Source organism: Brevibacillus sp. AF8 (assembly GCF_021270385.1).
GTDB lineage: Bacteria > Bacillota > Bacilli > Brevibacillales > Brevibacillaceae > Brevibacillus.
The window spans coordinates 57,672-115,342 of sequence record NZ_JAGQDN010000019.1; the positions used below are offsets into that span (position 1 = coordinate 57,672).

Consider the following 57,671-nt stretch of genomic DNA (forward strand, 5'->3'; position numbering starts at 1 on the left):
TAAATTGCATGATGCGATACGTAATGTTGTTGCCGCCAAAATTGGTGTCGCCATTTTCATAGGTCGTATCAATATCGATGCGATAAGAGATATGTCCGTCCTCAATCCGGAAATGGCAGGATGACAGGTCCGTCGTTCCTCCGCCGCAATCGATAACGAGTGCTTGATACGTCTCCCCGTCCAGAAAGCTGTTTTTGTCAATTTGATCCGCAATCGTATTAAACAGGACGGCCATTCCTTCATCGAGGGCGTGCTCTGATTCAATGCGATACTCCGGCAAAATCTCGGTGAACATCTCAAGAAACTGCGTTTTCAGCTTGACCGGACTTGTGATATGCAGATGACGAAAGCGGCATTTGAATTGATGCTCGGCCATTTGAATGACGTGAAGAAGGTACTGGCGCAGGATGTCGCTTCGTTTCACAGTCGCGGTATTCCCTTGGCTGTCCATGACCTCTTCAATTTTGTGATAGCTGTTCACCCAGCGCTTGATACCTTGAAACACGGTCGCGTTCGTGCTGTATCCGTTCTTTTTCATGTGCCGAAGTGCTTCATAACCGATGTGAAAGCGAACGTCATGCGGGGAGGAACAATCCGCCACGCTGACAGCCGTCGGCAGCACCTCGATCCATTCCTCGTTTTTTTGCGTTGTATCAGGAAAAGAGACATAATTGATCGCATTCAAACGTATGCGTCCATTCAGCAAGTCGTTGCTGGAAGGGGAGCTGACATACTGATGGTCGAGAAAAGCACCCGCTGTCGTCGAGGAGGTACCAAAATCAATCGCGAGAACGGCATCTGTTTCTTCCAATTCCCTGATCTCGAGGTCAGTCACCGGTACTTTGTAGTAGTGGAGATTAACAGGCGGCAACGGATGGTCCTGGTGATACGCCTTGTACAAATACTCCGAATCCTGTTTGCGGAAAAAGAGCAGGCTGTAGTTTTGATTGACCGTTTTTCTCAATGGAGCATCTTGGCAAGCGTGTAGCACAAAATGCCCGGCTCTCCTATCGTCTTTGTCCTTGCGCAGATGCAAAATCCCGCATAACTCCATATGGTCATTCACCAAAAGCACATTGGATTCGGACAAGCCTTGGGAGGATTCGACGCGATAGTTGTCCAGCCTGTCAATGGCGAGACCCATGTACAAGCACATCTTCGCTGGAATTTTGATCACATCTACACCTGGCATCGGTGTGTTTAAATATTTGTGGAGTACAGCTTCGAGGCGTTCAACACCACCTGGAACAGCACGCTCAATCAGGAGGTTTTCTTCTGCGCCGCGAAAACGCAGAATCGTGTGCAGTAGTCCCTCCCGATCAAGATTGTTCACGAAAGAGCGGACCAGCTTTTCCTTGTAACAAATATTGCGGAGCTGAAAGGTTGTCATCTCCATCAGCTCGTCCCGCGTATAGGTCGCTTCTCCTGGATGATTGCGTTCTTTGCCATCTCCGCTGCCTTTTTGGAGATGAAGCTTATATGAATAGGTAGACATCCCAACTCTCCTCTCTCCCGACCTTTTGTTGGGGTCAATCGGTCAAAACCCTCTAGTACAGTGCAACACTGTCGATTAGCATCGTTTCCTCGACATCCAAAATGCCGAAATGATTTCGCCAATAAATCTCTGTATGGAACCGAACTGGCAGGAAAATATCCTTGATTAAAGCGAGCTTGGCATGTGCGGTTTCACTCTCCGACTGCCCGACGTAAATCAGCAGCTCGTCTTTTTCTTCGCAATTGGCGTAAATGGTGGAGTGAGAGAAAATTTTGCGCATCGTATCCTTGAGCAGGTACACCGCTTCGCCAGTCTCATACAAGCGCAAAATATTGCCTGCGATAATCTCTCGCTCCTCTTTGGTAAAAAGTCGGATATTTTCCTGTACCCGACTGCCGAACAGCCCCGCTTCCAAATCGCGCAATACAAAGCGGATGTGGTATTCACGCTTGTTCATCCCTTGCGACAGATCGATCTCGGCCAGCAAATGGATGATGATATCAAACAAGGTATGCCGAAGCTCTGCATCGTCCGCGTAATTGGCATCAAAAAGGTCACGGAAAATATCGTCGAAGCGGTAGTACGGATTCACCTCTACTGTCTTTTCCACCATTTTGGCGTTGATGGCCTCATGACTCAGCTCCATGTAGGGCGAATACACTTTGGCCGCTTTGAACTGGATGTCTTTTTTGGCGATCCCGGCGCGTTTTGCACGAATAACCAAATCCCAGATGTAATTCAAGCCCATTCTCCTTCACATTTGTATTCCGGAAAATACATCTGAACCTCGGAGACGAGAAAGCTCATCATGTCTTGGAGAATAAAGCTGTTCGCCCCGCGTCTCCGAAAGCCGAGAGCCATGATCTTCTTGTCGTTTTCTACGCGGACGTTATCGCTAATGAACGGATTCAAACCGTATGTGGCTGAAGGCCGATTGTTTTTGTCCCGGATCTCCACATTCACTAGCTCCAGCTGCTCAGCAGCCTCAAAGGAATGGACGATTCGGATAATCTCTCCTTTGGCCCGGACAGTCATCGCTTGCTTCCTCGCATAGCTCCCAATAAAGCTGTTTTTGCGACGATTGGATACCAATTCGTAATCGAGTCTTCCGATGCGGGTCGTGACAGGCTGCGTAATTTTGCATACGTTCCAAACTCCCGACTTCTCCTGAGGTGAGACAATCGTCAGCTCTTCCGGTGACCGCTTGATATAGCGAATCAGCTCTTCATCTCCATCCACCAAATACCCGTGCTCGCTGCCTGTCTTGCGTAACGACAGAACATGCTCGAAGTTCACCCGGTCAATGGCAGGTACGGGAAAGCCGATGTTTTTTAAAGCCAAACGTTCGATGTTCCACAACGGGATCACATCCAGCTTTTTGTAAGGCTCCCACTCATCGAGGGTAATCGACATTTCCAGTATCTCTTCGTCTTCTGTAAACGTGCCCTCACAGGCAACCAAAATGACATCGAAAAACTTGCTCGCGTAAGGGTGATTCACCGTTTTCCACGGCATCCCGTTCTTTTGAAACATGTTGTACAGCTTTTCCAGCTCATCCATATACACACGACTTTGTTGGAGGCGTACCTCGATTGGATAGTGGTTGCCCCCCGTGTTCAAACGCCCCTTGAAGGTCCGCTTGCTCATTATCAGCGCCTGTATCTTGTCGTACTCACACTCTAAAAAGATCGTCATCATGACCGCTTCTTCCCGGTTGCTGAGCTTGACCGCCAACTCTTTGCGATCACATATTTTCTTTTCTTCATCACCAGGGATCATCGGGTACAAATACTCATGGATCGGGTCAAAGTCATCGCGATGGCAGAGGGTCACATAGATGTCGTGCTTATCTTCCTTGTCCTCGATCTCGGTAAAAACACGCTCCTCCAGCTTTTTCTGCATCTCCTCCTGATACTCGACCAGGTTGAGGAAGACGCCGTTCATGATCTGCTTGAGCAACCTGCGCTGCTCCAGCTCCTCCATTTTGTTCAAACGATCCAGTACGATCTCTTTCATGGCGTTTTCGCTGCCTCCTCCTGTGTCGGATTGGCTGTAGCTGGTGGATTAGCTTGCGGTGGCTGAACTGGCTGAGTCGCCGGAGCTGTCGCGGCTGGCGGAACTGCTTGATTGGTCGGCACTACTGGAGGCGCCTGAACTGGCTGGTACGTTGGAGCCGCCGGATTTACTGGGACTGTCTGGTTAACCGAGGGCGTTTGGTTATTCGGTGCCGTCTGATTCACCGGTGCCGTCTGATTTACGGGAGCCGTCTGGTTAACTGGTGCCGTTTGATTCACCGGAACTGCCGTTGGTTGACTCGCAGCACTCGTCCCTTGCACAGGTGGCTGTCCTGCTGACGCACCTGCCGACGGCGGAGCAGCAGGAGGATTTAGCTTCTCCTCTGCCTTTGTCACCTTGCGCTCCATCGCCAAAACTTTTTCCAGCACACCAATCTCCTGATAAATTTCCTGGGCCATCGTATATGATTGGATCGCTCCCTCGAAGTCTTGCGCCGCATAGCTCTCGTCGCCTTGCTTCTCCAGCTTGTCGCCATCAAGCGTCTTCTTTTCCTTATCGATTCCGGTCTTTTTGGAAGCTACCTCGTCCAGCTTGGTGCGAAGCTCCTTTTCTCCTGTCACAAAGGACGTTTCCAACGCCAGCTTGCGCGCCTTTTGGTAATAGGCCTCCGCACCAGCGTAATCCTGTGCCTCAAACAAGAGATCGCCTTCCTTTTTCCACTGCATGACGAGCACATACGATTGCGTCTTTTCTTTTTTCTCCAAAATCTCCGGTTCGTTAAAATCATCGCGCCCTTTCATTTCCTTGAGCGCCTTGTCGTACTTATCCAATGCTTTGGCGTACTGCTCATCCTTTACAGCCGTATCTCCATCCACGATCAACTGTGTAATGCGGATCTTTTTGGCCAAGAGGGCAGCCTGAACTTTGTTTTTCACGATATTTGCGGCATTTCTGGCATCGCTGTACGCCTTGAGTGCCTTCGGATAATCTCCCTCCGCAATGAAAGCGTCTCCGGCTGTTTCATACTCAAACATCCCTGTCGCAGCATCCGCGATGCGCTCCGCTTCCTTCATCTTGTACAGCAGAGCTCCGCCTCCAGCCAAGGCAAGCACGAGAAGGATGAGTGCCACCCGTTTGATAATTCGCCATTTTTTTTGTGGGTCTGTCTTAAAAATTTTGTTCGCAAAAATAGCGGCTGCCGTGTAGTTTTGAACGACATGCTCTTGCTTGCTCAAAAGCACATCTTCTAGCGTATCGATCCAGGCTTCAGGATCTTTCGCCTCTTGAAGCCCGTCCTGCATTTCGGCCGGATTTACTTTCTCCCACAGACCGGGGGTGGCAAGTAGAAAAACATCACCGTCATAGAGCGGAAACTTTTTGGAGACAAACGGACGAAATTCATTGGGTGTCCCCAAATAGCTCAAGAGATTATGTCGCTCTTCGTGCTGATCAAGCGCGTCCTCTGCGATTTCCTCCCCATCCACCATCTGTTGGGCAAGACTCTGATCCTTGCTCTGCCATTGCAATCGGCCATTGCGAAACTGATACAGTCGGGTGTTACCAGCGACCCCATACCTCACTCTGGCATAGTCCGTTACGACTACGGTCAAGCTCGCTTTTAGCCTGACGCGATGGCTCTCGGCTTGCAGGACACGATGGGCTTCCTGCAAATAGCGGCGTATGCGATAACGCGAAATGGATGGCTTCTGCAAAAAGTAGCCCAGAACGCTTTTGGCCGCCAACTCCGCACTTTCTACTTCCTGATCATTGTCCAATCCGCGGGCGATTACCCAGCACGCGATATCATCCAGCTCCGTGTAGGCAAAGTAATCCTTGTTGCGAACGAAGCTGCCTGATTCGGATAGAAACCCGGTAATGAATTCACTGTTGTCCTTTCTCATTCGTACTACCCGCTCCCCCGTTACCAGCCTTTTTCCAGGATGAGAATGGTTGCGTTGTCCTGATTGGCTTTTTGCTTGCTTTCCACCGCTTCAATGATTTGGTCAGCCGCGTCATGGGCAGCGATATTTTGGAACAAAATCTGCTCCAGCTCCATCTCAGTTAACGTATCGTAAACGCCGTCACTACAGAGGATGACCTTGTCTCCCTTCTCAAGCGGAAACGGCTCACGACCAATTTCGATATTTTGAAAGTTATCGTAGCCCAAGTAGTTGATTAGCTGTTTTTTCTGCGGATGGTCCAATGCCTCGTCCTTCGTAATCTCGCCGGACAGAAAACGAGCCTCCAGCACCGACTCATAAATGTCTTTTTGATTGATCGAGATGAATTCTCCATTCCGGAAAACGGTAATGATACTGTCTCCAACCGCTCCCCAATACAGCTTGTCCTCTACGATTACGCCAGCGACCAGTGTAGTCCCACCCCGACTTCCTCTCAGCGCCTGCAAAATCTCCGAATTGGCAAGAGAAGCGGCCCGGGAAAAGAAGAGGGACAAATGCTTCGGGTTGTCCAGCTTTGTAAACTCACGGATAAATGTAGTCACGGCAAGTGTTGAAGCAAGTCTGCCGTTAGCCAGTCCACTGATTCCATCAGCCAAGACTGCAATCGTCCCATGAGACGATGTTGCTGTCGAAAAGTAATCATCCTGTTCTTCTCGTCTGCCGATCGTCTGTCCATTTCCGATCTGGATGACGGGATTCATTTCTTGCCGGATCAAAGCTGCACGCAGACGAAACAAAAGAGTAATGGCAATGATCACGCCAAGGACGACCAGATACGGGATTGCGCCCTGTTGAAACATGCTCATCATTCCTTGCCTTTGTTGGAGTTGTCCCACTCGAAGTGAACACCGCATAGCGGGATGAATATAAAGGTACTCTTTCCGAGCTGAAGCACATCGTACGCAGTAAGCTCAACTGGCGTGTACACCGCTTCATTGTTATGATAAGCAAGCCCCGACGCATCGCCCGGGAGCAAGTAAAAGTTGCGTTTTTTCGGATCGTAGACAATCACCGCATGATTGCGGCGGGAGATCGCGTTGTCCCCGACGATTCGGATATGCATATCCTCTGCGCGACCGATGAAGTTCTTCTCTGCCATAATGCGGTAATCTTGACCTTGTTGCGGCCCCTCAATACATACCAGCCATCCGGTAACAGGCTCAATTCCTTCTGTTTCCCCTAGATACGGCATCGTCTTATCGTCGTCTGCCACTCTCGCTGGTGCTTTGTTGTCCGGTTTCGCCCCAGGCTCAACGACCATACTGCAATAAGGGCAGGTGCTTCCGTGTTTTCTGGTGCTAAACATGTGACCATTCGCGCATCTTGTCAAACTCATTCTTCTGCTCCCCCGTTTCGTTCCGTGCAAGGACGATATGTATGTGTAAAAGCGATGTTTCTCCCGTTGTTATTTCAGCAACAAGCGGGTATTAGCTATGTAAATGATGTCGCCAGCCTTCACTTTATGCGGCTGTTCAATCTCCAGCTTGCTCTTGTCGCGTTTGTTCGGCTGCTTGATGCCTGTGCCGTTTTTGGAATGAATATCCTCGATGAACCAGTCCCCAGACGCTTGATTCAGAACCGCATGCTGCTTGCTGATCAAAGCGGCGTATTCCGCGTCCGCCAAGTCGATGTCGACCTCGTTTTGCGCAGAGCTTTTGCCGATCAAAAGGGATGTCTCCCCTTGGATGAACCACTCCTTCACGCTCTCTCCCTCTTCATCCAATAAAACCAGTTTGGTGACGCCATCCTCTTTTTTTGGCGCCGGTTCGTCGGGGCTTCCGAATCTGACGATAATGACCCCGAACAAAAAGAGTCCGAAGGCAATTCCTGTAAAGATTTTCAGAGCGTTGCTGTCCGTATAACCAAAGACATAAATAAGTGCACAAATCACAAGAATGGAAATCAGCAACTCTATGAGCTTCACTCTGACGGACTTTTGGTACCCTTTTTTCTTCGCCACATTTTTACCCCCAATCAACTACCTCAACATGCTCTTGTTCAAAAATTTGTCTTTTCAGCACCGAGAAAGTTACGTGAACCTGAAGAAGGAGGAGCGCAGTGTAGGGGACCTACATGAGCACCGGACTTCAAAGGTGAACGTAAATTTCGATGCCGAATGAACTTCGAGAATGACTTCGTGATCAAAAGACGAATTTTTGAACTTCCTCTTAAGAAAAATGCTCCAAGCTTTGGGCGAATGGTGTATGTATGGACATCCATCCAAAGACAGGAGCAGGTTGCTACTACCTCTATGTCATGAAAGAGCTGTCATCCAAGCCCGATTTTTCCCTCTTATTTTTTCTTCATGCGGAAAAACTGTTCAAACATATCCGTTGTATCCAGTGGATTTTTCTTCTCGGATTTCATGGTGTTTGGATTAATCTCGCCTGTCTTCGGATGAAACCCAAAAAATCGTTCAAAGGTGCTCCCCAAATCTTCGAAGTTTACACCCGGTGCAGACTGCGCTTGCTGTTTGCTTTGTCCTTGTTTTGTACTGCTTGTATGACCACCAGTTTGTTGTTTCTTCTGCTGAAAAGCTTCGTAACGTGCGTCGTACGCCTCGCGCAAGGCCGGGTCCTGCAATGTCTGATAGGCCTCGGTAATTTCTTTAAAAATTCGTTCTGACTCACTGCTCCCGGCATTGACATCCGGATGATGCTGCTTTGCCAGTTGACGGTATGCTTTTTTGATGTCATTCGTGGAAGCCTGTTTGGTTAGCCCCAGAATCTCGTAATAATTTTTCATGCGCGCACCCTCTGTCTGGCAATGATTTTGGTTATTTTGTAGAGCCGTACCTCGAACACGGCTTTCGAGGTACGGCTCTTCCTACCTTACTTCTCCCAAAACCTAAACAGCGTAGCCGCCTTCGATTTTGGTGAGTTCGGTTTTGTCTTTCTTTTGCTTGATGAAGATGCTGAATGTTCCTACACCCTCGGTATCACCGAAGCTCTCGTTGTAATCTACTACGAATGCGTTCGGGAAGTAGATTTTGCGGATCACTTGATCAGCAGCGATTACTTCCAGTGTTACTTTGCGGTAGCAATCCGCTTTTTCTGCTGGTACCAAAGACCAGAGAGCCAGCTTCATGGTGTCATCCGCACTGTCACCATCAGTTGCAGTGATGATTTTGCCAGTCAGTTTCAGTGTTGCACCCACATCTGTGGAGCGCGCGTTGGAATCGTCTGGCGTGTCAGTGTCGTACTTCACTGTTTGGATGTTGTCCATGCCCAGCTCAATTGTTTCAGAACCTTCTACTTTGAGTCGAAAACCCATGAATAAAACCTCCTTGAAATGAAATCTTGCTCTCGAAGTACCTGATTGGCTTCGAGGCTTATGTGTAAGGGTGCGTTTTGGGAAACACACCTCAAACCACCTGCGTAATGTGTCAAAAAGTTTCATAAACAGCTCTCCAGGGGATCGATGCTATGCCTTGACCGGAGTCGTTCCTTTGGTGATGGTGACCTCCAGGTTTTTCACATTGCCGTTGAACACCAAATCGATATGGCACAGATTGCTCTTGTCATCGATGATGTAGCTCATATCATCGCCATCTTGAATGATGGAGTTCACGAAGCCACGCGTGCCCAGCCATTTGCTTTTTTGGCTGCTCGGATTGTTACTGAAGAACTTCACGATGTTATCGTGTTTGAAATCACCCGTCTGGAAGCGGAGAATCCGCTCGATATAGGTGCTGACAAGTGTTTTGTAGATGGAATCAAAGCCGTCCTCTGCCATAGCGAGGCTGCGTGCCTTGTACACCGTAATGCGCTTGATGTCTTTGCCTTGGATTTGTGCATTTTCCGAAGAGAAGACGAATCCAAAGTTTTTGCGGTTGATGGAATCTTTGATGTTGTTGGTGAAGCCTGAGATTTCTTTGGCCATTGTGGTAACAGCGCGCAGTCCGTTTTCACCTGCTTCGATGTCAAAGCGCACACCCGGATACTCGCGGCTAACCACTTTGAATGTTTCGCGCAAGTACTCTGGACACTGGTACGCTGCCACGACACCAGCAGCTACATAGCTGGCACCAACATAGACACCCTCGATCCACAGCTTCAGGATGTCTTCTTTTTCCTGGGACAGCTTCACGCCGTCTTCGGTTTGCAGCATTCTGCTGTCGATGACAACTCCTGATTTATCTTTCGGAATAATCGTGAAGTTCGGAATGCATGGGATAGCGAATTCACTGAATTCTTTGCGTACCAGGATTCCGCACTTGTCGATATATTTATCAATGCCCGCTGTCGCCATGCTGTTGAAGGTCGTTTCTTCACCTGTACTGAAGCTGAAGAACACTTGCACCTTGAAGTCCTTGACGACTTGAAGCAGCATGGTGAGCGATTCCATCGTATTGCCGTCCTGCTTGACGACTTTTTCGTTCCCACGGAAACGCTCGCGAGTCACTTTTGCTTTTCCCGCAGAATCCATATCCACAGATGGAACGATTCCGAACCAGATGGTATCCGTGAAGTCGTTTTTCGCGTTGACCGTGTTCAGGTATGTCTCCAGACGTGGAATGTTGCTGGACTTCACGAGCATGTCGAGCTTCGTATTCGTGATCAGCATCGCTGGCTGCATGCCTTTGTTCTTGGTCACGTATTGATCGAAGAACATCTTCACGCCCAAAATTTTCTCAACCAAAGGCTTCACCGTTTTTACGAAGTCGTCCTTGGCGTTTTTGTAAAACTCCAGATACGTATTGTAGTTCTGTACTTCTGTCTCAATGTTGACTTCGGTATGTACCGTAGGCAGCGGGCAGAAGGTGCGCACCACGAGATCTTTTACATAAGAGGATGGCGTCTCTGTGATCGACTCGTAATCCTCTTCGAAAACGTTCATCAGTCCGTTTCCGCTGTTTTCATCGAGAACCATCAGCTCGCGGCTGTCACTCTTTGGTGCCTCGATGATCTTCAGTTCTCCGTCTTCCCCAATCGTCAGCATCCCGATCTGAATCGCTTCGGATTGGTTCTCCTCTTGAGCGCCACCCAAGAGCAGTCGTGTTTTGATATCTTCAATCGCCAGCGGCAGCATCGCCATGACGTTGTTGTAGTTTTTGCTCGCATCCTCGAACATCGTGTTCAGCTTGTCACCGAGATCGAGCTTCTTCGGATCGCCATCATCGAGCTTTTCATAATGGCCGTACAAGTAGTGAATCTCTTTGCGCACCTGACGGATGTCATCCATCACTTTTTTCGGGGAAATCATATCGAGCAAATTCTCGAATTTGAAATCCACGTTGGTGATCCCTTGGCTGCGCTTCGTATCAATCAGGGTAAACAGCATTTTCAAGAAGTCATTGCTCTGATCGATCTTGATTTCAGAAATCGCATCCTCTGCAATTCCGTCAGGCTTTTTCAAGGTGTACATCACTTTTTGGTTCGCTGCATTGTAGAACGAATACACACTCGGGGAGAACTTGTCCAAAAACTCATCGAAGCTGCGCACGAGAAGATGCTCGTTGATCTCCTTGATCTTGTCGTCGCTGAGACTGTCGATTCCTTTTACATCTCCAACAATAGTGATCAGGTCCAATTTTTCCGGGTTGATCTCTTCGAACAGCATGGTTCGGTTGGTCTGGTTAATAATGTCCATAAATGGCCCCTTTCTGTTGTCTGCATAACCACTTAGTCCTACTTGATAAATGATGAGTCCTACTTCATGAATAGAAATACAAATCGTGACATTTATACCAAAAACAAACAAAAAATCTTGCCTCTAAATTAAACTTTGCCCGCATTATTTGTCAACATTCCGCAGATTGTGACAATTTTCCTATACCTGCACGACCATTCTCAGTATTTAGACCCATTTTATTCCACAAATCTTCCTTTTCTTGGATTCCCGTTTTATGCTGAAGACACAGAGTCTCCTTTCCTAGGTCTTCGAAAAAATAGGGATAAGCCTCGCCTTGTCCACTCTCTTACTAGGAAAGAAGCACAAGGACTGATAGATAATTCTCCCTAGTTGCCGCTGGGGAGGATTATACATTCACCTCATATTTACAAAAATGGGTGCAATTAACTTTTATATACATCGGCAATAAGAAACCGATCTTTTATACGAACAACCATTTATAGGTAAATCGTCCCATTTTAGTAAGTCATGAACTTTTTTAAAATTTTTTTCAGAAAAAAGGTGAATGTATGTACAAAAATCGTCAGTCAACCGTCTCTATGCCGCCACTTTTCCGAATGGTGGTCATTGGACTGCTCCTCCCCATGCTCTTCTTGTCCGCCCCACTAACTGCTGGGGCAAATGGAACAGCAGATGCCGGAGTAGACGCGGTCTTTGTCGTTGATACGAGTAATTCCATGAACAAAACGGACCCTGGCAAAACAGCCGCAGAGGTCATGAGTATGTTCATTGATATGAGCGAAGCCACGCGTACCCGCATTGGCTTTGTTGCCTATAATGATCGAATTGTACAAGCTCAGTCTCCAGCGAGCATGGCCGAAGCAAGAGATCGGGAACAGCTCAAGCGAACCATTCAAGGGTTGCGTTACTCTGGGTATTCGGATTTGGGACTCGGTTTGCGCAGAGGGGCAGAGATGATTGAAAAAGCAAAGGACCCGGCTCGCAAGCCATTTTTGATCCTTTTGTCAGACGGGGGAACAGATTTGCGGCAAAACGCGGGTGGCAGGAGTGTGGCAGCATCCAACAAGGATGTGGAGACAGCTATCTCGAAGGCAAAAGCGCAAGGCTATCCGATCTATACGATTGGTCTCAATAGCGATGGCTCCGTCCAGAAGGAACAATTGAAAAAAATCGCTGAGGCAACAGGCGGAACTTCCTTTGTCACACAAAGTACGGATGATCTGCCTGAAATCTTCAATCAGATTTTTGCCAAGCATATTCAATCTCAGCTCGTTTCGGTGGCAGCCATGACAGCGACCGGCGGCTTGCAGGAAGTGACCGTAACCATTCCTAACTCTAGCATGCAGGAAGCAAACATTATCCTGTTGTCCAACAATCCGCTGTTGGAATCGCAAGTGTACTATCAATCGCAGAATGTCCATTTTATGAAATCAAAAAAATACTCGCTGATGAAAATAGAAAAGCCGAAGAAGGGGAACTATCTCGTTAAATTTAGAGGCAAACCCGGGGATTTGGTGAAGATCAACTTACTGGGGAATTACAGCTTGATGGCTGGTGTGGAGGTCAAGCCTGAACCTGTTATCAAGGGGATTCCTGCCACGTTTACTACCTATCTGAACCATCTGGAGGGACGACTGGATGACAAGGATGTGTACGCATCCATGCAAGCAGAACTGATCGTAAACGATCTCGTGGGGAAAAAAGAAGAAAAGGTCCCGATGAAGAATCTTGGCGATAGCTTTACGGTCGACTACGTCTTCCCTCACACGGGCAAGTACCAGTGGAAAATCTTTATGAACGGCCCGGACTTTTATCGCGAAACGGCTACGAGCGTTTATGACATTACGAATATCTCGCCAGTTGCTGCTTCGGTCAATACCTTGACAATCGAGAAGGAAAACGGTGAGCAGGCTATCGATTTGGGTTCGTTCTTCACGGACGCCAATAACGACAAGCTGACCTATACCATCGTCACCGCTGATCCCGAAGAACGATTTGTCGCTACGATTCAAGACGCGGCTCTGAAGCTGACACCCGAGAAAAGCGGTACATCAGAAATCACCATCACCGCCACAGATGCAGAAGGAGCAAGTGTCACAGGCCCACTGGTCATTACCGTACACTCGGTATGGGATCGCTACATCACCATCGGCATGATTGTGTTGCTCGTAGCTGCGATTGGCTACGGTGTTTACTTGCTTACACGTCCCAAGCCTGCGTTTGTGGGTCGCCTGGAGGGTTATTTCCTGCACACGGCAAGCGGCAATGACATCCCTGTCAAGTTTTGGCCTCTCGCCTCCTTTGGCAAGAAGCAGCGGATCACGTTGCAGGAGCTGTTCACCAGTTTGGATGTGAATGAGCATTTGCCCGAAGCGCAGAAGATTTACTTCCAGCCGGGAAAAAATCAGACGCTCCTCTTGGTCAATCATAGTCACTGCACAATTGAACGGGGCAAAGAAACCATGCCCCGGCATAAAAAGCTCGTCCTCCAATACAACGACAAGGTGTATGTGACCTTTGAGGATCGGATGACCGAGATCGAAATTCGCTTTAAGAAATCGTCGTCTAATGAGGAAGCTTCCTAAGAGAGAAGCGCGCCTTTCCCTTCCAAATCAGATGCTCCGCACGAATCGCTGTCGCAAACAGCTTGAGGGTGGGGCATCTTTTTTTCGAGTCGACGGCCAATCCCCACATAATGACATTCGCCAGCAGCAGCGGAACATCAGGGTTCCGTGTTCGAATCGCTGGCAAGGTATCCTCAATGACTCTTGCCGCCACTTCAACGGGACGCTCTTTGGTCAGACAGTAATACAGGGTGGCAGCCAGGCTGTAAATATCGGAGACTACTCCTTGCTTGGATTGACCCGAGTAAAACTCAAGCGGTGAATATCCTTCTGTCGTCACAATCGGCTTGGGTTCATCACTCTCGAAGTAGATCGCGGAGCCAAAATCGATCAGCACAGGATGGCCAGCTTCAGTGACCAGGATATTTTTGGGCTTGATATCGCGATGAATAATGCCTTTTTTGTGCAAATAGTCTAATCCGTCAAATACCGGAAGTACCGTCTGATGCAAAAATGCTCCCAGATCAAGCTCAGTTTGGGCGAGTACATACTCATCCAGCGTCTTTCCTTTGCAATAGTCCACGACGAGATAACCTGTGCCATTTTCCGCAAAATGGTCGATGTATCCGATGATATTGGGATGATTCAGTTCCTTGTGCAGGGACGCCTCTTGCCAAAAGCTGTCTAGCAACATGTCGAATTTGTTTTTTAACGTTGGTCTGCGACAAATGACCTTCACGTGATCCAAATCTCGCATCGCCAATGCTTGAGGGAAAAACTCTTTGAGAATAAGTGTCCGCTTGCTTTTCATATGGTAGACCACATACACATTCGACAGCTCACTTGTGGAAATGGTCTTTTTGATCCGATAAGCTTTTTGCAGGATCGTGCCTTTTTTCAGACCTCTTTCCCGTTCTACCTGTCCCATGTCATGGCCTCCCCTATCTTTCCTCTCAAAAAATGATAACGAAAGATGGGGGATTCTGGCAATATAAAGAATAAGAATGGAGAGGGGAATGATAGATCATGGCACATTTGGAATCGTTGCTTCACGTACAAGTTCCCGTAAAAAATTTGGAAGAGGCCATTGTCTGGTACTGCAATCACCTTGGCTTTTCCTTGCAGGCGCGGTATCGTACTTCCGCTTTTCTTGCCCTGTCCGCGGGACCCACCTTGATGATATGGGAAACCGATGAGCAGACGTCCACAACCTTTACCGTTCATCATCAACCCATGCCTGTCTTTTTGTACACCACTTCCGATGTCCATGCACTCCATGATTATTTGCAGGCCCATGAAGTCTCGATTACCCACTACCAAAACGATGGCTTCGGATGGGTGCTCAAGTTTTTTGACCCGAGCGGAAACATGTGGGGAGTCATTCAAAAGAACAACTAGTCAGTTGGATATAGAAAAAAGAAAAAGAAGCATGCGTCAACAGCGTGCTTCTTTTCGATGTTTTGCACCCTATTCAAATGATAGCTTGAGAAGATTTTTCGCAGCTTTTTCTTTGCTGTTGCTGCTGTTCCCATAAATACTGGCCGCGTTGATAGAACGGAAGCGCGATAAAGGTCAACAGCATGAGGATCGCGAAGATGAGCGACCCTTGTCCAAATCCGAGTACCTGGAGCAACACGCCACCAATCCACGCACAAACACTCTGTCCAAGGAAGGCAAAGCCGCTGGCGCCGTAATACGCTCCACGCAAATGCTGAGGAGCAATCTCCCCGATCAGGATATCTCCAACGACAAAGCACAAGATTTCACCGATCGTAAACACCACCATCGACACAGAGAGCCAAAACAAATTCGTAAATAGCCCGAAACCGAACAGCCCCAGCCCAAACAATAGACAGCCCAGCTTCAATGCAGTCATCGAGGAGTACCGCTTCATAAACTTGGCGAGCGGATATTGAAGCGCTAAAACGGAGATGGTGTTCACTACAAATAAAAAGGAATACGCCTCTATCCGATCATGCCCAATGTACAGGGAGAGTGTGGTGTCCAGATGCGAGTAGGCACCGGCAACGAACAAATTCCCGAGCAGCAAGTAAAGAAATACTTTGTCCGTAAATACAATGCGTGCCATCTGATTCATGGTGACCGGATTAGCAGCCATATCCTGCTTCCACTGTTCCTTGAACATGATCATAAATACCACCAGCACAGCTGCGTACACGGCAAAAATGATGGCTGTAACGAGGAACGGCAACAAGGATGTGCTTCCTGCTCCCAGTTGCAAACCGATTAACGGACCGATTGCTCCACCCAGGTTGATCGCGAAATATCTGGCGTTGAAAACAGCTGCCCGCTGATCATCCGACGTGACATCCGCCAGCAGGGCACGGGCCGTTGGCTCAAATACGTTTCGAAAAAGACCGTTACAAGCACTTAGAACAAAGAACATCCACGTCTCCGTCGCAAAAACGTATCCGATCAAGACGATGCTCCAAGCTCCCATCGCAGTGATCATCACTGGATATCTGCCCAATCGATCTGACAGTGCTCCCCCAGCAAAGCTGCTAATTGTGCCAACCAGCAAGCTGAGTGCGAGGATCGAACCGACGATCGCAGGATCAATTCCTTTTACCTTTCCTAAATAAATCCCCAAAAACGGAAGCGTCATAAAAAAACCAGTGCGTGACAAAAATGTTCCGATAATGACACCCCATGCCACCGGATGAAATCTCATTCTCCCCATCTCTCTTTCCCATTCCCGTTTGTTATCTCTCGTGTTATCTTCAGTATATGGAACTAGAAAAAGAGGAAAAAGGGTTCGGTTTAAGTGAATCCGATCACCTTTTAAAGTATGTATTTTATTTGAGAAATGGGGGCCAGCATGGTTACCGTTCTGCATTTTCTAGAGCTTCGTTCGTTTTTTCATCAAGAAGAAATCGGGAAACCGTTCCCTGTCACCATCGAAAAGCTGGCAGGAATTTGGCACTGTACGCCTCGCTACGCCAAGCTGATTGTCCGTAAGCTAGTCGATCTGGATTGGGTCGAATGGAAGGCGGGACGCGGACGCGGGAATGTCTCGGTCATGACGCTTTATGCTGATTCCGATGAAATCCTCCTCGCCGAGGTCAAGCTGCAGATAGACAAAGGCGACGTCAAAGAAGCGATGGAGCTCATGAATCGCTACGGCAAAGCAGCCGTCAAAGACCAGATCATGGATTGGCTCTCGGAAGGAATGGGCTTCTCCAGCTACTCGGTATCGAATCGTACCCAAGATATCATCCGCTTTCCGGTATACCGCACGATTGTGACGCTGGACCCAGGTCTGGTTTACTACCACTTCGATGCACATCTTGCGGGACAAATTTTCAATACACTCGTCCATTATGATCAGAACAGTCGGTCTATTTTGCCCTCTATCGCTCACTCGTGGGAAAGCAGTCCAGATGCAACAGCATGGACCTTTTATTTAAAAAAGAACGTGCAGTTTCATCACGGACGGGAACTGACTGCTCATGATGTTGTTTTTTCCCTGAATCGGCTTCGTTTGCATCCAGACACGTTTGAGGCAAGCTGGATGTTTCGTGACATAGATCAGCTCATCGCCATTGATGACAGAACCGTGCGCATCCTGCTTAAAGAACCGAATTACTTGCTTCTGAGGCTGTTGGCGACGATACCCGCAAGCATTGTTCCAGAAGAAATCGTTCAGCAGGATGAGAAAGGTTTTGGAGAAAAGCCAATCGGAACAGGCCCCTTTCAACTGGTCCGCCTAAACGAGGGGATCTGTATTCTTGAGGCATTTCCTGCTCATTTTCTGGGGAGACCGCAGTTGGATCGTGTGGAAATTTTGATCTTCCCCGAGTTGGACATGGGGCGCCTAAAAGAACCAAATTGGGCGTCTGTGATGGTGTCGCACGGGGTTCAGTCGAAAGCGCTAGCATTGAAGGAGGCAGTCATTCAGGGGGGTCAGGACTGGTACGATACGGAGGCATTTTTTTCCTGCTGTAATTTGCTTGTTTTTAACCAGTGGAAGAGCGGTCCGCACAATCATTTCAAGTTCCGTCAAGCGCTTGATCAGCTGATTGATCGGGATCAAATGATTGCCGATTTAGGCGGTGATCGCATCTACCCGGCAAAAGGCTTCCGCACATATCACCCTGTTTTAAGGGAGGTAAGAGCGAGAGAGAACGAGCAGCTCTGCCATGCGAAAATCATGTCCCTGCTACAGGAAAGCGGCTATCTGGGAGAAACACTGCGACTCGTGACCACAGCCTACCATGAAGAGGATGCGCTATGGATTCAACAACGATGCGGCAATTATGGCATACATCTGGAAGTCGATGTGAGAGAACCATGGGAATTTTCGAATCGCGAATGTTTGCCCGAACATGACTGCCAACTGTACGGCAATGTGTTTAGCAGCGATCAAATCAGCGAGCTGGAAATGTATTTGCAAAGAAATTACTTTCTCCCCGCATTTGATGAATCGTTGGCTTTGGCTATCAACAAGGAGATTCGCTTGACGTTTCAGGAGCCAGACCGGCTTGCTCGGGAACGCCATCTCGCCAGAATCGAAGCCATGATCAAGGAAAATCATGCTGTCCTGTATTTGGTTCAGAAAAAGACTCTTACGTCGTTCCACAAGTCACTACGCGGTGTTTCGATCAATTCGTCGGGGTGGTTGGACTTTCATAAAATATGGTTTCAACCGGATGCGTTGCAGCAGCAGATGTAAGGAGGAGCTGTGGAGAGGGAAGAAGTGCATTTCCAGTCTACGCTTCGGCCTCCGCCCCGACCACAACCCTCGGGTATACCTTTATTCTTTCATGCCAAAAAAGCAATCCAGGAGCGACCTTGGACTGCTTTTTTCTATTAAGAAACTATTTTGACTGGTGATAAACTTCTTTACCTGCTACAAAAGTCATGATCACGTCAAATTGTGTATTCAATACCGTAATATCCGCATCATACCCTGCCGCCAACCGTCCTTTTCGCTCGCCAAAGCCAAGGATGCTTGCTGGTGTCAGGGAAGCCATTTCTACTGCATCTGGCAAAGAGACACCGCTCAGCGTCACCATATTGCCGACTGCTCGATTCAGCGTCAGGATACTTCCAGCAAGGGTTCCATCTGCGAGCTTTGCCTGATTGTCTTGGACGTGAACCTCTTGTCCCCCAAGGTCATAAGTCCCTTCGCCCATCGCGGCTGCCCGCATGGAATCACTGACGAGAGCGAGCCGTTCAGCTGTTTTGACCCGATACAAAATCTTCATGACTGCTGGATGCACATGGATTCCATCTGCGATCAGCTCTGTGCTCAACTGCTCGTGATACATCGCTGCACCGACTACACCTGGCTCCCGATGATGCAGCCCTGTCATGGCATTGAAGCAATGGGTAAAATGGCGCACGCCCGCATCTACCGCTTCTGTCGCTTGGGCGAACGTAGCTCCTGTATGTCCAGCAGATACGATGACATCGCGTTCTTTTAACCAGGCAATCGCTTCAAGCGCTTCCGGTTGTTCTGGCGCAATCGTCACGACCTTGATCAGACCTTCTGATAGCTCGTATAGCTTTTGCACTGCATCGAGCTTGGGTATCGCGATGTTTTCTTCTTTTTGCGCCCCCTTGTAACGAGGGTTGATCCACGGACCTTCCAGATGGATGCCGATCGATTGTGCCCCCTGAAGCCCTTCCCTGCTGTTCTGCGCGATGTTTACCAGCACTTGCTCCAATTGAGCATAAGGAGCCGTCATCGTCGTCGCCAAAAAAGACGTCACCCCATGTCGCGCGAGTGCAGTCGAGATGGCCTGAAGTGATTCCGGCGTCCCGTCCATCGTGTCGTATCCGTCAATCCCATGCATATGCATATCGACAAATCCGGGACAAATCCACCCATCCTCTACTGTCACCACATGATCTGGCAAAGCTTTTCCATACTCATCAGCCTTGCCTGCATAGATGATCGTTCCATTTCCCACGACTACGAGACCATCATGCAATTCCTGTCCATCTGCGACAAGTTTCCCCTTGAGAGCGTATTCCTGGTTCAATTTGATTTCCTCCGTCTTTGGCGTGGCTTTCTTTGCGCATTTATTCTACTGGGGTTGCCCCAGATTGCTGCAAATTCTCGTCGTCTCCGCCGCCAGCTTTTCAACGAGCTCACTCGCGCTGATTTCCTGACTGAGTGGAGCTGCCTGCCCCGCCCACATCGACATGTACGCAATTTGCTGCTGCTTGCCCGCTGCGGCTCGAATGTCTTTCGTCAGAGCATTTTGCACCGGATAGGTCGGGAGCTCGTGATCAAGTGGGGCGAGCGTTGTCATAAACTCATTTTGAATGCCCCTTGCCCATTTTCCAGAGAAAGCACGTGTCATCACAATGGACTCTTCGCTCGTCTCCCAAATAGCTTTCTTGTGCAGGGCATGTGCTCCGCTCTCCTTGCACGTCAGAAAAGCCGTTCCGAGCTGCACTGCCTGTGCCCCGAGGGCAAGTGCTGCTGCGATCCCACGCCCGTCCATGATCCCACCAGCCGCGATTACCGGAATCTTGACCCGATCCACGACTTGCGGGACGAGCGCCATTGTTCCAATCATATTGCTTGGTGAATCCGGCAAAAAGGAACCACGGTGCCCGCCTGCCTCACTGCCTTGGGCGGCAATCATATCGACTCCACTCGCTTCCAATGCAATCGCTTCGCGAACGGTTGTCGCTGTTCCAATGACAGTAATTCCCCGCTGCTTCAGCTCTGCCATCAAGCGATGATCCAGAACACCAAAGGTAAAGCTGAAAACGGAGGGCTGTTCCTCCAGGACGACAGCCATCTGCTCAGCAAACGGCTCTGTAAATTGCGTCACCTGCGGGTTAAGCGGAATGCCCAATCGATCTCGCACATCATTCATTGCCTGAGCAACGCCTTCTGCGATCGGCTGGTCGGCATCGAAATCTTCGGGAATAAACAGATTCACGCCAAACGGTTTGTCCGTTAACGCCCGAATGGACTTGATCGCCTCACGAATTTGCTCAGGAGACATATATGCGGCACCGAGCGTCCCGAGTCCCCCTGCTTCTGAGACAGCGGCTACCAGGGCAGGTGTGGTCGCTCCCCCTGCCATTGGCGCCTGAATAATCGGCCATTTCAAATGTAAACGCGAAGTGATCGGATTGTTTGGCCACATCGTTTTTTCACTCCTCCACTTTTTGAATAACCGCTTTTATTGTTTACTCATTACTTGGTCGTCGTTGTGAATCCATTCGAGAAACTGAGCCAACACCCGGGCAGTTAACCCCCAGATGACACGCCCGTCCACCTCGTAAAACAAATGCTCGACTGTCCCTATTTTCCACGGATATCGCTTGCCACCTGGGATCAGATGATAAGGAAAATCCTCTTCGGGCTCGGTCATAACAGTGGAAAGATACTTCGCTGGCTGTGTTGCCAACAGACGATCGAGTGGAAGGATAAAGACCTCTCCGACCTCGTCTGGGTTCGGCTCCATATCTCGAATTCCTTCCACGTATCCAATAAAGGGCGTAATGATAGAGGAGCCTGGCCCAATCACCTGATCGAGCTCGCCTACATAATGAATCCGATCAAGTGGAATCCCCAGCTCCTCGCTTGTTTCCCGAGCAGCGGTCGCCCAACGTGATTCGTCACTCTTCTCAGCTCGCCCTCCCGGAAAACAAACCTCGTTCGCCTGTCGCCGCATCGTACTGGCTCTTTTTTCAAATAAAATGCCGAGCTGGTTGTCAGCCATTTTGACGAGCGGAAGCAAGACACTGTACGCGCCGCTCGTCCCACGTTCACGTTCTTGCAATCTCTTTGAAATCTCCCTGATGGCAGGAGCAAGGGAATCCTCCCCTGATTCCTGTGGCAAGTACTGAGAGACCTCGATTAAATTTTGATCCGGGTCACGAAAATACACCGAACGAATCGGCCCGATAGCCCCTGTTTTTGGAACAGGTCCTTCCACCAAATGGACGCCGCATGCATGAATATGCTGGATGACTTGCTCCAGCGGAAGGGATGTGATAAGACACAAATCAGCGGAGCCTGCGACTGGATGCATCGCTTTTGGCTCCCATTCTTGTCCGATTTGATGCAAATTGATTTTTTGCTGGCCGAAGTGCAGAGCCCTCCTGCCATCGCCAAAGGTAACTGCCTTCATACCCAGGACTTTTTCGTAAAAGTGACAGGTTGCCTCGATGTCTTTTACCGTCAAAACCAAGTGGTCTAATCGATCGATCATATGCCTTTACTCCTTCTCGTCCCGATACATGCTTCATGCTGTTATTATAACAAACACAAGGCGGTTGCTTCTCCTCCCCATTGTCCTCCAACATTTCCCTCTTTTCAATTCCCAAATTGCCTCATCTCCACTTCACCAAATACAAAAACGAGCGTCTCCCTCGTAAACAGACGGGAAAACGCTCGCTATATCCACGCTTTGCGAAACTATGCTTTTGAACGTGCCAGCAAGTACAAGAAATACGGTGCACCGATAACCGCTACAACAATACCAGTCGGAATCTCTGACGGCTGCATGATCCAGCGCCCGATAGTATCCGCCACAATGACCAGTAGCGCACCCGTCAGCGCTGATGTTGGCAAAAGCATCTCATGTTTTGGCCCTACTAATCTGCGAGCCAAATGCGGACCGATCAACCCGACAAAACCGATGCCTCCACTCACTGCCACGGAGGAAGCGGCAAGCCCGACTGCGGCAGCCAGCAGCTTCAATTGTTCTTTGGCAACGGGTGCACCCAAGCCTTTCGCCAACTCTTCTCCCAAATTGAGCACATTCATAACACGTGCTTTGTAAAAAACATAAGGGATTAAAATGGCGATCCAGGGCAAGAGCGAAAGAACGAACTTCCAGTTGGTCCCCCAGATACTACCTGCGAGCCAAGTCGCCACAAACTGGTACTTGTCCGGGCTCAGCTTCAGCGTCAAGACGATCATCGCGGCACTCATCCCGGCCGCCACGGCAATCCCCGTCAATACAATACGGGTCGGAGACAATCCCTTGTGTCTTTTATAAGACAATGCGAAGATCAGCGCTGCTGTCACGCTGGCTCCGAGCAACGCCAACACTGGCAGCAAAAAAACAGGTGCCGCAGACGTCGATGGATAAAACGAAATGAACAGCATCACCATCAAGCCAGCACCAGCGTTGATCCCCAAAATACCAGGTTCGGCCAACGCATTGCGGGAAATTCCTTGAATAATACACCCCGATACGGCAAGTCCTGCCCCGATCAGGAGGGAAATCACAATCCGCGGCAAGCGGAATTCAAACAAGATCAGGCTTTGTTTGTCTGTTCCAGAACCGATTAGCGTCATCAGAAGATCGCTTGGTGACAACCGGATATAGCCTGTGTTCATACTGATGATAAACGCGATGAAAATGAGGATAGCGAGTATCGTCATAACCGCAAAGGCTTTATTTCTTTTGCGGGTTTGGTATTGGGAAAGCATTTGCTGCATCATTACATCTCCCTTCTTTCTTTACGCGCCAAGTAAAGGAAGAACGGTACACCAATTAGCGCAATAAGTGCCCCTAACGGCGTCTCATACGGCGGATTTACCATTCTTGCGGCCAAATCGGCGAAAACGACGAGCAAGCTGCCCAAAATAGCAGAGCAAGGAATAATCCATCGATAATCAACCCCAACCAAAAAGCGGGTCAAATGCGGAACGATCAATCCAACAAAGCCTACAGCCCCAACAACGGCGACTGCAGATCCAGCCAAAATCAGGACGATGATCATGCCTGCCAGTTTGACCAACGCCGTGCGCTGCCCCAATCCTTTCGCTACATCTTCTCCAAGACTGAGCATCGTGATGGAACGCGACAACATCATCGCCCCAATAAGAGCTGCGACAATCCATGGAAACATGACTTCAAGCTGAAACCATTTGGTTCCCGCCACACCGCCTGCATACCAGAAGGCCAAATCTTGTCCAATTTTAAAGTAAAGCGCAATCCCTTCGCTTAACGCGGACAATAGTGCGGTCAATGCGGCACCCGCTAAAACAAGGCGTACCGGAGTCAGACCGCCTTTTGCCAAGGAGCCAATCCCGTAGACCATACCTGCCCCTACGCCAGCACCCAAAAAGCTGTAGAGAATCAGGTACATGAACGGCAGACCCGGGAAAAAAGCGAAGCAGAGAGCCAAAACAAATCCGGCACCTGCATTCAAACCAAGCAGCCCAGAATCCGCCAACGGGTTTCGTGTCATCCCTTGCATGATGGCACCTGCAACAGCGAGGCTGGCCCCGACCATTGCACCGCCGAGCAGACGCGGCAAACGAATCTCCTGAATAATTTGGTGTTGGGTAATATCTGGATTAAATTGAAAAATAGCTTCCCATACGACAGCAAAGTGAATGTCGGCTGCTCCAAATGACACAGACAAAAACATCCCCAATATTAATGCGAATACTCCGCCGGTCAAAATGAGTGTCGCTGCCCAAGGGCGAGAGCGAAACGCAACCGGCTTTCCGTTATTCCCCTCTTTCAGGGAATGTGCGTGTTGACTCATACGTGCCACCTTTTTTTCGTTAGTTTGGAGCTGAGTTGCTAATAGTGATATTGATTCTTATTATCACATAATGATTTTAGGCGATGCGTGAAAACAGTGTCAATGGACAATCGCGAACTTGTCTTTGTACATTTACGCTAATACTTTAAGGACTTCGTCGACCTTTTTCCCGTTGGCGATCACACCGTGATTCATCCAGGTCATGAAATCCACCTGGTACGCCCGCTTTTTTTGGACAGCGGGAAGCGCTTGCCACACGGGATGGTCGAGCTGAAGCTGTTCGGCACCTGGTTTTCCGTCATGCCACTTGTCAAAGGCGAAAAAGATATGATCAGCATCCAGTGTAGACAGCTCTTCCCACGACACCCCTTCTCTCACTTGCTTGGCAAATTGTTTTTTTACGAGCGGGGCCGGCTCCATTTCCAAATCTTGAAACAACACCTGCGATGTGTAGTTTTTCTCTACGAGGATTTGATCGGCCGAGATGCGCAAGAAGGCTACCTTCTGCCCTTTGAGACTCCGTCCTATTCCATTTTTGGCAGCTCTTACTTTTTGTTCATACTGCTCGATTGACCGCTCTGCCAATTCACTTCGGCCCAACCGATCACCGAGGGTGCGCAATGTTTTTCGCCACTCAGGACCGAACTGCCGAATTACGCATGTAAAGGCAATCCGGGCACATTGGTCATACACATCCGCCTTCCAGCCTGTACACTCCCGAAGCATAATGACATCTGGGGCACGACTGGACAATAGCTGCACGTCATCGGTCAGCACATCGTACGTCGGTACATCATGCAGGCCCAAGTAGTCTTGCTGCCCCCAATATGTATGCGCCCATTGAACGACGGGTCGAATACCAAGAGCCAGCAAATAATCCTCCATATAAAGAGAGACGACTCGTAAATCATCCCGATGAATGTTGCGGTATTTTCCTGGCGCAAGCCCTACACTCTGTTTAAAACGACGATTGAAATAATATTCGCTGTTGAATCCGACGTTTTGGGCAATCTCGTTGATCCGATCACCTGTCATGAGCAGGAGTTGCTTCGCCCGATTGATCCGCAGTTGATTCATGTAATCGAGCGGTATTTCTCCCGTCATTTCCTTGAAGAGCTGCGTATATCGCCAACGTGGAACGTTCGCTTCCTGTGCTAGCTGGTCTACGGTCAACGGCTCTTGATAGTGCTCCTCTACATACGCAATCGAACGTTCAACTGCTCTCCTCGGGTCCAAACTTGTTTTGCCTGGCACATTTTGCTGGGCCAAAACGCATAGCAATTCCTCAAAGCGCACGTGATTATAAAATCGTTGCAGCGACTCTGTGGCATCGCGATGCTTGTAAATCTCTGCAATCGATTCAACGACACGAGAAAAAGGCGTGCAGGTCAACTCCCCCATACAGAAAAAAGCCTCGGAAGCTTGTTCCTGCGTCGGAGCTCCCGTGTGGACGACACGAAAAGTCAGATAATAGTAGTCGAGAACATGACTGGTGCAACTGATCCGAACGTTCTGACGCGGTGCTGCAATCCAGCATCGCTCCCGAGTGAACCGATATGTCGACGATTCGATTTCCATGTGCCCTTCTCCGTCTGTTGCTACAATCATCGTGTAGTCCTCCGGCTCTTGATAGTCCTGCCATCTTTCCACATTTACTTTTTGAATGGCCGTCATGGCAAAGAATGATGGTGGAGATAGCTTGGCCCCGGTTGCTTCGTTATTCATCTCCCTCACCTTCCTTGTGAGAATGATTATCATTTCTATTATAATGAGTAAACATCCCGACTACAAGCTCCGAAAATGAAAAAGAAAGCGCATCAACTGATATGACGCGCTTTCTCTACTAAACTCATTACTTTACAATCGCTTTGACCAAGTCGTCTGCCTTCTTCATATTGGCCAGAATGGCACCAGATTGCCAATGCGTTCGCTCCATTGGATAGACATGACCTTTTTTTACCGCAGGAACGGATTTCCAGATGGGGCTCTCCAAAATCTTGAGTGCATCCTTGTTTTCTTCGGAAGTCCACGTGCCATTCGACGGGAACACAATGATATGTTCTGCATCGATAGCCGGGATGGCTTCTTCTGATAATACCACGTGTGTTTCCTGATTTTTGGCAGCGGAATACGGCGTAAGTCCCAACTCCTTGTAGAGCATGCCTGTGTAAACATTGCCATCTCCGAAGAGGGCCAAATTCGGCTTATTTCCCACGTTCAAACGAATGACGGCCACCGTTTCATTGCCAATCGCCTTTTCCAGCTTCGCCTTGGTATCCGCTATTTTCTCATTGTACTTTTGGATCGCTTCGTCTGCTTTTTCTGGAACGCCTAACACCTCGGCGATTTTCTTGAGTCTTCCAATCGTGTCGTTACGGAGTTCATCCGGCAGCTTGTACGTAGGGGCTACCTTGCTGAATTCCTCGTATTTCTTGGGATCAGCGTAGCCATCCACAATGATGATATCCGGATTGGCTGCAAGCAACGCTTCCATACTTCCTGTAATATCAAAAAGCGGCACGTCCAGCCCGAGGTAATCCTGTTTGCCCCACGCCGGGTGATACCACTGGACAACCGGAGTCACACCCAACGCTGTCAAAAAGTCCTCCTGATAAATCGCCGCTACCCGCTCTGGCTTTATCGGAATTTCTACATCGCCATAGGCGTCCTTCACCACTTTGGTTTTCACAGCGGTGTTCTCAGTCGTTGCTTTCTGCTCAGTGGATGTTGGCTCCGCTGCTTTTTCTGCACACGCAGTTAACACGAGCATCATGATCAATAATAATGCCATCCATGCCAATCCTGCATTCCGAACCGTTCTGACCATCTTTCTACCCTCTCTCGCATCTGTTGATGATTATCCAATTGATACTCATTCTCACCTTTTGCATCCTGATCATATTTGTTTCCTCTCTATCTGACAATGCATTTTCTCCATTATTTTTTGTCCAAACTCCACAACCGTCCGTGTGAAACCCTTCCCTTTGCACAAAATCAATGAAGGGTATCTGACGTTTGTCCATTGAGCTGGTAAGCTGTATATGATAATGATTATCAGTGGTAGCAAACAGATTCAAACGAATACTGGAGGAAAATAGAAATGAAACACATGCGCAACATAAGCGGAACGCTAGGAATCTTCGTGCTGGCTGGTAGCTTGCTCATCGGATGCAGTCCCTCTGCTTCGCAAGCGACGAGCTCCGCGAGCAGTGAAGCAAGTCTGAAAAGCCGGACGCGTCCCTATACGGATTATCTCGGGCATACAGGCAACATCCCGGTCTCCCCTGCACGAATCATCTATTCCGGTGAGACATTTGGCGATATGCTCGCGCTGGGCGTGACGCCGATTGGGGGATTCGGGTATTCCAACCAAATCTTTGAGGCTCAACTCCATGATGTCGAGAATGTCGGTTTTCCCATTAATCTCGAAAAGGTCCTGGAATTACAGCCCGACCTGATTATCAACGCAAATACGGAACAAAAAGAGTATGAACAGCTAGCCAAAATCGCCCCTACCGTCATTTTTGATACATTCGCGCCGTTGGAAGAGCGGATGACCCAGCTCGGTGATATTCTTGGGAAACCGGAGGCAGCTAGGAAATGGCTTGCCGATTACAAGCGGAAATCGGAGGAGATGTGGAAGAAGCTGAAGGAGTCTGGCACTATGAAAGAAGGGGAAACCGCCTCTGTCTTTACCTATTATCCGGGTGATCGGCTGTTTGTCATGGCTAGAACAGGGCTTTCCCAAGTGCTCTACGATACAAACGGATTCAAGCCCACCGCGCCCATTCAGGAAATACTCCATGCACAAAAAGGGTTTGAGCTCATTTCCGTGGAACGTTTGCCCGAAATAGCGGGAGATCGTATCTTTATACTGAATACGCCGAGCGAGGAAGCTGAGAAATCAACGCAGAATCTGCTAAAATCACGTATCTGGAAAGACCTTCCGGCTGTTAAAAACGGATCTGTCTACTTTATCGACATCGAAAAATCTAGCAGTGATGCGACAACAAGAGAATGGCTCCTGCAAAAGATTCCTGAAATCCTGGCGAAGTAATGAAATAGGAGAAGCTTTTCAATAATGATTGAAAGGCTTCTTTCTTTTGTATACGAATGATAAAATAAATGATAATGATTCTCATAAAAAGGAGGGCAAAACCGATGCTTCACTCTATACCACCTCATCCTCCGCTCGGTTCCCTTCATTTTCAGTTGTGTAAAACAGAGCGGACAGCTAGTCCTTCAGCCACTCCCTTCCATTCCCTGCTCTTCTTCACAAAAGGGTACGGCAGCCTCCGTATTCACGACCAAACGTTTTCACCTTTGGCAGGAAAGTGTTTTTTGCTTTCACCGTCTACTCCTTTTGCTATCGAATCCTTATACGACAGCGCGATTGAATGCTACCAAATCTCGTTTACTGTCATCCAGTTCGATGCAGACAATAGGCCCCTATCTTATCCATACGAACTGCTTGATGGTCGTATCGAGCTGTCCGCTCACCCCTCTGCCCAGCTCTTGCGCTTATGTGACGCTTTGCTCTTGGGGCGTTCAACTTCTTCTGAAATGGACAGCTTTTGGCAGCAATTGCGGTTCCAGAAGCTGATCGGATTTTTGCTGGAGCAAAATCTCTCTCCTAGCCTTATCCCCAACAAGAGCAAAGAGGTCGAGAACAGCATTCGTTATATCCAGCAAAATTATCAAGAGAACATGACGGTCAAGCAGTTGGCAGATCTGGCCAATGTACCGTCGTGGCAGTACACACAGCTCTTTCGCCAGTTGACGGGTAAAAAGCCTTTGGAATATTTGACAGCGCTGCGTATTCATCATGCGAAAAAGCTCTTGAAAAGCTCGAACGATTCACTGCGGGACATCGCCTCGCAGGTCGGCTTCACGGATGAGTATTATTTTAATCGTCGCTTTCGAAAGACGACCGGTTACACGCCTAGGCAATATTCCAGGCTGACTCAACGCATGGAGCTCGTGCAGGACTGGACAGGGCATGAGGTAGAAATCCCCCTTCGCCCACAACGCATCGTCTATATTGGGGAGACATTTAATGATTTGCTCGCGCTCCATGTGGAAAATATCGTCGGCGGAAATTTTACCTGGGTAGAACGAACAATCTACCGGGACCGAGTAAGACACATGCAGGATATTGCGTTTCCCGTTGACTTTGACCATTTGACGGCATTGAAGCCAGATCTGATTATTTTCGCGAACGCAGAAGAAGACAAATACAAGCAGATGAATCAGATTGCCCCAACGCTCACGTTTAATTCATTTGCTTCGCTGGAGGAACGGTTGTATACACTCGGAGATTGGCTAGGGAAGAAGAACGAGGCGCGGGAATGGCTCAAGAAATACCACACGAACGCTGCCACCATGTGGAATCAGCTCCGCTCCGAGCTTGTGCCCGGTGAGACTGCATCCGTCTTTATCCATGAGCATGGCGGGCGTATGTTCGTCATGGGCACTTCCGGGCTTTCCTCCGCCCTCTACCATCCAAACGGTTTTACTCCGGTGGATAAAATTCAAGAAGTAATGCAAGCTGGCTACGGTTTTATCGAAATTCAAGAGAAGGACATCCACCTGTACGCGGGCAATCGGATCTTTATGCTGCTGTCCGAAGACCCCGAATCGCGTCAGGCTGCTGCTGCATTGATGCAAAGTGATAGGTGGCACAGTCTGCCAGCCGTTCAAAATGGGTATGTTTATTTTGTAGAAGCGCAAAAATGGAATGGCGGCGCTGCCCTTACCAGAGAGAGATTGCTGCATGTGCTGCCACTTTTGCTGCGCCATTCTTCCTGAAGCAAACAGGCCAGCTTCCCTGTCGTGGGGAATCACTGGCCTGCTTACTACTCCTCTGCTACCATCCATGCTACATTTTTTGCTTGGAGTCCTTTATTCCATTCTGCTGGTGCTGGCGTATCGCTGATCACAATGTCGACCTCTCCTAAATCTGCGATCTTGCACAATGTGCTAACCCCGATCTTGGAGTGGTCCGCTAGCACAATGCTTTCATTGGCATTTTCGATGAAACAACGGGCAAGTTCTGTTCGATCCGGCTCATAGCAGGTCAAGCCTTTATGGAGCAAGATGCCGTCAGCCGCGATAAACGCCTTGTCCACATAAAATTGTTTCATCATCTTCTCTGCATAGGTCCCGCTTACCCGATGATGCTTGGCGCTCACTTTTCCACCCAGGAAGTAGATATCTGCCGCAAGCATTCCACTGTTTTGGTACTCGATTAATCGATTCAGCGCCGTGATCGAGCTAGTGAGGATCGTCAAATCTTTTTTCGTGACGAGAAAGCTGATCATCTGCAAAGGCGTTGTCCCTTCATCGATGACAATGGTATCGCTGTCTTGCACCAAGTCTGCTGCCAACCGTCCAATCCGTTTCTTTTCTTCCGCTCGCAAGACTTCACGGGTAATATGAGAGGGCTCGGAGCGCTCCACTGTCAGCTTTACTGCCCCGCCATAAACGCGCTTCAGCTTTTTCTCCGCTTCCAGCTCTTCCAAATACCTGCGGATCGACTCAGACGAAACCTGCAGCTTTTCGACCAGTTCATTGGTCCGCACCTTGCCATTGGAATTGATCAACTGCAAAATGATTTGCTTACGCTCTTCCCCGAACAACGACACGCCGAATGTCCCCCTATATCGTACTTTACGTCATTTCGAGCTTCTCTCCATGAATGTAAATCTGACGTTTTGCCAGCTCGTGAAAAATCACTGCCGGATCGAATGCCTCTTCTGGAGTAATGACGCCAGTAGCTTTTACGTTTCCTTTTGCGATCTGCTCAGTAGCAATCGCCAGCGGGATTCCTACGTTGCGGGTATAGGCGCGCAGCCCAGCCCAGTCAGCTACAGAGCCGTCAGATGCCGGATGTGTATGGTACAGGACGTGTCCTACTTTCCGACCGTCCTTGGTACCTGTTACCTCGACATGGAGAGAGTACCCGTATAATTCCGTCTCTTTTCCCTCCCTAGAATTGTAGAGGTATTGGGAGATACAATCAAGGATTCCCACCTTTGTTTCGCCTACCGTGATGGGATCGTTCCGTAAAAAGCCATAATCGTAGAGGGCTTTGACCAGCTCCATGTTTTGCTTCGGCCATGTTCCCCGTACTTCGATCAGCTTTACCCCTTTTGGAGACAAAGCTTGTGCCAGCGTCTTCGTTTCTGCATGAGGAATGATGTACTGAATGGTTTTTCCATACGGCTCGGGAAGCTTTATTTCGCGTGGGCGAGCAAATGGCGGGACTTGAATAAAATCCCCATTTTCATAGACGACGCGCCCTGGCAAGTCTGGATCATACTCATAGGTCGTCGTCTCTGTGATCGATTTGGAAAAGGCAATCGGGCGAAAGGAACCGTGGCTGACGCGGACTTCGTCGACTTCATCGAGCTGGTTCGCTGCATGCATCGCCATCATTTGGGTCAATCCAGGTGTCATGCCAAAGCCTGGAAGGCAGGTCTTCCCATGGTCGCGGAAGATCGCATCTGATGCGTTTTCTTCCCCAAAACCGTTCAAATTGATGCCATGGCAGCCAGCCTCCGCAATTGCAGCAGTAGACAGGCCGTTCAGTGTGATCGTGGTTCCGTCCATTACGATGTCGTAACCGCGCATTTTTTGGACCGTATCCGCATGATCGCGTACGTTTACCGGAACAAAATCTACGCGTGGATCATTCAGCCACTCGACTACCTTGCGACCTTCTTGTTCGTTAAAATCGCCGATCGTGATCTGCTCAAAATCCGAATGCATCACGAGATCGAGCACAGCTTCCCGACAAATATTTCCCGCTCCACCCAAGCAAAACACTTTCATCACAATAGCCTCCCTTTATTTACTCCAGCCAGAAACGATTGTTTTCCATTGCCGTTATTAATCTCTCGATATCCTCTGGGTAAACCTCTCCGATATTGCCAATCCGAAACGTGTCCGCTTGCGAGATTTTGCCCGGATAAATAACAAAGCCTGCCTGCTTTAGCCGCTCATACAGCTGTGCGAAGGTAAATGCCTCGCTTTCGGGATAATAAAAGGACGTGATGAAGGGCGATTGCGATTCTTTTGGCAACAGGATGCGAAAACCGATGCGATCCATGCCTTCTGCGAGTAGCTGCTGATTGCGCTGGTAACGCTCGTACCGTTTTTCCACTCCGCCCTCAGCCTCAAGCTCTATCAGTGCTTGATAAAACGCTCGCACGACATGGGTCGGAGAAGTATAGCGCCACTTTCCGTTTTGCTCCTCCATCGTCTTCCACTGGCTGTACAAATCAAGGGACAACGTACGGGCAAACCCTTTGCATTTAATGAGCGCAGACGTTTTCGCAATGACAAAGCCAAAGCCAGGCACGCCTTGGATGCATTTGTTCGCGCTTGAGATCAGGAAGTCTATCGAGAGCTCTGCTGCATCCATTGGAATGCCTCCGAAGCTACTCATCGCATCTACGATATAGACTTTTCCGTATTTCTTGGCGACCTCACCGATTTCTTTTATGGGATTGAGCATGCCCGTAGTCGTTTCTGAGTGTACGACAGCCACATGCGTGATCGTTGCATCCGCCGCTAGTCTCTGCTCCAATACCTCTGCATCGGCTTGTGTCACTTCGCCAAAATCAATGACCTCCGTTGCAATTCCATGAATTTGTGCCATTTCCACGATCCGATCCCCGTATGCACCATTCGTCAGGACGAGCAGCTTGCCGTCTGCGGGAATCGCACTGCTTATCACCGCTTCCACACAAAAGCTCCCGCTTCCTTGTATCAAGACGCTCGTATAATCCTCTACCTGCGAGGTTGCCAAGCGGACGAGCTTTTGGCGGATTGCCTGTACCAGTTCATTGTAATCACGATCCCATGTGCACCAGTCCCGCAGCATCGCCTCGCGGACGGTTGAGGAAGTTGTCAATGGTCCGGGGGTGAGCAACAAGTACGGGTTGTCGGTTGGTCTTGTCTGATTCATGGTCTCTCTCCTCCTGCATGACGCATCTCGATCTTTTTCAGCACCTCATCCAAGCATCCAATCTCCTCGATTACGTAGTGCGCGCCCGCCGCCATCAGTCGTTCTGTTGCGATAGCAAGTTTTTTATCCAGCTCTTCCTGTGGCATGCTCGTCACTTCCTCCAAGGACAGACCGAGCTCGCTTCCACCCTTCAGAACGCCAACGGTCCACATTCCGGCGTTTCTGCCTTCTTTCATATCGCTCGTCGTATCACCGACCTTGACCATCTCGTTCATTGGATATACGTCCAGCAGGATCGCATTTTGATAGCACATCCATGGATATGGACGTCCAGCAGGCACTTCACTCGGGGTGATCAGTACGTCCGGCTCGTAGCCCTGTTGTTTAGCCGATGCTGCTACAACATTCATCATTTCCCTTGTGTACCCTGTAGTTGAGCCGATTTTGATGCCTTGCTCACGCAGTCGTCCTACCAATTCGATTGCCCCCGGTATAGGAGTAGCATACTCGTGCAGCGTAGCCATCAGCATCGGTTCGAAGTCAGCGTACAATTCGTCCACATCCGCTTCATTCGGAAGTCGACCGTAACGCTCTTGCCACAGCGCTGCTACCCGCTCCATTTTGCACAGCGCCTGGATATGATCGCGCTTGAGCATCCCCATCGGCTCACGTGCTTCTGCTGCTGTCAACTCGATCCCCCGTTTTTTGAACACCTGTAAAAAGACCGCCAAAGGAGCGAAACACCCGTAATCTACCATCGTTCCCGCCCAATCAAATACTACTGCTTTCATGCTTTATGCCACCTGACCTTTCTCTTGGTAGGACCTTGTTGTCCGCTTGCGAAGTTTGGATGCAATCCATTCTGCACCAGCACGTGCGAGGATGTTGAGGAAGACGATCAATACCGACATCGCTGCTGCCGGAGCCACATCCCCGGCGTCATCCATGTTGACGATGGAGACAGATGCCAACTTGAAATCCGCTGCGTACAGAAAAACAACCGCCGAGATCGTCACCATCGAGTTGATGAAAAAGTAAACCGCCATCTCGACAATTGCTGGCATACAGACGGGAATCGTGACGCGCCACAATAGCTTTGTTTGCGAGATCCCCATGGACTCTGCCGCCTGCTCGAACTCAGGATCGAGCTTTTTCAACGCGCTCGTTGCTGTAATAAAACCGACTGCGAAAAAATGAATGACGTTCGCCAAAATTAGAATCCAGATCGTTCCGTACATGCCGTGAAATGGATTCGATGGATTATTGAAGAAGAAAATGTACGCTAGCCCAATGACCATCCCCGGCAATGCCAGCGGGAGAATCGACAGGAAGTATCCAGCTTGGCGAAGCCCCTTCCACACTTGGGACTTTTCAATCGTGTAGGCCGTAATAAACGTGACCGCCGTCCCAATCACTGCCGTCAGCAAGGCGACGAGAATGCTGTTCCACAGTGGCTCGATCCCTTCTCCGGCTACATTGGAAAAGTCGTAATGATCCAAGCCAAAAGTCAGATTATACGGCCATACTTTGATGAAAGAAGCCAGTACCACTGCAGCCATGAGAAGCAGCAAAAATCCGCTGACGCTCACACAAATAACGGAGTAAAACAAGTCGCGCAAACGATTTTCCTTGATTCGATACGGTTTGGACTTGGCTGTAACAGCCGCATGTTGCTTCCGCTCAACAATCCGGTCCACGACAAACGCCACGAGAGCTGGAATGATCAATAGCAGCCCAACCGTTGCTCCCATCGTCATATTTTGCTGACCGATGACCTGCTTGTAGACGTCAGTCGCCAGTACAGAAAACTGTCCGCCGACAACCTTTGGTGCTCCGAAGTCAGTAAAGGATAGAGTAAAACAGACAAAGCAGGCGCTGACGATACCGTATTTCACACTGGGAATCGTCACTACAAAAAACTTGCGCCAATGGTTCGCCCCGAGCGTATCCGCCGCTTCGTACAATTGATAGTCGGCAAAAGCAAGGGAAACAGCGAGAATCAAATACGCTTGCGGAAAAACATAGACGATCTCCGCCAAAATTATCCCAACAGGGCCGTACAGATCGATGTCCCATTGGAACGGGAGCAACCCGAAGATTCCTGTCGTCACCAGCCCTTGATTCCCAAAAAGGTAAGTCAGGGCGATTCCGTGCATCATCGTGGGTGCAAACAGCGGTAGCAGCGCGATAGCCCGAAAGACTCGTTTTCCGCGAATCCCGCTGCGCGTCAAGGCATATGCGAATAGAAAAGCGAGTGTGACTGCAATAAGCGTGGTCATCGCAGAAATATACAAAGTGTTGTTCAGCGACCCTGCCAGTGCTGGGGTGGAAAAGTACGTAACGAAATTGTCCAGGCCGATGAACTGACCGTTCTTGTTATAGAATGCTTTGGAAAACAGCTGGCCAAGTGGCAACAGAACACTCGCTGACAATCCAAGAACGACAAGGCCGATGAGCCACTTTTGTATGGCTTTTCCATCGAAGATCGATGTCATTTCCTTCATGCTGCTCACTCCTGTCCCTCTATGGTTGGCGCATGCTCAAATGACAGCAAATTCTCCAGCGGAAACTCCAGCCACATCTTTTTGCCTCGGGCAATTCCAAGTCTTTGTGCCTCGGCCGCTATTAAATCGATTGTCAGAAGCTCTTTTTTTATCTGACCTTCCTCTTGCCACTCCAGAAAGATTCGATAAAAAGCACCGCGAAATTCTATTTCGGAAATAGTCGCAGGAATGGTGCATTCGGATTCTTGCTGCAAAAGCCGCACATGCTCCGGTCTGATCGCAAGTAAGCGATTCGGATCAGATTGCGCATTCTCAAAGCGACTGTACTCAAAAAAGTTGATCGCTCCGATAAAATCAGCAACAAACGGAGTCGCTGGTCTGTTATAGATCTCCTCGGGTGTACCTACCTGAACGACCTCGCCGTGATCCATGACGACGATCTTGTCAGCCATGGTTAATGCCTCATCCTGGTCATGGGTGACCATCACGGTAGTCATGCCGTACTGCTCATGCAAACGCCGAATCTCCCGGCGCAGCTTTTGTCTTACCTTTGCGTCCAATGCTGATAATGGTTCATCTAAAAGCAAGATATCCGGCGATAGTGCAATCGCTCGCGCCAAGGCAATTCGCTGCTGTTGACCGCCTGAGAGCTGGCTGGGATATTTGGCGGCGGCATGAGACAAATCAACCATGTCTAGCGCCTCTTCTACTTTGGCTGCGATCTCTTTTTTCCCTAGCTTCTTTTCTTGCAGGCCAAAGGCAATGTTTTCGGCAGCCGTCAAATTGGGAAACAAGGCGTAAGATTGGAACATCATCGCAATGTTTCGTTTTGCAGGAGGCAGAGAAGTAATCTCCCTGCCTCCCAAGATCATCTTGCCTGTTGTCGGCTGTTCCAATCCAGCCAGCATTCTCAGTAATGTCGTTTTACCGCAGCCACTGGGACCGAGCAGACAAACAAATTCATTCTTGTCAATTTCGATGGAAATGTGCTCCAATGCGGCAAACAAACCAAAGCGTTTACTGACCCCTTGAATGGATAGATAGGATTGTGTCATGCTGTTCTCCTCACTGCTTACTTGGGTTCACTCTTGGTCGCGTATCGTTTTTCCCACTCCGCCAAGACGTTGTCACGATTTTGTGCGGCTTGATTCAGGTCGAGCTTGATTAATTGCTTGATCGGATCTACTGCGTAGCCTTCCGGGAGCGTCGCGCCTTCTTGCTTGACACTGACGATGGCGAAGTTCTGGTTGTAGGCTTTCATGACTTCATCCGAGATAGCCCAGTCCAAGAACAGCTTGGATTCTGGCTTGATCTGACTCTTTTTGATCAAGGCATTCGCCTCTACATCCCAACCCGAGCCTTCTGTTGGAAAGACGACTTCCACGGGCGCGCCTTTTTTCTTCTCAGTAATCGAACGGTAGCCAAAGGAAATGCCGATTGGATATTCGCCAGATGCGGCCATTTTCGCTGGCTTCGAGCCGGAATGCGTGTAGATCGCCATGTTTTCATGCAGCTTGTCGAGGTACGCCCAGCCTTCTTTCTCCCCTTTTAATTGCATGATTCCGTTGACGGTGAGAAGCCCGGTTCCAGAAGACGCTGGATTCGGCATCACGATCAGCCCTTTGTACTCCGGTTTGATCAGGTCTTCGTATGAGCGCGGGATGGGCAAATTGCGTTTTTCCAGCTCCTTGGTATTGACCGCGATTGCAGTCTCCCACGCATCGATTCCTACCCAGCTTGCAGGTTCCTTGGAATCCTTGAACTCCGGGGATACCTTCTCGACTCCTTTCGGTGAATAGCCTTCGAGCATGCCTTGCTGTTCGAGTACAAGCAGGCTTGTTGCTGCCGTTCCCCATACGACGTCTGCTTGTGGATTGTCTTTTTCCGCCAGCAGCTTTGCTGTGATGATCCCTGTGGAATCGCGGACGATATTGACCTTTACATCTGGATATTTCGCTTTGAAGGATTCCAAATACGTTTTGATCTGGTCATCCTCCAACGCTGTATAAACGGTAATCTCTCCGGAGGCGTTTGTACTTTCCTTTGTGGAAGTTTGTGTGTTTGGTTGTGACCCTGGTGCTTGTCCACATCCTGCTAAAAACGCAATTGATAGAACGGATGCAAGTAAAGGATAATGCCACTTCTTCATGAGAACCTCTCCTCTTTGCGGAATGTTCATTTCTTGGTTCCTACGACACCAATCTTACGGGGGAAATATTAAGCGAATATGAACGCAACGTAAATTGATTGTTTTTATGTGCGTTTAGTTGTGTTTTATTGGTTTTATAAACATGTACGTTTGCACAAAACAAAAGACTGAGTCATCCATTCCAATAGCAAATGGGATGAACTCAGTCTTTTGTTTTTAGCGTATCAACTACTGCAAAGCAGCCTCTACAGCCGCCTCTGTATGAATCGCAGTCGTATCAAATACCGGGACCGTGCAATCCTGCGCTGTGATCATTAGGCCGATTTCCGTGCAACCGAGGATGACTGCCTCAGCGCCTTCCTTGACCAATCGCTCAATAATTGCCTGGTAGGTACGTTTGGATTCTTCGCGAATGATCCCGACACACAGCTCATTGTAAATAATCTCATGGACGAGTTTTCGTTCTTGTTCATCCGGCAGCAATACCTCTAATCCATGAACATCACGCAGACGCCCTGTATAGAAATCCTGCTCCATCGTAAACCGCGTCGCAAGCAGTGCCACTCGTTTATGTCCGTGGCTCGCGATCGCTTGCGCTGTCGCATCCGCGATATGAAGAAAAGGCAGGCTCGTCGCTTCTTCGATGGCATACGCCAACTTGTGCATCGTATTTGTGCAGAGAACAATCAGGTCGGCTCCTGCCGCTTCCAGACTTTTCGCCGCAAGCGCCATCCGCTCGCCGGCTTCTTCCCATCGTCCTTCTCGTTGCATTTCTTCGATCTCGGCAAAATCAACAGAATACATAATGCTTTTTGCCGAATGCAAACCGCCCAGCCGCTCCTTGACGGTTTCATTGATCAAACGATAGTAGACCAAGGAGGACTCCCAACTCATGCCGCCAATTAATCCGATTGTTTTCATTGTTCTCTACTCTCCTTTGTCGTTATCGTTTTCATTATGATCCAATATACCACTATCTCTCATTTAGAGCGACGCATAAATAGCCCTATCACCTGATTATTCAGACCGGTATAGCTGGCCGCATGCCGCGTTAATGTCCGAACCGAATTGAGTTCGGACCGTGACGCTTATCCCCTTTGACTTCAGGACACGAACAAATGCTTTAATCCCAGAAGGATCAGATTGCCGATAGCTGTCTGGCGTAACTTCGGTCGAATTGAATGGAATCAGGTTAACGTGGTAGAGATGTTCCCAAGATCCCCTTCCCCGTAGCAACTCGGCAACTGCTTCCGCATGCGCCGTCGAGTCGTTTACTCCACGAAGAAGAATATACGCAATATATACCTTTCTCCCTGTTTCCCGGATGTGACGATCCAATGCCATCAGTACGTCGCGGACTGGGAATCGGTCGTTGATCGGCATCAGCTCGCTTCGCTGATCGTCAAACGGCGAATGCAGCGAGAAGGTTAGATTGACCTGGGGAAACTCCCGCGTCAGCTTGTCAATCCCCGGCAACAGGCCGATCGTGGAAATCGTAATTCGTCGATGTCCTAAACCGAAGAGAGAAGGATCGGTCAATATCGCCATCGCATCAAAAATATGCGGGTTTGCTAGCGCCTCCCCCATGCCCATAAATGAGATGCTGTCCAAAGAGTGGCCGTTCAAGCGAAAATACAGCAATTGGTCGGTAATCTCATCTGCGGTCAAATTTCGTTTCAGACCAATGGTACCGGTTGCACAAAACTTGCACCTGAATCCGCAACCGCACTGTGTGGAAATACAATACGATTTCCACCCCCGCTCATAAGTAAGTCGTACGGCCTCGACCTGTTCGTCGCCGGGAATCGCAAACAGCACCTTGCTAACCTGTTTCGACGTGAGTTCCTTTACCGGAGCGATATTGCAAACGTTCGGTCCAAGTACCCGGTTCAACTCGTCGCGCAAAAATTTGGGTAGTATGGTCATCCGTTCGTATTCGCCGATGTTTTGCCTGAAAATGGCGTCCATAATCTGAGCATACCGATACTCGGGCTGCTTGCATTCAGACAATATTCGCCGAATCGTTTCATATTTAGAGGTTAGTTTCATGTCTTCTCCTTACTGCCGGAGAAACCATATAAAGCAACCGTCAATTGGCGCTATAACACGTTATTCATCTATATAGAAAAAGCGCATACGTTTGCAGACAGATGACTACGTGCATCTGTCGATAAATTGGTAAATCTCCGGCAACCGATTAGTTTTTTTGTGAACCGCTTCACACAGTAAGAACCGGTTCACATAATCATCTACAACCTCAATCTCCATCGCTTTCATCCTCCTAGAAATGGCTTATCTCTGTCAGAATAAAAAAAGAGCTACAAGAAAGTTACCTTTCTTGCAGCTCAAAAAATACGGCACATCCAACCCGTTGCAGGGTATAAACAGGATATATTTTCTGAGTGAAAAGAATAAGGTAACGATCTTGCCAATAAAGAATAAGACAAATGCTGCTTTATTCTTTAAAAAAGTGGCAAGAATGATTACATTATCCTCTTCAACTCCTATCGTTAATTGTCAGAACGATTTTAACATACCAGTTTCTGCATGACAACATCCGTGAGTCCTACTCTTCGACCTTACCTGTCAGGGCATTGATATTGTTACCATCAATGGAATAGGCCAGAACCGGTTTGGCCAATCTCTTTCCATTAAGAAATGGGTAGATATATAGCAGTTCAGTGGGTTTCTCTAACAAGGCCTTGGCTGCTGCATCTATCGAGACAGCCTTCCTCTTATCCGGGAGCTTGGCGGGCTTTTGGTCGAGCTTTTGATAGTAGTCGGTGATTTTCCCCGTGACTCCATTCACACCAATACCAATGCTTCGTCCGTATATCAGCGGAAGTCCCTGAACAGATGGCACAAACTCTACTACATACTCATGTGGATTCTGCGTATCAGGATTCACCATGTAGTAGAACTCCTTTTCTTCTTGTTTGAGATATGGTTGCAGGAACTGAACAGCTTTCTCAAGAGCCTGCTTTTCCGACAATGTTGGCTTCCCTTTTTGGGGTTCGGCGTTCGAATTGCTTATAAAACCGATGACAACGCCATCCTTCGTAAACAAAACCTCATTTTCATCAGGGGAAACATAGACTCTTTCCTTCTCGTCTCTGACGCCGTTGAAGGTACTTCCCTTCAACCTGATACCAAACTCGCTTTCATAAATCCGGGTTGCCTCCTGCTCATTCTTCACCTTTACTACCTTTCCACCAGGTGTGAGGGAGATTGGTTTCCACCTCCAGGTTATGTATTGCTGATTAGGGATCAACTCAGCTCCGGTTACTGCGTCCAAATAATGGGAGCCTACAGTGTTGTAGACGAGATCGGTTTTATTTTCATCAAGGATGTACATGAGTTGCAGTTGAGGTGGGATAAAGCGACTGAGCTGATCTTTCTTCATCGCTTGGGCTGGGGGGAGGAAATCAGCTGGATCGATGCTTGTCAGCGCGTTTTCTCCTGCCGAAACGTTGGTTACCTCTCCCGCACTGTTTACTGACAACCGAAACTCATCGCCAACTACCTCGATGCCATTTACATAGCGGCTATAGATGACATCCCCTGCAGGAGCCCGCGTTACCTTGTACAGGCTACGCATTTCACCGATCCACCCCTCCATGAAGGTATCGGCGCTCTTATAGGCCAGCTTGTCATCAGGATTTTCAAGATCCTTGTCATCCCAATAAAACGTAAGCAGTTTCCCTGTTTCTGCATGGATATTGGCTATGGCAAAGAATTCATTATTTTTTTCATAACGGATCTCGTACACAGGCTGGTCTTTCGTGACTAAGGTAACATATCTTGATGTGTCATCGAGCGCTGGGAAGAGCATTTGCAGCTTTTGCTCCGTTCGTTTTGCCTTTTCGCTAAGCTGATTTTCCTGAAGGTGAACTACAGCTTGTTGGTTGCCTGTCTGATTTGCCGTGACTGTGCCCGTGGCTGGTGACAGTAGCAGTGTGGCTGTTAGGAGTGCGCTCCTTGCCAGTACAGGATAACGCCTTTGAGAGGTCATACGTGTATCCTCCATTTTCTCTTGACGTTGAAGCTCACACAATAAGACGATGTTAGGAAAAAATTGTCACCTCAACTTACGCGAGACAAGCCTACGCACCTTTATAGAGAAGAAATCATGGCGTAAGATACAGGGAAAATAACAAAGAGAAAAAGGGCCCTTATAAGGCTCTCAGGCTGTCGAGAAACCCCCATCCTAAATTTCGCGTACCTTCTCGAATCGCTCCTAACGCGTTTTACGAGGGTGGGGACTTTCTCTACACTCTAAAACTCTACTTTGTAGTGATTCATTCCAAATAAACTCATTTTTCGCATTTTTATATATCGATATTTCTCGAAAAAATTTTTCCTTTTTATAAAATTTAGTGTAAAAATGTAAAATGAAGTTATAATTCACCATAAATGGATAAAAACAGGAAGGTGTTCCGGTTGATTGGTGATCTTGTAAAGGAATACAGGGGTCGTGCAAATTTGACTTTAACCGAATTATCGGAGAAGACTAATCTCTCTCATGCTACCATCAGTAAGATCGAAAATAACTGCGTTCAGAGGCCAAATCCACGCCTTATTACAGGAAGCAGAGAAACGAAATTTGACTGTCTCAGAGGATGAAGCTAGGGAATTTGCTAAAAAGCAACGAGAGGAATTAGACAAAAGCTCAAATGCCGAAGAAATCCAAAAGGCAATTGATGGTCTGATTCAAGGTCTGGGAATCTCTGAAGAGGAGTATTGGACTGACTATGTCGTTAAAGGATACATGAAGCAAAACACGATCAGTAAGCTCCGTAGTGAGGTTTTAGAAGGTATTGAGGATCAGGCTAAGAGAAACGAAACTTGGGAAGAATTTGTAAAAACATTAACAAAGTCATCTTCAATCGATCTAAAATCGATTGAATAAATGAAAGTGGAAACCCGTCTAGTTTTCCTTATTTGTTTCACGGGTTTCATCTGAGCGTACTTTTCCAGACATTACATCATCGTAAGGGGTATAGTTAGGCGGCTTTGGAAGTCTTTTCTCCTTGATTGATCGGAAAACAATTCGGGCAATCAGGGCAACAAAAGTAAATATAATCAGAACTACAATCACTTGTGTCATGGTACAATCCACCACCTATGAGTTTTTAGTCTTCACGACACGCGCAAAGTTTCTCTCAGCCGATTGCTTATGCAATCGGCTTTTTGTATACAGTAACGCAGCCAGCCAGTGAGTGGCAACCCCCCATCTCTGTCTGTCAAAACATTATGCAATTTCTGGTGTATTGTATGACACTGGGTACATAGGGTGGTGCAGTAAGTTATACATTTCTATAAGAAATGTTCAGAGTGTAGAGAAAGTCCCCTTCCGAAAAAAGGATACTTTTAGCTTGATTTTAGAGGGTACAAATATGCCTCCTCACCCTCGTAAAACGAGTTAGGAGCGATTCTAGAAGGTCAAATTCTTTCTGCCAATCCGCGAAATTTAGGATGGGGGTTTCTCTACAGTCTGAGGCCCTTTTAAGGCCCTTACATCCGTGTTTCTTATCTGCTATTCAGTTACTTTCTATGCTTGGTTCAGCTTGTGATAGTACGTAAACAACTGATCGCAATCCTCACGCTTCTCCACCTTGATCATGTTCAAAACGCTCTTATCCTTACCGGAAAAATAGTCGCGAAGATGCTTATCCGAAAAACCGTTCTCATGCGCATCCTCCGCAGTTGAGCAGTAATGAACAACCTTGATCCCGGACCAAATGATAGCCCCCACGCACATCGGGCAAGGCTCGCATGTCGCATAAATTTCGCAGCCTGTCAGGTCCATCGTGCCCAGCGTCTTGCACGCTTCGCGAATGGCTACCATCTCTGCGTGCTGGGACGGGTCCATATCTGCCATCATGCGGTTGCTGCATACGGCGATGATTTCGTTCCCTTTCACGACAGCCGCTCCAAAAGGTCCGCCGAGCTTGTTGTTCATGCCTTCCAGCGTTTTTTCCACTGCCAGCTTCATGTAATCCATAGACTTGCTTCCTCCCTCAAGAGGCCTTTATTTTACGATGTGTGTCCCTGCTTTGTTCGTAATCGCATCCTTTAAGCTCTCCGGGTTCGTAATGATCACGCTTGACCCGTTTTTCTCCAAAAAGCTCAGGCTTGCCTCAATTTTTGGCAGCATGCTGCCTTTTGCGAAATGCTCTTCACGAACGTATTGCTTCGTTTCCTCTACCGTGATGCGCTCCAGCGCCTTTTGATCCGGCTTGCCGAAGTTAATGCATACCTGCGGAACACCTGTCGTAATGATCAGTGTCTGTGCATCGATTTGCTCTGCCAGCAAGCTGGTGGCAAAATCCTTGTCGATGACAGCATCAATCCCATCGTACGTATTTTCGCCCGATTTCACAACCGGAATACCGCCTCCGCCAACAGCGACTACCACATATCCCGCTTCGATCAACGATTTAATTGCGTCTTTTTCCACGATGTCGATTGGCTTTGGAGAAGGAACCACTCTTCTGTAGCCGCGACCGGAATCTTCGATAAATACCCAGTCCGGATGCTCTTTGCGCATCTCTTCCGCCTGCTCCAGCGTGAAGAAGGAGCCGACTGGCTTCGTTGGATTTTGGAAGTTCGGATCATCCTTGCTGACCTCTACCTGTGTGATGACGCTCGCAACCTTTTTGTTGATTCCTCTTTTGGCGAATTCGTTGGTGAGTGCCTGCTGGATTTGGTAGCCGATTCCGCCCTGTGTATCCGCCACGCAATTGACCAGCGGGATCGTAGGCATCCCGGACACTTCATTGGCGATTTCGCATCGTTGCAAAGCAAATCCAACCTGCGGTCCGTTGCCATGAGTAACGACTACGTTGTACCCTTCTTGCACCATATCTGCTATATTTGCTGCGGTTTCACATACGGCTTCATACTGGTCTTGAATCGTGTTTCGACCATTATCCTTAACCAATGAGTTGCCGCCGATTGCAACAATAACGAGTTTTTCCACTGGGCACTTCTCCCTTTGTTAAGATACTTTTGCAGTTGTTTCACTCTGCGTGATCGTGCTTGGTTTATTCCATTTATAGCACAGCGCGTATAAAACGCCGGATATGATCGACCCGCTAAGGAATGCTGACTTGCTGATGTTTGCCAATAGTGGCACATTTGGCAAGAAAGAGCCGGATAACGTAATCAAGAAGCTGACGATCAGTACGCCGCATGCCACCATATTAAAGCCGTTCTTGAATTCTCCATTTTCACCCGGTTTTACGTAGATCGCAGATAAATCTAGCTTTCTTTTTCTTTCAATGAAGAAACTGACCAGCATGATCCCCGTAATTGGACCGTACATGGAGCCGATAAAGCTATAGAACATATACAGTGCAGCCGTACCATTTACCAGCTTCCAAGGTAAAATGACAGTCCCCAATACAGCTGTCAAGATAGCCGCTGATTTCACTGTAAACATTTTCGGAAGAAGCGCTGTCATTTGCAGTCCAGATGGAAGCAAATTCCCAAACACAACATAGCTCGTCGAACCTATATTCAGTGCCAGCAACAAAATAATGACGGCAACCGGATTCCCAATTTGATCAATGGCAACGACTACATTAAAGTCTTTGATGCCAAACGCGATTTGCGTCCCAACCAACAATCCTACACACGTAATTCCAAACAAGATGTAGGATGCAATCATTCCAAGCGGCAGACCAATCATCGGAGCTTTCGGGTGTTTTGCCCTTTGCGTAAGGTCTGCGATATTGACAATCGGGCCACCCCAGTTCGATACCAAAGCACTTACACACGCGATAAATACAAGCCAATTCTCCATCGGTTTGGCAGGAGCATAAGCAAAGATTGGACCAAATCCGCCAGCAACGCTGATCGCCCAAATTGCTGCACCTACGATGAAAATATAGATGATCGGTGAAGACCATTTACTAAACAGACTGAGAATTTTCATTCCACCTAAAAACAATCCAACTGTAATGACCCAGAGGATCACATAAGAAAGCATCGTCGGGAAATCTAATCCGAGAAAATCAAAGCCTGGAACCATATTCATATAGCCAGGGAATATTTTCTCAAAAATGACATTAAAGGATTGTGCGCCAATAATTGTTTTTGTCCCAAAAAACACAACACCAGCGATAAGCCCGCGACATATAGCAGGAATGACCGAGCCTTTTACCCCAAAGGAGCTGCGCAACAGCATCGAATAGCCAATCCCGTACTTCGTTCCCGCATAGCCATTCAACACATAGCCAGCCGAAACAATCAAGGCAGCAATCATGACTGCCCACAAGACTTGCGGAACGGATAATCCGAGGACAAAGAATCCGGCTACCGTCATGTACGACATGAGATTGTGCACAGCGCCCATCCATACGGTCACGTAGTTAAAGGTGCCCCAATCTCGATTTTCGGAAGTCTTTGGCAAAATATCGTCCGCGTATCCATAGGACTTGAATTCTTCATATGATTCCTTTACATTTGCCTGTCCCATGTTCATTCACCTTCCTCTTTCAACTCAGCTTTCGCAACCTTCTTTTGCTGCGAAAGCTGAGTCACCTAGGATGAAAAGCTATTGGCTAATCGTTTCCGTCACTGCGAGCAATGCCTTTTCAAAAGCTTCCATCGGCGGATATGTAATACCCGCACCGATCATGCCGATACCTGCGTCTTTATGCGCAATGGCGGTGTTGATAATCGGCAGAATGCCTGTCTGGATCACCTGGCGAATATCGATTCCTGTCGGTACTCCGCTAAAGTCCAAGAGCGGAATCGTGACGTTTGGATTTTCGGCTGTGGTGATTTCTTTCATCGTGGTGGAGAAGCCGATCGCTTCTTCAACCGTTCCGCCTACGAGCGCAACAATCGCTGGAGCTGCCGCCATCGCGAAGCCACCGATCCCATATGTTTCGGTGATCGCACTGTCCCCGATATCCAAGCCGGAATCCTCTGGCTTGTAGCCTGCAAACATCGGACCAATTACCTTTTGTGCTGGTCCAGTAAACCATGTGTTGCCAGCCATGCCGCTTACACGAATACCGAACTCTACCCCATTGCGCGCCATTGTGGTGACAATCGTGCTGTTTTCGATTCCATGTGCTGCATCCAGCGCGCATTTGCACATCGCCATCCATGTCGGGCCAGAGAAGTAATCGCTGCTCGCTACGAATTCGAACACTTCGCGCTTTTGCTCTTTTGTGAAATCTGTCTCCAAAATGTACGGAGTCAGCGCTTGAATCAACAAGCTCGTACCTGCGTTGTTGCGGTTGTGGCATTCATCACCCATGTGCAGTGCTTGCGCCAGCATGAGACGCAGATCGATTTCACCTGCAATTTTCATCGCATCACGCAGCATTGGTCCCAATACATCGCGCATCCAGTTCAGACGAGCGATGACACTTTCATCGTTGGCACCCATGCGCAAAATTTTAGCCATTTGCTCACTCAGGTTGGTGTAAGCGATGTTGCCATACGTCTTGTTTTTCACCACATGCATGAACATTGAAGCGGATGTCACACCTGCCATGGAGCCTACGCAGTTGTGTTCGTGGCATGGAGAGAACGTGATTGCGCCGGAAGCAGCTACCTGTTCAGCTTCCTCGATGTCTTTTGCCAAGCCCTCGAATACGATTGCTCCGGTTACGGCACCTTTCATTGCTCCGCACATTTTGTCCCAAGTAATAGGCGGACCTGCGTGCAGAATCGTGGTTTTCGTCATGCCTGGTACCACATTGATCGCTTGGTCGAAGCCAACAAGCATTGGCTGGGAGTTGATGATTCGCTCTACCGCCAGCTTGTTTGCCGCCGCGATTTTCTCCGCAACAGCTGCATTTTCCAGTCTGTCGAGAGCTTTAATCAGCTCAGGCTTTCCGCCGCCTGGTGGCTTCCAATCCAGATGAGACGCATTCGCATTTTGCTTGATGATATCGTCTTTGAAAAACTCGATCCCTACGTTGATCGCATGAATTTTCCCGTTAAACAGCTCGTTGATTTTGCTCATGATTATTCCCCTTTCGCAACAAATTCTCTAGCCAGAAGACCTGCGTTCGTGCTGCTGCTCGCAATCGTTACACCCGCATCCATCAGCTTTTTCACTTGCTCATCGAAGTTCGGAGTATCGAGGTCAGTACCCAACACATAGCCCAGGATTTCCAGATGTCTGCCTTCCTTGGCAGCCTGCGCTTTTGCTTCAATGATCGCTGGCAGCATCACGCCGACAGGATCTTCGTGGGAACCGAAGCCCAAGATGAAGTCCATCAGAATGACGCCGACGGAAGGATCTTTCGCTTCTTCCAAAAATCTCGCGATGCGCGTGGAAGGATCGATCATTGGATGCGGCTTGCCATTTGTAAAGTCGTCATCACCCATGTCGAGGAAAGTATGAGCCTTGCTCTCATGGATGTTTTTCAGCTTGTAGTCCGCTTTCTTTTGGATGTTGCTGTATACGTCTTCATACTTGTCCATTGCGAGGTACATGGCTTCGTCGCACAGTGTACCGCCGCAGAACAGCCCCCGAATGTATTTTTGTTCAGGTGACAGCTTTGCCCGGACTTCTTCAATCAGCGGCCAGTTAAGAGCGCGCTTGTTGAGCTCGTCTTCGTTGGCACCAGCCAGCACAACTGCTTTGATGGCAGCCTCCTTGCTCGTCTTGGCAAAATGTCCGCCTGCTTCCAGAACTGCGGTTTCTTCTCCACCAATGAAGTACACAACGACAGGCTTTTTGCAGCTTTTCACTTGGGCCAACACTTTTTCTTGAACACTTGGTGCTGGCGGTTTGGAAATGAGCACGATGACCTTTGTCGCCTCATCCTCTTCAAGTGCTTTGATTCCGTCGAGCATCATGATGCCGCCGACTTGCTCGGAGAGGTCGCGACCGCCTGTTCCGATCAGCTGCGTGATACCGCCGCCGAAGTCGTGAATACGCACGCTCACCTCTTGGCTTCCTGTACCAGATGCACCTACGATCCCGATGTTGCCTTTTCTCACAGCGTTTCCGAAGCACAGTGCCACATTGCCGATAATCGCCGTACCGCAGTCAGGTCCCATCATCAAGAGGCCTTTTTCATGCGCAAATTGCTTGAGGGCGATCTCTTCCTCGATACTCACGTTGTCGCTGAACAGCATGACGTGCAGATCGTTTTCCAGTGCTTTTCTTGCTTCTCTCGCCGCAAATGCGCCGTTTACCGAGATGACAGCGAGGTTTGCCTCTGGAATACTGGCTGCCGCAGAATCAATCGTGGAATATTTGATCTCTGTTGCGGATTTGCTGCCGCCCTTTTTCTTGAACAGTTCTTCGATGGCGATAAGAGCACTCTCGCACAGCTCGTCTGTCGCTGCCTTCACCACGATCATCAAGTCGCTCGTTTTCGCTGCTTCCAGCTCAGGTGTGAGCAAACCAACGTTTTTCAATACTTCTTTGTTCATGTCGGTGCCCATTGCGATAACCGCTTGTTCGACACCTTCAATTTGATTCGCTTTTGTAGATAGAGACATCAGGGATACCGAGTCAAAATACGTGCTTTGCTTGATTACGACTTTGGTAGACATACATTACCTCCAGCTTCAAGATTTCGTTCCAAACCACATAGGATGCCAAGTAGGATATCCGTACCCGACGACGAGCCGATCCCGATGATTTTGTCTAAAACAGGGACAAGCTCTTCCGTGGAGCCAGACACCATACATGAAAGTAAGTCATTTAACGACTCTCTTACTTGTCCATGTGCTGCTTTTTTCAGCGTGATCGCACTGATTTCGTTCGTTAATGCCTGGGACGAACGGACGATTTCATCGAAAAATGGGCATGACAAACAAGAGGAAATGTTCTGCATTTTGTATACACTGCACAATCCCACTAAAAAATCGTCACCCGATGGCGTTAAGCCCGGCCCCAGCCCGATTAGACTGATCGCATGCTGAGTGGCTGACTCTATGCGTTTGTTTGCCAGATCGTCGGAAAGCTTGCCTGCACGCTGGATCAGCATACGGGACATCTCTTTCTCAAACGGATTGGCAGGTTGGGAGGACATTTTCATGCCCCCCGTCTTGCCGTATACGTCCACGTAGTTCTTCGTGAACGCCACATTTCTGCGCAATATGTCTACGCCTTCTATGTCACAAGGATAGGAAGGAAGCTCTCCTTCCCACTTTGTTGCTTGCTGAGTCCATATTCGTATATTCGCTCCCATAACGAGCGAGCTATCTTCTTTTGTAATGACCGGAGCGTTAACGGACAGCCCCAGCTCTGAAAAGCCCTTTACATTAATGATGAGCGTGTTCGGTGCATTGTCTAGCTGATGGTTGCCAATGGTGTACAATTCCCCGTTTTCGCTGCATTTCAGATTGATCGTGCGCTCAAAAATACTGTGTACGGTCCCGCTAAAGTTTGCTCGTGCCAAACGCTCAAGGAAACCAGCATCGCCCGACAACGCCTGGATGTACATGGGACGCTTTACTTTGCTCCTGCTTCCAGCAAGATTTTCTCGATCTCGGTGTAGCCTTTTCTTCTCGCAAGCTCAAGCGGTGTTACTCCGTATTTATCTACCATGTGCACATTGCAGCCATGCTCAATCAACAGTTTGATGATCGTTTGTTGCTTTTCACCGCCATCGCCTAAAATGATCGCTTCGATGAGTGGCGTCCAACCTACAAAGTTCGTATGGTTTACGTTGATGTCCGTCGTCGTTACGAGCTCACGTACGATGTCCACATGACCTTTTTCGCACGCTGGTGTAATCCCTACGCCACCAAAACGAGTCAAGAGCTCCAGGTTTGTTCCTGCCTTGATCATCATTTTGACGAGCTCCAGCTTGCCGTTGATGCAACCGAACAAGAACGGGTTGAAGCATGTCTCATCCTGCAAATCTACATCTGCACCCGCTTCTACCAAAAACGATACCGCTTCCAATTTGTCGTTCATGGCAGCAGTCAAAATCGCTGTACGCTTTTGTCTGTTTCTTGCGTTAATATCTACGCCCTGCTCCAGATGCTTTTTCAGTGCCTCGATATTCCCCTCAGCCGCTGCCTCGAGAAATGCTTGTACTACGCTTTTGTCTGTCATAGTAAGCCCTCCATGATCTCGTGATGGAACAACCTGCCAAGATTGGCTGAGTGCTTGCTTTTTAAAAAAGAATTAGACAAGCCCCCGTACTTACATCATTATTTTAGACAGGGTGAATGGAATCGTCATTGTGTATGGAAACTAAAAAAATCGAGGTTCACTTGTGCACATTGCACAATTACAGGAATCCCTTTGTGGCAAAGGAGTGAACAGGGTGCTGACCATCAAAGATTTGCTTACCATTCAATCCATAGACGGCATCAAAATCATCGCGGGAGAGCAAGGCATCAATAACGTCATCTCCATCGTCAATATCATGGAGAACCCGGATGCTTTTGACTGGCTGTCTTCCAATGAATTACTGCTCTCCACCGGATATATTTTCAAGGACAATCCCGAGCTACAAAATAAAATCATCAAGGAACTGGCGGAGATCAACTGCTCCGGGCTCTGCATCAAGATGCACCGCTATTTCGATCAAATCCCTCAAAACATGATTGATCATGCCAACAAATATGGACTGCCGCTCTTGGCCCTGCCTTTTGAATACACGCTGTCGAAAGTGATTGCCATTATTAATGAGAAAGCCTCCGGGCGCTATGATTTGTTGAACCGCAAAACATTGGACATGCATAATGCCCTGTTTCGCATTGCGCTGGAAGGTGGCGGACTGGATCGCATCGCCTCCGAGCTGTCTGAGACGATCAACAACCCCATCCTTATTCTGGATCAGGACTGGCATCTGCTTCATTACACGGAAATCTGGCACAATCCGATTCCGCTTGACTCCTGCCTGACCTTGATCAAAAACAGACCTGTTTTTACCCGTGACTTCACGGAATCCGTCCCGAAAAATATTAGCCAAATCAAAAAGTCTATCAAGCGTATCTACCAGGCGAAGGATTATGAGGTTAAATGCAGGATTTTACCCGTTGCCGTTGCCAATCACATCTACGGATACATCGTCGTCTGGCAAACTGTGTGGGAGCTGACTGAATTTGACTACATCGTGCTGGAACAGGCATCCACCATCGTGGCGCTGGAGCGGATCAAGGCGAGGGAAATCGAGGAAGTGAAGCTAAAGATCAGACAAGACTTTTTCGATGACTTGCTCACAGGTAAAATCACTTCGGCTGACTCACTGCAAACCTTATGTGATTTGCACGGACTGCAATCGAGCTACATGTATTTTTGTACGGTTATTAATATTGAGCCAGTTGAGTTGGAAAATTTGGAGGATATAATCGATCGCAAGTACGAGCTGGACCGGATCGCAAAAAAATGCGTGGATCTTGTGTATGATTACGCGAGCAAAGCACCGGGAGAGGTGACCTGCTTTTATCGAAACAATCGAATCATCATTCTCATCGGACAAAATGAACATCGTCCTGTGGTGTCTGCAAGTGAAGCCAAGCAATTCGCCAATGAGCTGTACAGCGCTCTCGTGGATAAAATCAAGAAAACCTTGTTCTTTATTGGGGTCGGACGTCAGTATAAAAACATCGCTTCGCTGCATAAGAGCTTTACCGAAGCACATGAAGCGATCCGCCTGATGCAAAAGTTCAACAGCAAGGGCGACGTCTCTCATTTTGATGATTACTCCGTCTATCATTTCCTGGGTTCCAACATTAAGGACATCGAACTGGAAGACTTCTTTTTGAAGCGTCTCGGGAAACTGTACGAGCATGATCAAGAGTTAGGCACCAGCCTTATGGTGACCTTGGACAATTACTTTCTGTACAATCAAAACGTCAGTGAAGCGGCGAAAGCGATGTTCATTCACCGCAACACGTTTATTTACCGGATCGAGAAGATCAAGGAGATTTTGAACATGGATTTGAAAAACTCGGAGGAGTTGCTCCAAATCCAGCTGGCGCTCAAGATCGGCAAGCTTTTGCATAAGGAGTAAAAGATTGAAAGAGCTTGGTCATCGGGCTGTAGTGGTCGGGAGGAAGGTGTTTGGATTGCTCGTTTTGAACTACTCATTAGAGTAGGGGGCTTGACGAAGATTTCGCTTGAATATAAAAGAGCCTCTTTTGAAAGAGGCTCTTCTTTTTTAGTTATGAATGTATTTTTCAAAGACTTTCCCAAAATCTTTGACGACATACTTGTATCGGATGTCCTCCAGCCAATCGAAGGTGTATTGGTTGATCGACTTGAATTGTGAAGCTACGTCCGCTTGCTGGCCAGTTACGCGACCCAGTGTGCTTTGGGCGACGTGGAGGCTTTCTTTTGCATGCTGAAGCGCAATTTCGTTATCGTGCATAATCGAAGCGATCTTCACAAGGGCTTTGTAGAGGTCTTTTAGCTCCTCCAAATGCTTTTTGTTAACATCGATCGAGTAGTGCTCATTGCCCATCGTGAACTTGATTTCTACATCCAAATCGACGGTTCCGGCTGTTTCCAGATACACGTTAGAGATCGGATGTGTATGGTAGGAATAGCGGCGCAGCATGCGTTTTTTGCTGGTAGCACTCGTTCCATCCAGATGAACCAGCCCCAGATTGGTGAAGCAGTACTCATCGGACTTTGATTTGATCAAAAAATAGATTTTCTCATGGTCCTCGTGCAAGATGTAATCATCCGCGTCTACCTTGTCGTAATCCGCTGGTTTTACCACGATTCCCACATTGCTCAAGCCAAGAGCGTCTGCCGCAAGCTTTCCAAACATTTGAAACAGCTCCTCTCAATATGTACGGTCTAACCTTACCCCTATATACGTGCGCGAGGGGACTTAGTTGCAAACAACTAGGGTTTCTTTTCCGTTCCGTATTTTTCAAAGAAGCCAGCTGGAGCATTACAGCCAGGTCGTCTTTTCTTCCGCTGCCACCCTACTAGTTTCAGGAGCATCTGCCTCAGGATAGCCAACAAACAGCGTGCCCACGACCTTTTTATTTTCAGGCGATCCAAGGAATTGCAGCAAGCGCTCGTCGCGAACCAAGCCGACTCCTCTCGTGCGCCATACCATGCCCAGTCCCAGTTCCTTTGCTGCCAGCCACATCGAGTGAATCGCGCAGCAAACCGCATATTCGTTATCCTCTGAGGATGCTTCATCTCCTGGGATCACATCAGCAGTCGCAACAATGACGAGCGGTGTTTTTTCCAGGACGGCCAAGGAATCCTGCACGAGATTCGGCTTGGTCGGAAAACGCTCCAGCAAAAATTCCTTCGCGATTGCCTCGAACCGCAGCTTCGCTTCTCCTCTGATTACGTAAAAATACCACGGCTGACGCAAGCGGTCGTTCGGAGCTAACACTGCACAATCTAGCAACGCTTGGATTTTTTCGGTTTCTACTTCTTTTGGAATATAGTTACGCACGGCTCTTCTGCTTTTGAGTGCCTCTAGTACGGACATACTGGTTCCTCCTCGGTTTACCATTTTCATACGAATCCCCATCATTATATCGAAGGTTATTCGCGTTCGTACAGGTATCTATCACCGAGCATGTATCGCTGAATGTGCTTGGTGTTCGTCTTTTCTCGCAACATAGATATCATATTGCTTATGGTCTTTTTCTTGGGGCAGCATCCCCATGTCTCCCCCTAAATGACGAAGCGCATGGGAGTGAATGCGTGTGCGAAAACGAATGCCACGAGAACTTAGCTTATTTGCCACACGAATGTATTCTTCATGACCAAACGCAGTGTGGATCAAGCACTTGTACTTGGAAAAAAGGGTGAGAAAAAAGTCCATAAACCGCTCCACTCTCTTTCCTTTTTGTAGTATATTCCAATTATTGCGGAAATGAGAGGGGGCATTCTACTATGAATCGAAAGAAAGTATTCACGGGTTCACCTTGGGAGCCTGTCGTGGGCTATTGCCGCGCAATCCGAATAGGCGACCGGATCGAAGTGGCTGGTACCACTGCCATGAAGGACGGAGAAGTCGTTGGCGTGTGCAATGCCTATGAACAAACAAGATTTATCCTGGAAACAATTGAAAAAGCATTGCAAGAATTAGATGCTGATTTGTCTCATGTGGTCAGAACGCGGATGTTTGTTACGGATATCAGCAAGTGGGAAGAGATCGGAAAAGCACACGGGGAGTTTTTCCGCGAGATTCAGCCTGTCGCTACGATGGTCGAGGTCAAGGCATTGATCGACCCGCGTCTGCTCGTTGAAATTGAAGTGGAAGCTATTGTTTAAGCATGCTTATTAGTTGGAGCGGACCGACGACTTTTTCTGTCGATCCGCTTTTTGCATTTTCTACGATTGTGTGAGCTCCTCAGGGATATCAAGACCTGCCTTCTCTGCTTCTTCGAGGTGATGTTTCGCCAGAAGCTCGTCCACATGTTGCGCTTTATTCCGGTAAATTCTTGCCAGTTCGATATGTGCATGCGGGTAATCTCTTTCCAAAGCAGCATGAAAATAAGTGATGGCGGCGTCGATATTTTTGGCTGTACCATACCCATTACTGTAGAAAATCCCCAAATTATAGGCACTGAAATCGCTGCCTGCTTCGTAGTCCTGCTGATAATAATGCAGCGCCTTTTCGTAATTCCCTTTTGAATCATGCAAATAGCCAAGCCAATCAAAAACCGGAGAGCCTAATAACTCTCCCTGTTCATAATGCCAGAGAGCTTTGTCCAAATCTTGCGGCACCAGCTCCCCGTCATAATAGGTCGCGCCAAGATTGTTGTGAGCCAGCGCATGACCGTGTTCGGCCGCCTTGCCCATCCAGTACATAGCCTGATCGGCATCAGGCTCCGTGCCTATCCCATGTCGATAGCAGCAGCCTAATCCGTTCATAGCATGGTGGTCGCCTGCCGCAGCCCCTAATTCATACCAGTAAAAAGCTTTATCAGCATCCTCGAAGCCTTCCAGATTGTAATACATATGGGCAAGATTGTTCATGGATGGGGCAAAGCCCTTTTCAGCAGCAAGCGTATCGTACAGAATGGCTTTCTCATAATCACCTGCTTCATACGCTTCCATGCCCAGGTTGTACAACGTTTCTACTGGCGTGTACTGATCTACGCTGTCAATATCGGATTGCTCTCCTTTGGCATAGGCCAGCAGTCGCTTGCGAACCTCGGCATCAAAATAATAGCTGTAATAACGATCGCAGGCATCCTCCAGAACGAGCGTTTTATCTGCCCTCGACAGCCCGTACTCGCTTACTAAATAAACGTCGTGATCCTTGAAGGCATAAGCAAAACCCTCGACCAGTGCCTTTTTCACCACCAGATCGAATTCGAAATCACTCCATCGCTTTTCCGGAGATAAGGCAATGCTCCATAATCCATTTTTCTTCAAAGCATACGCATCCTGATGCAGCCAAAAAATGTTCTCATAATCGTCTAGGGGGAATAACCACGCTGGTTCATCGGCATCTCCATGAAAAACGCCTAGCTTCCCATCTTTTTTCGCCAGCACCTGATTGCCCTGCCCTGCCTCCGTATACACCTGCAAATCAATTAGTTCATCGTATTCATACGACAACAAAAGGCTCTCCTGCTGCTTGCCATAAGCGGCGTACTTCTTCCCCTTGCGCAGAACGAGCAGATTCGGAAAATGGGTTTGCCGATTCAGTTTATCGAAGCCGGATGCCCCGACAGTGCCGTCTTTTTTGTACAAGGTGCTATGATTTGTACCCTTGTGTGGTTTGACGAGGGTAAACCCTTCGTCGATCTGTTCCACCGCCGCCAGAGGGAATTCCCCGACGTATTTCCAATATTCGTTAAAGATTTTCCGATTTTTCCTGCCTTTGACCGCCGTATGGTAAAAGCCGACCCCACACTTGAAAGCCTCTTCGTGCTCAAAATCTATCGTTACAGAACTAGATTCGTCCAGAACGCCCCATTTTCCGTCTTTCTTTGCCGTGTAAAATCCTTGGTAATCAAGCAGTTCTAACTCTTCGTAGTGGGTAGGGACAATCGTTTGGCCTTCCAGATTGATCAGACCATATCGACTGTTTCGTTTGACAATCGCACCAGCAGAGCCATATTCAAAATCGTAGGCGTCCTCCCACTCCAACGGAATGACGATTCTCCCGGATTTATGTACATAGCCGTATTTGCCATCTCTAGCGACTACGGCGAGATCTTCGGAAGCGAAATCGTAAAAGGCATCGAACTGAGGGGCGAGCAATACGTTTCCCTCTGCGTCTTTGAGACCAAACAAGCCAACTTCCTCAAAAATCTCTACATCAGGATGTTCTTCATAAGGCTGCCAGATGTGTCCCCAGCCGTATTGGTAGTCCTCATAATTGAGCAGCTCGGCAAAAGAACGAAAGCCCGGGTTCACATCCACCAATTCGGAGTAGTTCAATAGCGAGATGTCATCGTTGTCCATTGCCTTTGTCATGATCTCGTTGTTATGGGCAATATTTGCCCGCAAAGTTTCCGCCTGCTCGTCATGAGGGATGTCATCCATATTGAATACGTCCCAGGCATCAATGTGAAAATACGGAAGCGTTCGTTTTTCCAGATAGTTCAGAAGCTGATTCCTCGCTTCCAAAAATGCTTCTTCGTTACGGATTAGTCCTTCCTGTCTCTCCAGGAAATCGTAGAATCGCTTCACGTTTTCGATGCCTGCCTGCGCGTCGTAAAAGAGTCCGGAATTGTCCGGTTCGGTATGATTGTTGTAATTGTTTCCGGCGATTACACAACCTTCTATGAAGAGCGGCTGCAAGAGTAGTGGGACCTCATAGCCCCATTCCACCATCATCGTGTCGTTGCCTTGTGCTTGAGAAGGTTCACTGACGTTATATACATAGACTCTATGTGACATGTCTTCTCTCCCTTTGATTTCCAATTGCTTCTGACCACATTGTAAGCAATTCTAGCACGGTAAAACAATCCGACTGATGGTCTATCCAATGAAAAAGGCTGACAAGCGAAAATCATGCTGGTCAGCCCTTTCTACT

49 protein-coding genes (1 of these 49 only partly in view) are annotated in these 57,671 nt (G+C 48.4%); 9 read left to right on the plus strand and 40 right to left on the minus strand.

The features are described from left to right. From KB186_RS21420 to KB186_RS21465, 10 genes are all read right to left on the minus strand, one after another. Positions 1–1,495 carry the 5' portion of an acetate and sugar kinases/Hsc70/actin family protein gene (locus KB186_RS21420; RefSeq protein WP_232774331.1) on the minus strand. Its footprint begins 1,178 nt before the window's first position, so the window shows 1,495 of its 2,673 coding nt (coding positions 1–1,495); it begins with the start codon at positions 1,493–1,495; its stop codon lies off the left edge, out of view. Positions 1,496–1,547: 52 nt separating this feature from the next. Further along, complete coding sequence (locus KB186_RS21425) at positions 1,548–2,243, minus strand: iron-dependent peroxidase (protein ID WP_173611965.1); 696 nt, start codon at positions 2,241–2,243, stop codon at positions 1,548–1,550. Continuing rightward, positions 2,234–3,511, minus strand: coding sequence for a normocyte-binding protein (locus KB186_RS21430; RefSeq protein WP_173611966.1), 1,278 nt, complete (start codon positions 3,509–3,511; stop codon positions 2,234–2,236). The genes KB186_RS21425 and KB186_RS21430 overlap by 10 nt, the downstream gene beginning before the upstream one ends. Continuing rightward, positions 3,508–5,412: a PP2C family protein-serine/threonine phosphatase gene (locus tag KB186_RS21435; RefSeq protein ID WP_173611967.1), complete on the minus strand. Its 1,905-nt coding sequence runs from the start codon at positions 5,410–5,412 to the stop codon at positions 3,508–3,510. Before KB186_RS21435 ends, KB186_RS21430 begins: the two co-directional genes overlap by 4 nt. 20 nt (positions 5,413–5,432) lie before the next feature. Next, entirely contained in the window at positions 5,433–6,272 is an 840-nt protein-coding gene (locus KB186_RS21440; protein ID WP_173611968.1) for a PP2C family protein-serine/threonine phosphatase, read from the minus strand. Positions 6,273–6,277: 5 nt separating this feature from the next. After that, entirely contained in the window at positions 6,278–6,808 is a 531-nt protein-coding gene (locus tag KB186_RS21445) for an FHA domain-containing protein (RefSeq protein WP_173611969.1), read from the minus strand. A 69-nt stretch (positions 6,809–6,877) separates the two neighbouring features. Beyond that, positions 6,878–7,432: an FHA domain-containing protein gene (locus KB186_RS21450; RefSeq protein WP_173611970.1), complete on the minus strand. Its 555-nt coding sequence runs from the start codon at positions 7,430–7,432 to the stop codon at positions 6,878–6,880. A 332-nt stretch (positions 7,433–7,764) separates the two neighbouring features. Continuing rightward, positions 7,765–8,217 (minus strand): J domain-containing protein, encoded by a 453-nt coding sequence (locus KB186_RS21455; protein WP_232774332.1) that lies wholly within the window; start codon positions 8,215–8,217, stop codon positions 7,765–7,767. Positions 8,218–8,319: 102 nt separating this feature from the next. Continuing rightward, entirely contained in the window at positions 8,320–8,745 is a 426-nt protein-coding gene (locus tag KB186_RS21460) for a hypothetical protein (protein WP_007728098.1), read from the minus strand. Positions 8,746–8,895: 150 nt separating this feature from the next. Continuing rightward, on the minus strand, positions 8,896–11,064 hold the full coding sequence (locus KB186_RS21465) for a transcriptional regulator (RefSeq protein ID WP_232774333.1): 2,169 nt from the start codon (positions 11,062–11,064) through the stop codon (positions 8,896–8,898). Between the two features lie 551 nt (positions 11,065–11,615). Between KB186_RS21465 and KB186_RS21470 the strand changes: the two genes are divergently transcribed. Beyond that, positions 11,616–13,652, plus strand: coding sequence for a VWA domain-containing protein (locus KB186_RS21470; protein WP_173611972.1), 2,037 nt, complete (start codon positions 11,616–11,618; stop codon positions 13,650–13,652). Here KB186_RS21470 and KB186_RS21475 read toward each other — a convergent pair. Continuing rightward, the gene (locus KB186_RS21475; RefSeq protein ID WP_173611973.1) at positions 13,633–14,559 is read right to left on the minus strand and encodes a serine/threonine protein kinase; all 927 of its coding nucleotides are present in this window, start codon (positions 14,557–14,559) and stop codon (positions 13,633–13,635) included. The two genes, KB186_RS21470 and KB186_RS21475, sit on opposite strands and share 20 nt — an antisense overlap. Before the next feature lie 98 nt (positions 14,560–14,657). On the opposite strand from KB186_RS21475, the gene KB186_RS21480 reads away from it, so the two are divergent. Next, positions 14,658–15,029 (plus strand): VOC family protein, encoded by a 372-nt coding sequence (locus KB186_RS21480; RefSeq protein ID WP_232774334.1) that lies wholly within the window; start codon positions 14,658–14,660, stop codon positions 15,027–15,029. Positions 15,030–15,102: 73 nt separating this feature from the next. Here the strand turns inward: KB186_RS21480 and KB186_RS21485 are convergent, their stop codons facing one another. Beyond that, the gene (locus KB186_RS21485; protein ID WP_232774335.1) at positions 15,103–16,323 is read right to left on the minus strand and encodes an MDR family MFS transporter; all 1,221 of its coding nucleotides are present in this window, start codon (positions 16,321–16,323) and stop codon (positions 15,103–15,105) included. Positions 16,324–16,470: 147 nt separating this feature from the next. Here KB186_RS21485 and KB186_RS21490 point away from each other — a divergent pair, with 147 nt between their 5' ends. Continuing rightward, positions 16,471–18,324 (plus strand): SgrR family transcriptional regulator, encoded by a 1,854-nt coding sequence (locus KB186_RS21490; protein WP_232774336.1) that lies wholly within the window; start codon positions 16,471–16,473, stop codon positions 18,322–18,324. A 145-nt stretch (positions 18,325–18,469) separates the two neighbouring features. Here the strand turns inward: KB186_RS21490 and nagA are convergent, their stop codons facing one another. From nagA to KB186_RS21525, 7 genes are all read right to left on the minus strand, one after another. Further along, positions 18,470–19,639, minus strand: coding sequence for an N-acetylglucosamine-6-phosphate deacetylase (gene nagA, locus KB186_RS21495; RefSeq protein ID WP_232774337.1), 1,170 nt, complete (start codon positions 19,637–19,639; stop codon positions 18,470–18,472). A gap of 45 nt (positions 19,640–19,684) precedes the next feature. Then, positions 19,685–20,764 carry an NAD(P)H-dependent flavin oxidoreductase gene (locus tag KB186_RS21500; RefSeq protein ID WP_221869184.1) on the minus strand — a complete coding sequence of 360 codons (1,080 nt, stop codon included), beginning with the start codon at positions 20,762–20,764 and terminating at the stop codon, positions 19,685–19,687. A 36-nt stretch (positions 20,765–20,800) separates the two neighbouring features. Next, positions 20,801–21,835: a VOC family protein gene (locus KB186_RS21505; RefSeq protein ID WP_232774338.1), complete on the minus strand. Its 1,035-nt coding sequence runs from the start codon at positions 21,833–21,835 to the stop codon at positions 20,801–20,803. Between the two features lie 206 nt (positions 21,836–22,041). Further along, positions 22,042–23,073 carry a FecCD family ABC transporter permease gene (locus KB186_RS21510; protein ID WP_173612067.1) on the minus strand — a complete coding sequence of 344 codons (1,032 nt, stop codon included), beginning with the start codon at positions 23,071–23,073 and terminating at the stop codon, positions 22,042–22,044. 2 nt (positions 23,074–23,075) lie between these two features. Beyond that, complete coding sequence (locus KB186_RS21515; RefSeq protein WP_047071438.1) at positions 23,076–24,131, minus strand: FecCD family ABC transporter permease; 1,056 nt, start codon at positions 24,129–24,131, stop codon at positions 23,076–23,078. A gap of 132 nt (positions 24,132–24,263) precedes the next feature. Further along, positions 24,264–25,856, minus strand: coding sequence for an AraC family transcriptional regulator (locus KB186_RS21520; RefSeq protein WP_221869186.1), 1,593 nt, complete (start codon positions 25,854–25,856; stop codon positions 24,264–24,266). Between the two features lie 127 nt (positions 25,857–25,983). Beyond that, a complete protein-coding gene (locus tag KB186_RS21525) occupies positions 25,984–26,958 on the minus strand; it encodes an ABC transporter substrate-binding protein (protein WP_232774339.1) in 975 nt (324 codons plus the stop codon). Positions 26,959–27,231: 273 nt separating this feature from the next. On the opposite strand from KB186_RS21525, the gene KB186_RS21530 reads away from it, so the two are divergent. Beyond that, complete coding sequence (locus tag KB186_RS21530; RefSeq protein WP_232774340.1) at positions 27,232–28,188, plus strand: ABC transporter substrate-binding protein; 957 nt, start codon at positions 27,232–27,234, stop codon at positions 28,186–28,188. 104 nt (positions 28,189–28,292) lie between these two features. Continuing rightward, on the plus strand, positions 28,293–29,939 hold the full coding sequence (locus tag KB186_RS21535; protein ID WP_232774341.1) for a helix-turn-helix domain-containing protein: 1,647 nt from the start codon (positions 28,293–28,295) through the stop codon (positions 29,937–29,939). Between the two features lie 47 nt (positions 29,940–29,986). Here the strand turns inward: KB186_RS21535 and KB186_RS21540 are convergent, their stop codons facing one another. From KB186_RS21540 to KB186_RS21585, 10 genes are all read right to left on the minus strand, one after another. After that, positions 29,987–30,775, minus strand: a complete 789-nt coding sequence (locus tag KB186_RS21540; protein ID WP_221869190.1) for a DeoR/GlpR family DNA-binding transcription regulator — start codon at positions 30,773–30,775, stop codon at positions 29,987–29,989. A gap of 25 nt (positions 30,776–30,800) precedes the next feature. After that, positions 30,801–31,964 (minus strand): saccharopine dehydrogenase family protein, encoded by a 1,164-nt coding sequence (locus tag KB186_RS21545; protein ID WP_221869191.1) that lies wholly within the window; start codon positions 31,962–31,964, stop codon positions 30,801–30,803. Positions 31,965–31,983: 19 nt separating this feature from the next. Beyond that, positions 31,984–33,102: a 2-aminoethylphosphonate--pyruvate transaminase gene (phnW, locus tag KB186_RS21550; protein ID WP_232774342.1), complete on the minus strand. Its 1,119-nt coding sequence runs from the start codon at positions 33,100–33,102 to the stop codon at positions 31,984–31,986. Then, positions 33,099–33,893 carry a phosphonoacetaldehyde hydrolase gene (phnX, locus tag KB186_RS21555; protein ID WP_232774343.1) on the minus strand — a complete coding sequence of 265 codons (795 nt, stop codon included), beginning with the start codon at positions 33,891–33,893 and terminating at the stop codon, positions 33,099–33,101. The genes phnW and phnX overlap by 4 nt, the downstream gene beginning before the upstream one ends. A gap of 3 nt (positions 33,894–33,896) precedes the next feature. Further along, positions 33,897–35,606: a putative 2-aminoethylphosphonate ABC transporter permease subunit gene (locus tag KB186_RS21560; RefSeq protein WP_232774344.1), complete on the minus strand. Its 1,710-nt coding sequence runs from the start codon at positions 35,604–35,606 to the stop codon at positions 33,897–33,899. Between the two features lie 5 nt (positions 35,607–35,611). Beyond that, positions 35,612–36,661 carry a putative 2-aminoethylphosphonate ABC transporter ATP-binding protein gene (locus tag KB186_RS21565; RefSeq protein WP_232774345.1) on the minus strand — a complete coding sequence of 350 codons (1,050 nt, stop codon included), beginning with the start codon at positions 36,659–36,661 and terminating at the stop codon, positions 35,612–35,614. A gap of 17 nt (positions 36,662–36,678) precedes the next feature. Beyond that, complete coding sequence (locus tag KB186_RS21570) at positions 36,679–37,755, minus strand: putative 2-aminoethylphosphonate ABC transporter substrate-binding protein (protein WP_232774346.1); 1,077 nt, start codon at positions 37,753–37,755, stop codon at positions 36,679–36,681. Between the two features lie 228 nt (positions 37,756–37,983). Further along, complete coding sequence (locus tag KB186_RS21575) at positions 37,984–38,676, minus strand: aspartate/glutamate racemase family protein (protein ID WP_173611992.1); 693 nt, start codon at positions 38,674–38,676, stop codon at positions 37,984–37,986. Between the two features lie 96 nt (positions 38,677–38,772). Further along, complete coding sequence (locus KB186_RS21580; protein ID WP_173611993.1) at positions 38,773–39,804, minus strand: Cfr family 23S rRNA (adenine(2503)-C(8))-methyltransferase; 1,032 nt, start codon at positions 39,802–39,804, stop codon at positions 38,773–38,775. 517 nt (positions 39,805–40,321) lie between these two features. After that, on the minus strand, positions 40,322–41,767 hold the full coding sequence (locus tag KB186_RS21585; RefSeq protein ID WP_173611994.1) for a YcdB/YcdC domain-containing protein: 1,446 nt from the start codon (positions 41,765–41,767) through the stop codon (positions 40,322–40,324). Positions 41,768–42,168: 401 nt separating this feature from the next. Between KB186_RS21585 and KB186_RS21590 the strand changes: the two genes are divergently transcribed. Both KB186_RS21590 and KB186_RS21595 read left to right on the plus strand, forming a co-directional pair. Further along, a complete protein-coding gene (locus KB186_RS21590) occupies positions 42,169–42,378 on the plus strand; it encodes a helix-turn-helix domain-containing protein (RefSeq protein WP_232774347.1) in 210 nt (69 codons plus the stop codon). Beyond that, the gene (locus tag KB186_RS21595) at positions 42,278–42,664 is read left to right on the plus strand and encodes a hypothetical protein (protein ID WP_232774354.1); all 387 of its coding nucleotides are present in this window, start codon (positions 42,278–42,280) and stop codon (positions 42,662–42,664) included. Before KB186_RS21590 ends, KB186_RS21595 begins: the two co-directional genes overlap by 101 nt. 18 nt (positions 42,665–42,682) lie before the next feature. Here the strand turns inward: KB186_RS21595 and KB186_RS21600 are convergent, their stop codons facing one another. The 8 genes from KB186_RS21600 to KB186_RS21635 form a co-directional block, all read right to left on the minus strand. After that, positions 42,683–42,862, minus strand: coding sequence for a hypothetical protein (locus tag KB186_RS21600; RefSeq protein ID WP_173611998.1), 180 nt, complete (start codon positions 42,860–42,862; stop codon positions 42,683–42,685). A 444-nt stretch (positions 42,863–43,306) separates the two neighbouring features. Beyond that, positions 43,307–43,759: a nucleoside deaminase gene (locus KB186_RS21605; protein ID WP_173612002.1), complete on the minus strand. Its 453-nt coding sequence runs from the start codon at positions 43,757–43,759 to the stop codon at positions 43,307–43,309. A 27-nt stretch (positions 43,760–43,786) separates the two neighbouring features. Next, complete coding sequence (gene arcC / locus KB186_RS21610) at positions 43,787–44,737, minus strand: carbamate kinase (protein ID WP_173612003.1); 951 nt, start codon at positions 44,735–44,737, stop codon at positions 43,787–43,789. A gap of 18 nt (positions 44,738–44,755) precedes the next feature. Further along, entirely contained in the window at positions 44,756–46,237 is a 1,482-nt protein-coding gene (locus KB186_RS21615) for a cytosine permease (protein WP_173612069.1), read from the minus strand. 78 nt (positions 46,238–46,315) lie between these two features. After that, complete coding sequence (locus tag KB186_RS21620; RefSeq protein ID WP_173612004.1) at positions 46,316–47,743, minus strand: YlbE family protein; 1,428 nt, start codon at positions 47,741–47,743, stop codon at positions 46,316–46,318. Between the two features lie 2 nt (positions 47,744–47,745). Beyond that, positions 47,746–49,290, minus strand: a complete 1,545-nt coding sequence (fdrA, locus tag KB186_RS21625) for an acyl-CoA synthetase FdrA (RefSeq protein ID WP_173612005.1) — start codon at positions 49,288–49,290, stop codon at positions 47,746–47,748. Further along, on the minus strand, positions 49,272–50,186 hold the full coding sequence (locus tag KB186_RS21630) for an oxamate carbamoyltransferase subunit AllH family protein (protein WP_173612006.1): 915 nt from the start codon (positions 50,184–50,186) through the stop codon (positions 49,272–49,274). Before KB186_RS21630 ends, fdrA begins: the two co-directional genes overlap by 19 nt. 8 nt (positions 50,187–50,194) lie before the next feature. Beyond that, positions 50,195–50,803, minus strand: coding sequence for an ankyrin repeat domain-containing protein (locus KB186_RS21635; RefSeq protein ID WP_047071401.1), 609 nt, complete (start codon positions 50,801–50,803; stop codon positions 50,195–50,197). Positions 50,804–51,017: 214 nt separating this feature from the next. Between KB186_RS21635 and KB186_RS21640 the strand changes: the two genes are divergently transcribed. Further along, positions 51,018–52,712: a PucR family transcriptional regulator gene (locus KB186_RS21640; protein ID WP_173612007.1), complete on the plus strand. Its 1,695-nt coding sequence runs from the start codon at positions 51,018–51,020 to the stop codon at positions 52,710–52,712. Between the two features lie 147 nt (positions 52,713–52,859). Here KB186_RS21640 and KB186_RS21645 read toward each other — a convergent pair whose 3' ends face one another. Then, positions 52,860–53,474 carry a PH domain-containing protein gene (locus tag KB186_RS21645; protein ID WP_173612008.1) on the minus strand — a complete coding sequence of 205 codons (615 nt, stop codon included), beginning with the start codon at positions 53,472–53,474 and terminating at the stop codon, positions 52,860–52,862. A gap of 126 nt (positions 53,475–53,600) precedes the next feature. Then, positions 53,601–54,158, minus strand: a complete 558-nt coding sequence (locus KB186_RS21650) for a nitroreductase family protein (protein WP_232774348.1) — start codon at positions 54,156–54,158, stop codon at positions 53,601–53,603. 410 nt (positions 54,159–54,568) lie between these two features. On the opposite strand from KB186_RS21650, the gene KB186_RS21655 reads away from it, so the two are divergent. Next, positions 54,569–54,949, plus strand: coding sequence for a RidA family protein (locus tag KB186_RS21655; protein ID WP_232774349.1), 381 nt, complete (start codon positions 54,569–54,571; stop codon positions 54,947–54,949). A 60-nt stretch (positions 54,950–55,009) separates the two neighbouring features. Here KB186_RS21655 and KB186_RS21660 read toward each other — a convergent pair whose 3' ends face one another. Then, positions 55,010–57,535, minus strand: a complete 2,526-nt coding sequence (locus KB186_RS21660) for an SEL1-like repeat protein (RefSeq protein ID WP_232774350.1) — start codon at positions 57,533–57,535, stop codon at positions 55,010–55,012. Between the last annotated feature and the right edge of the window lie 136 nt (positions 57,536–57,671).

Coding starts and splice junctions, on each gene's coding strand:
- KB186_RS21570 (WP_232774346.1), bottom strand. CDS start 37,755: ATGAAGAAGTGGCATTATCCTTTACTTGCATCCGTTCTATCAATTGCG.
- KB186_RS21575 (WP_173611992.1), bottom strand. CDS start 38,676: ATGAAAACAATCGGATTAATTGGCGGCATGAGTTGGGAGTCCTCCTTG.
- KB186_RS21500 (WP_221869184.1), bottom strand. CDS start 20,764: ATGTGGCCAAACAATCCGATCACTTCGCGTTTACATTTGAAATGGCCG.
- KB186_RS21435 (WP_173611967.1), bottom strand. CDS start 5,412: ATGAGAAAGGACAACAGTGAATTCATTACCGGGTTTCTATCCGAATCA.
- KB186_RS21520 (WP_221869186.1), bottom strand. CDS start 25,856: ATGAATAACGAAGCAACCGGGGCCAAGCTATCTCCACCATCATTCTTT.
- KB186_RS21560 (WP_232774344.1), bottom strand. CDS start 35,606: ATGAAGGAAATGACATCGATCTTCGATGGAAAAGCCATACAAAAGTGG.
- KB186_RS21440 (WP_173611968.1), bottom strand. CDS start 6,272: ATGTTTCAACAGGGCGCAATCCCGTATCTGGTCGTCCTTGGCGTGATC.
- KB186_RS21565 (WP_232774345.1), bottom strand. CDS start 36,661: ATGACACAATCCTATCTATCCATTCAAGGGGTCAGTAAACGCTTTGGT.
- KB186_RS21535 (WP_232774341.1), top strand. CDS start 28,293: ATGCTTCACTCTATACCACCTCATCCTCCGCTCGGTTCCCTTCATTTT.
- KB186_RS21605 (WP_173612002.1), bottom strand. CDS start 43,759: ATGGATTACATGAAGCTGGCAGTGGAAAAAACGCTGGAAGGCATGAAC.
- phnW (WP_232774342.1), bottom strand. CDS start 33,102: ATGAATCAGACAAGACCAACCGACAACCCGTACTTGTTGCTCACCCCC.
- KB186_RS21510 (WP_173612067.1), bottom strand. CDS start 23,073: ATGCAGCAAATGCTTTCCCAATACCAAACCCGCAAAAGAAATAAAGCC.
- KB186_RS21590 (WP_232774347.1), top strand. CDS start 42,169: ATGGATAAAAACAGGAAGGTGTTCCGGTTGATTGGTGATCTTGTAAAG.
- phnX (WP_232774343.1), bottom strand. CDS start 33,893: ATGAAAGCAGTAGTATTTGATTGGGCGGGAACGATGGTAGATTACGGG.
- KB186_RS21600 (WP_173611998.1), bottom strand. CDS start 42,862: ATGACACAAGTGATTGTAGTTCTGATTATATTTACTTTTGTTGCCCTG.
- KB186_RS21630 (WP_173612006.1), bottom strand. CDS start 50,186: ATGTACATCCAGGCGTTGTCGGGCGATGCTGGTTTCCTTGAGCGTTTG.
- KB186_RS21470 (WP_173611972.1), top strand. CDS start 11,616: ATGTACAAAAATCGTCAGTCAACCGTCTCTATGCCGCCACTTTTCCGA.
- KB186_RS21545 (WP_221869191.1), bottom strand. CDS start 31,964: ATGAAAGTGTTTTGCTTGGGTGGAGCGGGAAATATTTGTCGGGAAGCT.
- KB186_RS21530 (WP_232774340.1), top strand. CDS start 27,232: ATGAAACACATGCGCAACATAAGCGGAACGCTAGGAATCTTCGTGCTG.
- KB186_RS21460 (WP_007728098.1), bottom strand. CDS start 8,745: ATGGGTTTTCGACTCAAAGTAGAAGGTTCTGAAACAATTGAGCTGGGC.
- KB186_RS21585 (WP_173611994.1), bottom strand. CDS start 41,767: ATGACCTCTCAAAGGCGTTATCCTGTACTGGCAAGGAGCGCACTCCTA.
- KB186_RS21580 (WP_173611993.1), bottom strand. CDS start 39,804: ATGAAACTAACCTCTAAATATGAAACGATTCGGCGAATATTGTCTGAA.
- fdrA (WP_173612005.1), bottom strand. CDS start 49,290: ATGTCTACCAAAGTCGTAATCAAGCAAAGCACGTATTTTGACTCGGTA.
- KB186_RS21465 (WP_232774333.1), bottom strand. CDS start 11,064: ATGGACATTATTAACCAGACCAACCGAACCATGCTGTTCGAAGAGATC.
- KB186_RS21635 (WP_047071401.1), bottom strand. CDS start 50,803: ATGACAGACAAAAGCGTAGTACAAGCATTTCTCGAGGCAGCGGCTGAG.
- KB186_RS21515 (WP_047071438.1), bottom strand. CDS start 24,131: ATGAGTCAACACGCACATTCCCTGAAAGAGGGGAATAACGGAAAGCCG.
- KB186_RS21490 (WP_232774336.1), top strand. CDS start 16,471: ATGGTTACCGTTCTGCATTTTCTAGAGCTTCGTTCGTTTTTTCATCAA.
- KB186_RS21655 (WP_232774349.1), top strand. CDS start 54,569: ATGAATCGAAAGAAAGTATTCACGGGTTCACCTTGGGAGCCTGTCGTG.
- KB186_RS21455 (WP_232774332.1), bottom strand. CDS start 8,217: ATGAAAAATTATTACGAGATTCTGGGGCTAACCAAACAGGCTTCCACG.
- KB186_RS21430 (WP_173611966.1), bottom strand. CDS start 3,511: ATGAAAGAGATCGTACTGGATCGTTTGAACAAAATGGAGGAGCTGGAG.
- KB186_RS21445 (WP_173611969.1), bottom strand. CDS start 6,808: ATGAGTTTGACAAGATGCGCGAATGGTCACATGTTTAGCACCAGAAAA.
- KB186_RS21475 (WP_173611973.1), bottom strand. CDS start 14,559: ATGGGACAGGTAGAACGGGAAAGAGGTCTGAAAAAAGGCACGATCCTG.
- KB186_RS21660 (WP_232774350.1), bottom strand. CDS start 57,535: ATGTCACATAGAGTCTATGTATATAACGTCAGTGAACCTTCTCAAGCA.
- KB186_RS21650 (WP_232774348.1), bottom strand. CDS start 54,158: ATGTCCGTACTAGAGGCACTCAAAAGCAGAAGAGCCGTGCGTAACTAT.
- KB186_RS21645 (WP_173612008.1), bottom strand. CDS start 53,474: ATGTTTGGAAAGCTTGCGGCAGACGCTCTTGGCTTGAGCAATGTGGGA.
- KB186_RS21525 (WP_232774339.1), bottom strand. CDS start 26,958: ATGGTCAGAACGGTTCGGAATGCAGGATTGGCATGGATGGCATTATTA.
- KB186_RS21485 (WP_232774335.1), bottom strand. CDS start 16,323: ATGAGATTTCATCCGGTGGCATGGGGTGTCATTATCGGAACATTTTTG.
- KB186_RS21425 (WP_173611965.1), bottom strand. CDS start 2,243: ATGGGCTTGAATTACATCTGGGATTTGGTTATTCGTGCAAAACGCGCC.
- KB186_RS21595 (WP_232774354.1), top strand. CDS start 42,278: ATGCTACCATCAGTAAGATCGAAAATAACTGCGTTCAGAGGCCAAATC.
- KB186_RS21505 (WP_232774338.1), bottom strand. CDS start 21,835: ATGATCGATCGATTAGACCACTTGGTTTTGACGGTAAAAGACATCGAG.
- KB186_RS21480 (WP_232774334.1), top strand. CDS start 14,658: ATGGCACATTTGGAATCGTTGCTTCACGTACAAGTTCCCGTAAAAAAT.
- KB186_RS21620 (WP_173612004.1), bottom strand. CDS start 47,743: ATGAGCAAAATCAACGAGCTGTTTAACGGGAAAATTCATGCGATCAAC.
- KB186_RS21615 (WP_173612069.1), bottom strand. CDS start 46,237: ATGGGACAGGCAAATGTAAAGGAATCATATGAAGAATTCAAGTCCTAT.